General features: G+C 74.3%; 43 protein-coding genes (2 of these 43 cut by a window edge). 17 read left to right on the forward strand and 26 right to left on the reverse strand.

Going from position 1 to position 57,671, the window contains the following annotated elements:
- Together SM611_RS08660 and SM611_RS08665 are read left to right on the forward strand one after the other, a co-directional pair.
- On the forward strand, positions 1-408 hold the 3' end of the coding sequence (locus tag SM611_RS08660; RefSeq protein ID WP_371948595.1) for a CaiB/BaiF CoA transferase family protein. Its footprint begins 738 nt before the window's first position; 408 of the gene's 1,146 nt are visible here — the last part of the coding sequence; its start codon lies beyond the left edge, outside the window; it ends in the stop codon at positions 406-408.
- A 217-nt stretch (positions 409-625) separates the two neighbouring features.
- The gene (locus SM611_RS08665; RefSeq protein WP_371948596.1) at positions 626-1,483 is read left to right on the forward strand and encodes an esterase/lipase family protein; all 858 of its coding nucleotides are present in this window, start codon (positions 626-628) and stop codon (positions 1,481-1,483) included.
- 71 nt (positions 1,484-1,554) lie between these two features.
- Here SM611_RS08665 and SM611_RS08670 read toward each other — a convergent pair whose 3' ends face one another.
- The 5 genes from SM611_RS08670 to SM611_RS08690 all read right to left on the reverse strand — a co-directional run bounded on the left by SM611_RS08670 (position 1,555) and on the right by SM611_RS08690 (position 5,669).
- Positions 1,555-2,808 carry an aspartate aminotransferase family protein gene (locus tag SM611_RS08670; protein ID WP_371948597.1) on the reverse strand — a complete coding sequence of 418 codons (1,254 nt, stop codon included), beginning with the start codon at positions 2,806-2,808 and terminating at the stop codon, positions 1,555-1,557.
- A 78-nt stretch (positions 2,809-2,886) separates the two neighbouring features.
- On the reverse strand, positions 2,887-3,552 hold the full coding sequence (locus SM611_RS08675) for a GntR family transcriptional regulator (RefSeq protein WP_371948599.1): 666 nt from the start codon (positions 3,550-3,552) through the stop codon (positions 2,887-2,889).
- 17 nt (positions 3,553-3,569) lie between these two features.
- A complete protein-coding gene (locus SM611_RS08680; protein ID WP_371948739.1) occupies positions 3,570-4,352 on the reverse strand; it encodes a maleate cis-trans isomerase family protein in 783 nt (260 codons plus the stop codon).
- A 56-nt stretch (positions 4,353-4,408) separates the two neighbouring features.
- Entirely contained in the window at positions 4,409-5,170 is a 762-nt protein-coding gene (locus SM611_RS08685) for a maleate cis-trans isomerase family protein (protein WP_371948600.1), read from the reverse strand.
- A 16-nt stretch (positions 5,171-5,186) separates the two neighbouring features.
- Positions 5,187-5,669 carry a DUF3830 family protein gene (locus SM611_RS08690; RefSeq protein ID WP_371948740.1) on the reverse strand — a complete coding sequence of 161 codons (483 nt, stop codon included), beginning with the start codon at positions 5,667-5,669 and terminating at the stop codon, positions 5,187-5,189.
- A gap of 295 nt (positions 5,670-5,964) precedes the next feature.
- On the opposite strand from SM611_RS08690, the gene SM611_RS08695 reads away from it, so the two are divergent.
- Together SM611_RS08695 and SM611_RS08700 are read left to right on the forward strand one after the other, a co-directional pair.
- On the forward strand, positions 5,965-6,981 hold the full coding sequence (locus tag SM611_RS08695) for a D-2-hydroxyacid dehydrogenase (protein WP_371948601.1): 1,017 nt from the start codon (positions 5,965-5,967) through the stop codon (positions 6,979-6,981).
- Between the two features lie 2 nt (positions 6,982-6,983).
- On the forward strand, positions 6,984-8,378 hold the full coding sequence (locus tag SM611_RS08700; protein WP_371948602.1) for an amidase: 1,395 nt from the start codon (positions 6,984-6,986) through the stop codon (positions 8,376-8,378).
- A 43-nt stretch (positions 8,379-8,421) separates the two neighbouring features.
- Here the strand turns inward: SM611_RS08700 and SM611_RS08705 are convergent, their stop codons facing one another.
- Complete coding sequence (locus tag SM611_RS08705) at positions 8,422-9,438, reverse strand: alcohol dehydrogenase catalytic domain-containing protein (RefSeq protein ID WP_371948604.1); 1,017 nt, start codon at positions 9,436-9,438, stop codon at positions 8,422-8,424.
- Between the two features lie 129 nt (positions 9,439-9,567).
- Here SM611_RS08705 and SM611_RS08710 point away from each other — a divergent pair, with 129 nt between their 5' ends.
- Positions 9,568-10,260, forward strand: coding sequence for a TetR/AcrR family transcriptional regulator (locus SM611_RS08710; protein WP_371948606.1), 693 nt, complete (start codon positions 9,568-9,570; stop codon positions 10,258-10,260).
- 3 nt (positions 10,261-10,263) lie between these two features.
- On the opposite strand, the gene SM611_RS08715 is transcribed toward SM611_RS08710, so the two are convergent.
- The 4 genes from SM611_RS08715 to SM611_RS08730 form a co-directional block, all read right to left on the reverse strand.
- Entirely contained in the window at positions 10,264-10,938 is a 675-nt protein-coding gene (locus SM611_RS08715; RefSeq protein ID WP_371948607.1) for a DUF1707 SHOCT-like domain-containing protein, read from the reverse strand.
- 53 nt (positions 10,939-10,991) lie between these two features.
- Positions 10,992-13,268, reverse strand: coding sequence for an FdhF/YdeP family oxidoreductase (locus SM611_RS08720; RefSeq protein WP_371948608.1), 2,277 nt, complete (start codon positions 13,266-13,268; stop codon positions 10,992-10,994).
- Positions 13,269-13,340: 72 nt separating this feature from the next.
- Positions 13,341-14,423, reverse strand: a complete 1,083-nt coding sequence (locus SM611_RS08725) for a S1C family serine protease (RefSeq protein ID WP_371948610.1) — start codon at positions 14,421-14,423, stop codon at positions 13,341-13,343.
- An 89-nt stretch (positions 14,424-14,512) separates the two neighbouring features.
- The gene (locus tag SM611_RS08730; RefSeq protein ID WP_371948612.1) at positions 14,513-15,493 is read right to left on the reverse strand and encodes a phosphotriesterase family protein; all 981 of its coding nucleotides are present in this window, start codon (positions 15,491-15,493) and stop codon (positions 14,513-14,515) included.
- Positions 15,494-15,608: 115 nt separating this feature from the next.
- On the opposite strand from SM611_RS08730, the gene SM611_RS08735 reads away from it, so the two are divergent.
- Entirely contained in the window at positions 15,609-16,220 is a 612-nt protein-coding gene (locus SM611_RS08735) for a TetR/AcrR family transcriptional regulator (RefSeq protein ID WP_371948613.1), read from the forward strand.
- Here SM611_RS08735 and SM611_RS08740 read toward each other — a convergent pair whose 3' ends face one another.
- From SM611_RS08740 to grpE, 8 genes are read right to left on the reverse strand one after another with little or no spacing between them, the layout of a single operon-like run.
- Complete coding sequence (locus SM611_RS08740; RefSeq protein WP_371948614.1) at positions 16,221-17,123, reverse strand: LLM class flavin-dependent oxidoreductase; 903 nt, start codon at positions 17,121-17,123, stop codon at positions 16,221-16,223.
- Between the two features lie 19 nt (positions 17,124-17,142).
- Complete coding sequence (locus tag SM611_RS08745; RefSeq protein ID WP_371948615.1) at positions 17,143-17,442, reverse strand: hypothetical protein; 300 nt, start codon at positions 17,440-17,442, stop codon at positions 17,143-17,145.
- A gap of 18 nt (positions 17,443-17,460) precedes the next feature.
- Positions 17,461-19,188 (reverse strand): TRAFAC clade GTPase domain-containing protein, encoded by a 1,728-nt coding sequence (locus SM611_RS08750; protein ID WP_371948616.1) that lies wholly within the window; start codon positions 19,186-19,188, stop codon positions 17,461-17,463.
- On the reverse strand, positions 19,185-21,167 hold the full coding sequence (locus SM611_RS08755; protein WP_371948618.1) for a GAP1-N2 domain-containing protein: 1,983 nt from the start codon (positions 21,165-21,167) through the stop codon (positions 19,185-19,187). The genes SM611_RS08750 and SM611_RS08755 overlap by 4 nt, the downstream gene beginning before the upstream one ends.
- A complete protein-coding gene (locus SM611_RS08760) occupies positions 21,167-22,405 on the reverse strand; it encodes a TRAFAC clade GTPase domain-containing protein (RefSeq protein ID WP_371948619.1) in 1,239 nt (412 codons plus the stop codon). Before SM611_RS08760 ends, SM611_RS08755 begins: the two co-directional genes overlap by 1 nt.
- Positions 22,402-25,065 carry a SaeA-related protein gene (locus tag SM611_RS08765; RefSeq protein ID WP_371948620.1) on the reverse strand — a complete coding sequence of 888 codons (2,664 nt, stop codon included), beginning with the start codon at positions 25,063-25,065 and terminating at the stop codon, positions 22,402-22,404. The genes SM611_RS08760 and SM611_RS08765 overlap by 4 nt, the downstream gene beginning before the upstream one ends.
- A 26-nt stretch (positions 25,066-25,091) precedes the next feature.
- A complete protein-coding gene (locus SM611_RS08770) occupies positions 25,092-26,675 on the reverse strand; it encodes an Hsp70 family protein (protein ID WP_371948621.1) in 1,584 nt (527 codons plus the stop codon).
- A 7-nt stretch (positions 26,676-26,682) separates the two neighbouring features.
- Positions 26,683-27,414 (reverse strand): nucleotide exchange factor GrpE, encoded by a 732-nt coding sequence (gene grpE, locus SM611_RS08775; RefSeq protein WP_371948623.1) that lies wholly within the window; start codon positions 27,412-27,414, stop codon positions 26,683-26,685.
- Between the two features lie 141 nt (positions 27,415-27,555).
- Here grpE and SM611_RS08780 point away from each other — a divergent pair, with 141 nt between their 5' ends.
- Both SM611_RS08780 and SM611_RS08785 read left to right on the forward strand, forming a co-directional pair.
- A complete protein-coding gene (locus SM611_RS08780) occupies positions 27,556-28,254 on the forward strand; it encodes an ACT domain-containing protein (protein WP_371948625.1) in 699 nt (232 codons plus the stop codon).
- A 68-nt stretch (positions 28,255-28,322) separates the two neighbouring features.
- Positions 28,323-29,873 (forward strand): AMP-binding protein, encoded by a 1,551-nt coding sequence (locus tag SM611_RS08785; protein ID WP_371948626.1) that lies wholly within the window; start codon positions 28,323-28,325, stop codon positions 29,871-29,873.
- Between the two features lies 1 nt (position 29,874).
- Here SM611_RS08785 and SM611_RS08790 read toward each other — a convergent pair whose 3' ends face one another.
- Positions 29,875-30,792, reverse strand: a complete 918-nt coding sequence (locus tag SM611_RS08790; RefSeq protein ID WP_371948627.1) for a carbohydrate kinase family protein — start codon at positions 30,790-30,792, stop codon at positions 29,875-29,877.
- 71 nt (positions 30,793-30,863) lie between these two features.
- Between SM611_RS08790 and SM611_RS08795 the strand changes: the two genes are divergently transcribed.
- Genes SM611_RS08795 through SM611_RS08805 form a run of 3 tightly spaced genes read left to right on the forward strand, consistent with a single transcriptional unit; the run spans position 30,864 to position 32,786 of the window.
- Entirely contained in the window at positions 30,864-31,508 is a 645-nt protein-coding gene (locus SM611_RS08795; RefSeq protein WP_371948628.1) for a class II aldolase/adducin family protein, read from the forward strand.
- Between the two features lie 36 nt (positions 31,509-31,544).
- The gene (locus SM611_RS08800) at positions 31,545-32,348 is read left to right on the forward strand and encodes an enoyl-CoA hydratase (protein WP_371948630.1); all 804 of its coding nucleotides are present in this window, start codon (positions 31,545-31,547) and stop codon (positions 32,346-32,348) included.
- An 18-nt stretch (positions 32,349-32,366) separates the two neighbouring features.
- A complete protein-coding gene (locus SM611_RS08805) occupies positions 32,367-32,786 on the forward strand; it encodes a TIGR03668 family PPOX class F420-dependent oxidoreductase (RefSeq protein WP_371948632.1) in 420 nt (139 codons plus the stop codon).
- Positions 32,787-32,845: 59 nt separating this feature from the next.
- On the opposite strand, the gene SM611_RS08810 is transcribed toward SM611_RS08805, so the two are convergent.
- The 3 genes from SM611_RS08810 to SM611_RS08820 all read right to left on the reverse strand — a co-directional run bounded on the left by SM611_RS08810 (position 32,846) and on the right by SM611_RS08820 (position 35,542).
- Entirely contained in the window at positions 32,846-33,643 is a 798-nt protein-coding gene (locus tag SM611_RS08810) for an alpha/beta fold hydrolase (protein ID WP_371948633.1), read from the reverse strand.
- An 84-nt stretch (positions 33,644-33,727) separates the two neighbouring features.
- Positions 33,728-34,726, reverse strand: coding sequence for an ADP-ribosylglycohydrolase family protein (locus SM611_RS08815; protein WP_371948635.1), 999 nt, complete (start codon positions 34,724-34,726; stop codon positions 33,728-33,730).
- A gap of 15 nt (positions 34,727-34,741) precedes the next feature.
- Complete coding sequence (locus SM611_RS08820; protein WP_371948636.1) at positions 34,742-35,542, reverse strand: AraC family transcriptional regulator; 801 nt, start codon at positions 35,540-35,542, stop codon at positions 34,742-34,744.
- A 63-nt stretch (positions 35,543-35,605) separates the two neighbouring features.
- Between SM611_RS08820 and SM611_RS08825 the strand changes: the two genes are divergently transcribed.
- Positions 35,606-36,016 (forward strand): DUF2000 family protein, encoded by a 411-nt coding sequence (locus SM611_RS08825; protein WP_371948637.1) that lies wholly within the window; start codon positions 35,606-35,608, stop codon positions 36,014-36,016.
- Here the strand turns inward: SM611_RS08825 and SM611_RS08830 are convergent.
- Both SM611_RS08830 and SM611_RS08835 read right to left on the reverse strand, forming a co-directional pair.
- On the reverse strand, positions 35,991-37,088 hold the full coding sequence (locus SM611_RS08830) for an acyl-CoA dehydrogenase family protein (protein WP_371948638.1): 1,098 nt from the start codon (positions 37,086-37,088) through the stop codon (positions 35,991-35,993). The genes SM611_RS08825 and SM611_RS08830 overlap by 26 nt on opposite strands.
- Before the next feature lie 93 nt (positions 37,089-37,181).
- On the reverse strand, positions 37,182-37,424 hold the full coding sequence (locus SM611_RS08835) for a hypothetical protein (RefSeq protein ID WP_371948639.1): 243 nt from the start codon (positions 37,422-37,424) through the stop codon (positions 37,182-37,184).
- Between the two features lie 125 nt (positions 37,425-37,549).
- Here SM611_RS08835 and SM611_RS08840 point away from each other — a divergent pair, with 125 nt between their 5' ends.
- Positions 37,550-38,464, forward strand: coding sequence for an NADP-dependent oxidoreductase (locus SM611_RS08840; RefSeq protein ID WP_371948640.1), 915 nt, complete (start codon positions 37,550-37,552; stop codon positions 38,462-38,464).
- A 61-nt stretch (positions 38,465-38,525) separates the two neighbouring features.
- A complete protein-coding gene (locus SM611_RS08845) occupies positions 38,526-38,963 on the forward strand; it encodes an NUDIX domain-containing protein (protein WP_371948641.1) in 438 nt (145 codons plus the stop codon).
- Positions 38,964-39,029: 66 nt separating this feature from the next.
- Here the strand turns inward: SM611_RS08845 and sbnB are convergent, their stop codons facing one another.
- Positions 39,030-40,055, reverse strand: coding sequence for a 2,3-diaminopropionate biosynthesis protein SbnB (sbnB, locus tag SM611_RS08850; protein WP_371948643.1), 1,026 nt, complete (start codon positions 40,053-40,055; stop codon positions 39,030-39,032).
- A 28-nt stretch (positions 40,056-40,083) separates the two neighbouring features.
- Complete coding sequence (gene sbnA / locus SM611_RS08855; RefSeq protein WP_371948644.1) at positions 40,084-41,061, reverse strand: 2,3-diaminopropionate biosynthesis protein SbnA; 978 nt, start codon at positions 41,059-41,061, stop codon at positions 40,084-40,086.
- 236 nt (positions 41,062-41,297) lie between these two features.
- On the opposite strand from sbnA, the gene SM611_RS08860 reads away from it, so the two are divergent.
- The 3 genes from SM611_RS08860 to SM611_RS08870 all read left to right on the forward strand — a co-directional run.
- Entirely contained in the window at positions 41,298-42,944 is a 1,647-nt protein-coding gene (locus SM611_RS08860; RefSeq protein ID WP_371948741.1) for an amino acid adenylation domain-containing protein, read from the forward strand.
- A 450-nt stretch (positions 42,945-43,394) separates the two neighbouring features.
- Positions 43,395-56,222, forward strand: coding sequence for a non-ribosomal peptide synthetase (locus SM611_RS08865; RefSeq protein WP_371948646.1), 12,828 nt, complete (start codon positions 43,395-43,397; stop codon positions 56,220-56,222).
- On the forward strand, positions 56,219-57,671 hold the start of the coding sequence (locus SM611_RS08870; RefSeq protein ID WP_371948647.1) for a non-ribosomal peptide synthetase. It continues 6,242 nt past the right edge of the window; only the first 1,453 of its 7,695 coding nucleotides appear in the window; it begins with the start codon at positions 56,219-56,221; its stop codon lies off the right edge, out of view. Before SM611_RS08865 ends, SM611_RS08870 begins: the two co-directional genes overlap by 4 nt.

The following is a 57,671-nucleotide window of genomic DNA, read 5'->3' on the forward strand; positions in this document are numbered from 1 at the left end:
TCCCAGTTCTACGCCGAGTTCGTCCGCCGCCTCGGCCTCGACGGCGAGGACCTCCCCGACCAGAACGACCGGGACTCCTGGCCCGCCCTCCGCGAGCGCTTCGCCGCCGCCTTCAAGACCAGGACCCGCGACGAGTGGACGGAGGTCTTCGTCCCCAGCGACGCGTGCGTGGCGCCCGTCCTGTCGATGAAGGAGGCCGCCGAGCACCCCTTCAACACCGCGCGCGACGTCTTCCCGGAGCTCGCCGGCCACCGCCAGCCCGCCCCGGCGCCCCGGTTCTCCCGCACCGTCACCGAGACCGACGGCGTCCCCGCCCTCCCCGGCGGCCAGACCCGCGAGGTCCTGGACGACCTGGGCTTCGACGACACCGAGACCCTCCTGAAGGAGGGCGCCGTCGCCCAGGCGTGACAGCGCCGCAGGTCAAGCGATACGCGGCCTGATCCGATTGTGAGCCGTCTGACAATTTCTCCCGGGCAACCGGCGGTCGTTCCACAAGACCGTGCCGGGAAGCAGCCGTACCTTGTGGGCACTCCACCCCGATCATCACGGCGATGAGCGGGCCCGGCCCGGTGGAATTCGCGCGGGCCGCGGCCCCTTTTCGGCGTGCCCGCACGAGGGAGCTGCAATGCGTTTCAGACGACTCCGGTCATGGGCGGCGACCGCCGCGGCGGTGACCGCCGTTCTCGCCGCGACGGGCCTGGTCGCGCCCGCCGCGCACGCCGAGACCAGCCCGGACGGCGCGAACGACTGGAAGTGCAAGCCGTCGTTCTGGCATCCCCGTCCGGTCGTGCTCGTGCACGGCACGTTCGAGAACATGGCGTTCAACTGGCAGAAACTCTCCCCGGCGCTGAAGAAGGCCGGCTACTGCGTCTACGCCCTCAATTACGGCGGCCCGGAGGACGGCCCCATCCAGGGGATCTATGACATTCCGTCGTCGGCCGGAGAACTGTCGGCGTTCGTCGACAAGGTGCTCGCCTCGACCGGCGCGTCGAAGGTCGACATGGTCGGGCACTCCCAGGGCGGCATGATGCCGCGCTACTACATGAGATTCCTGGGCGGCGCGGCGAAGGTCGACAGGCTCGTGGGGCTCGTCCCGTCCAACCACGGCACGAGCCTGTCGGGGCTCGTCAAGCTCGGCAGCCTGCTCGGCATCACGCAGGCGGTCGTGAAGGCCGCGCCGGCGGCGGGCCAGCAGATCACCGACTCCGACTTCCTGAAGAACCTCAACGGGGGCGGCGACACCGTGCCCGGCCCGACCTACATCGTGCTGGCCACGAAGTACGACGAGGTCGTCACGCCCTACACGTCGGCGTTCCTCAACGGCTCGAACGCGCAGAACGTCCTGCTCCAGGACAAGTGCGCAGACGACACCAACGCGCACGTCGGCATCGCCTTCGACCCGGTGGCGATCAAGTTCGTGCTGAACTCGCTCGACATCTGGGGGCCGTACTGGCCCATCGACTGCGGCAACCCGCTCGGCTGAGCGTGCGCGGACGGCGCCCGGCGGCCTTGCCGCCGGGCGCCGTTCCGCGTTCCCGCGGAAGGGCCGGGCGGTCAGCCGACCGCGTCGGCCACGGCCCGCGCCCAGAGGCCGAGGGCGTCGTCGACCTGGGCCTCGGTGACGACCAGCGGCGGGATCATCCGGACGACGTTGCCGTACGCGCCGCACGTCAGCAGCAGGAGGCCGTGCTCGGCGGCCGCCTTGTGCGCCCGCGCCGCGGCGGCGGCGTCGGGCTCGCCGTCCGGCCCGGTGAACTCGCTGGCCTGCATCAGGCCGAGACCGCGCACGTCGCCGATCTCCGGGTGGTCGGCGGCGACCTTGCGGAGCCCGTCGTTCAGCCGCGCGCCCTGCCGGGCCGAGTTGCCGACGAGGTCCTCGTCGGCGATGACCTGGAGCGTGGCGAGGGCCGCGGCGCACGCGACCGCGTTGCCGCCGTACGTGCCGCCCTGCGAGCCCGGCCGCGCCTTCTCCATCAGCGCCGTCGGCGCCGCGATCGCCGACAGCGGGAAACCGCTGGCCAGGCCCTTCGCGGTGATCAGGACGTCGGGGCGCGCGGCCGAGTGCTCGTGCCCCCAGAACCGGCCGGTCCGCCCGAACCCGGTCTGCACCTCGTCCATGATCAGCAGGATGCCGTGCCGGTCGGCGCGCTCGCGCAGCCCCTCCAGGAACGCGGTCGGCGCCGGGATGTAGCCGCCCTCGCCGAGCACGGGCTCGACGACGAACGCGGCCGTGTCGGACGCCGGGCTCGCGGTGACGAGCAGGTAGTCCAGCTCGCGCAGGGCGAACCGGGTCGCCTCCTCCTCGGACCAGCCGTACCGGTACGCCTGCGGGAACGGCGCGATGGCGGCGCCCGGCATGAGCGGGCCGATGCCCGCGCGGAACTTCGTGCCGGCCGTGGTGAGCGCGGCGGCGCCCATCGTCCGGCCGTGGAACGAGCCGTGGAAGACGACGATGTTCTGCCGGCCGGTCGCGTGCCGGGCCAGCCGGATGGACGCCTCGACGGCCTCGCTGCCGCTGTTGAGGAAGAACAGCGAGTCCAGGCCGTCCGGGAGCACCTCGCCCAGCGCGTCGACCAGCCGCAGGAGCGGCTCGTGCATGACCGTCGTGTACTGCCCGTGGATCAGCGTGCCGACCTGCTCGCGCGCGGCCTCGACCACGCGCGGGTGGCAGTGGCCGGTGTTGGTGACGCCGATCCCCGCCGTGAAGTCCAGGTGCCGGCGGCCCGCGGTGTCGTACAGGTAGACGCCCTCGCCGCGCTCGGCAAGGACGGGGGTGGCCTGCTTGAGCAGGGGTGAGAGCGTAGCCATGCGTCCCTCCGGTAGATTGTCGACAATCTGCAATCTAGGTGCCCCCGGGCGCGGATGTCCAGCACGGGGGCGCCTCGGCTACGGACGGGTGGCGCGCAGCCGGTGGATGGAGTCGGTCATGTGCTCCTCGATGAGCACGAGCAGCCGCTCCTCCTCGCCGTCGCCGATCGCGTCGACCAGCCGGCGGTGCTCCTCGACGAGGTCGGACGGCTCGGGGTAGGTGTCCTGCAGCGCGTTCAGGCACATCCGGGTCTCCACGAGCAGGGTGTGCGCCATCCGCTCCAGCCGGGGGCTGCCGGACGAGCTGACCAGCACCTCGTGGAACGCCTGGTCGGCGTCGCTCATCGCGACCCGGTCGCGCTGCTTCGCCGCGTCCACGAGCGCTTCGAGGGACTCGGTCAGCCGGGCCACCGCCTCGCCCCGGTTGCGCTCCATGATCAGCCGGCAGGCCTCCCGCTCGATCGCGAGCCGGGCGAGGTAGACGTCCTCGACGTCCCCCTCGTCCAGCGTGATCACGAAGAGCCCGCGGTGCGGCTCGCTGACCAGGAGCCCCTCCTGGACGAGCCGCTGCATCGCCTCGCGCAGCGGGCCGCGGCTGATGCCGAGCCGCCCGGCGAGCTCGGCCTCGCCGAGCTGTGCGCCGGGCTCCAGCGATCCGTACATGATCGCTGAGCGCAGCTCGTCCGAGACGATCTCGACGGTCGACTTGCGGGGGACGGGTTCCAGCTCACCCAAACGGCCCATGCCGCGGGCCCCTTTCGTCATAGCTGCCGGGGATGTCGTCCCCGCTCGCCGGCGGGGACGGTGGCGGGCGCGGCGAACAGCCGGCCCAGTCCGGTGCGCGGCGGGAGCCCCCCGGGGCCGGACGCGAGCCGCAGCCCCTCCCACACGCTCACCTGGTTGGCGGTGAGGACCGGCTTGCCGACCCGCGCCTCCAGCTCGTCGAGCCAGGACACGGTGTGCAGCGCGGTGTCGGGCACCAGCACCGCCTCGGCGTCCGGATGGTCGTTGGCCGCGACGAAGGCGAGCACCTCGTCGCGCCCGAGGGTGCCGACCTCGGCGGCGGTGACGATGCCCCGGGAGGCCAGCGCCACCACCTCGATGCCGGCGTGGCCGAGGAACGCGACGAACCGCTCGGCGACGTCGGACGGATAGGTCGCGGCCACCGCGACCCGCGTCACGCCGAGCGCCCGCGCCGCGTGCACGAACGCGAACGACGTGCTGGACGCGGGCACGCCCGCCGCCTCGCTGACGCCCGCGACCTGCTGCGCGGCACCGTCCCAGCCGAACACGAAGCTCCCGCTGGTGCACGCCCACACGGCCGCCTGGACGCCCATGCCGCGCAGGGCGCGCGCGCCCTCGCCGAGGACGTCGGAGCCGCCGATGTCGAGCAGCGCGTCGACGCGGTGGGCGTCCTCCCGCATGAGCGTGTGCACGACCGGCAGGCTGACCTCGCCCGGCGCCGAGTCCCGCAGGGCGCGCTCGATGGCGGGGTAGTCGTCCTCGGCGCTGTAGCCGGGGTACAGGAACCCGACGTTCACCACGTTCTGCCGCATGTTGTCGACAATCCTACCTTCGTGGATCATGGAGCCCGTCTCCGTCAGGCCGCCGTGGGCGGGGCGAGCTGCGCCAGCGACTGCCCGGGGCCGACGACGGAGCGGCCCATCGCGCGCAGCGCCGAGCACATCGTCACCTGGTTGGCGGTCAGCACCGGCTTTCCGATCATCTGCTCCAGCGGCGCGATGATGTCGTACGTCGGCACGTTCGTGCAGCTGATGAAGACGGCCTCGGCCTCGGGGGCGTCCACCGTCGACACCGCCGACACGATCTCGCCGTAGCCGACCTTCCAGATGTGGCTGAGCAGCCCCATCCCGACCGACGACACCACCTCGATCCCGTACTCGCCGAGGAACGACACGAGCCGGTCGGTGACCGCGTCGATGTACGGGGTGACGACCGCGATGCGCGAGACGTCGAGCAGCCGCAGCGACTCCACCAGCGCGCCGGACGTCGTCGTGGACACCGGCGCGCCGGCCGCCATCATCGACTGGTGCAGCTCCAGCTCGCCCGCCTTGCCGCGGATGAAGCTGCCCGACGCGCAGGCGTAGGCGACCGCGAGCGGCTCGGGGGCGAGCACGTCCCGGGTCGCCTGCCGGACGATCGACTGGTCCGACAGCGCGGACGCCATCTCCACGGTGACCGGGACGGGGACGTAGGGCAGCCGGGTCATGAAGAGGGACACGTCGTCGGGCGTCCAGCGCCACAGCTCGCGGTCGAGCGCGAAGTCGAACGGCGCGACCACCCCGATGCCGTGCTGGGCCAGCAGCTCGGGGCCGACGACCAGCGTGGGGTCGAATGTCATCTGCGAGGCCACCGCTCTAGGACTCTGCGCGGCCGTAGACGAGGCGTTCGCCGACGCCGCCGGATCGCCAGACGTCGTTGCACGCCTCGGCCATCCGGTCGAGACCGTCGACGATCGTCGCGTAGACGTTGCCGGGCACCCAGCCGACGTCGCCGTTGAGCAGCAGGTTGTTGCGGCCGTAGAAGATGGCGAGGTCGATGACGCCGGGCAGCGCGTGGATGTTCTTCTCCTCCTTGAACTTGCGGTCGAGCATGCCGCCGGCGAAGGAGAAGTAGACGACGTCGCCCGGGATGGGGGTGACGGTGGGGTTCTCGAGGCCGACCTCGTCCTCGCAGAACCGCTCGACCATCGTGTACACCTCGTTGCGGGCGTACTTGGCGTGGTACGCGTCGCCGCCGAGGGGCAGGGCGTTCCACACGGCCTCGCACGTCCGCGGCGCGTCCTTTTCCAGCAGTTCGGCGACGCACGAGACGCCGCGACGCTCCAGAGTGATGGTCATGAGCTTGGGCATGCTGACCTCCCCGTGAACAGGGGTGGGCGAGAGCGTCGCCACCCGAAGGACTCTCCATGGCTGTGGGGGGATGCCCCCCACTTGAGTTAGAGCGCTCTGGGATCCGTCCTGGCCTGTGCTTGGGCAACGGTTGCGACGGTCTTGCAGCACACGTTCCAGCGCGGTGAACCGGGGCCGCGGCGCATCGCGCTGATTGTTGACAATCCTACGAACCCTTCCTAGCGTGTCAATGCCTCTCCGAGTTGCCTTCTTGTAAACTCCGCAGATCACGGAAGTGACGCCGATGGACCCTGTTCAGCACGCGCCCGGTGGGCCGCCTGACCTGGTGGTCCTCGTGGGGGACGTCCACCCGCGCGGCATGGCGGAGGCCGAGCGCCTCGCCCGCGTCCGGTACGTAGGGGAATCGGAGCTGGCAGGGGCCCTGCCGGGCGCCGACGCGCTCTTCATGTGGGACTTCCTGTCGGACGCGCTCGCGGACGCGTGGCCGGCCGAGGGCGGGCCGGGCTGGGTGCACATCGCGAGCGCCGGCGTCGACCGCCTGCTCTTCCCCGCGCTGGTCGAGGGCGACACGGTTGTCACCAATTCGCGAGGGGTCTTCGACGAGCCGATCGCCGAGTACGTCCTCGGCCTCGTGCTCGCCTTCGCCAAGGATCTGCACACCACGTTCCGGCTGCAGGCCGAGCGGCGCTGGCGGCACCGCGAGACCGAGCGGATCACCGGCGCCCGCGCCCTCGTCGTCGGGACCGGGCCGATCGGCCGCGCCATCGGCCGCCGCCTCGCCGCCGCCGGGCTGGCGGTCACCGGCGCCGGGCGCACCGCCCGCGACACCGATCCCGACCTGGGTTCCGTCCTCCCGATGGAGCGGCTGGACGGCGCGCTCGCCGAGGCCGACTACGTGGTCCTGGCGGCGCCGCTCACCCCGCGGACGCGCGGCATGATCGACGCCGCCGCGCTCGACCGGATGCGCCCGTCCGCGCGGCTGATCAACGTGGGGCGCGGCGGGCTGGTCGCCGAGCCCGACCTCGTGAAGGCGCTGCGCGGCGGCCGGATCGCGGGCGCCGCGCTGGACGTCTTCGAGGACGAGCCGCTGCCGCCGTCGTCCCCCCTCTGGGAGATGCCGAACGTCGTCGTCTCCCCGCACATGTCCGGCGACGTGGTCGGCTGGCGGGACGAGCTCGTCCGACTGTTCACCGACAACCTCGCCCGGTACACGTCGGGCCGCCCGCTGTCCAACATCGTGGACAAGCGGCTCGGCTACGTCGGTTCGACCGGCGGGGCCGGTTCTCACCAGAGGGGGTAGCCATGGCCGACGCGGCCGACCTGACCGCGACCGAACTGCTGGCGGCGTACGAGGCCGGGACGCTCTCCCCGGTCGAGGCCGCCGAGGCGGTGCTCGCCCGCATCGCGCGGGACGACCCGAAGCTCAACGCGTTCTGCCTCGTCGACGAGGAGACGACGCTCGACATGGCGCGCGCCGCGGCCGACCGCCGGCGGCGCGGCGCGATGCTCGGCCCGCTGGACGGGGTGCCCGTCTCGATCAAGGACGTGCTGCTCACCCGGGGCTGGCCCACGCTGCGCGGCTCCACGACGATCGACCCGGCGGGACCCTGGGACGAGGACTCCCCGTCCGTGGCGCGGCTCCGCGAGCAGGGCGCGGTGTTCGTCGGCAAGACCACCACGCCCGAGTTCGCGTGGAAGGGCGTCACCGACAACCCGCTCACCGGCGTGACCCGCAACCCGTGGGACCCCTCCCGCACGCCGGGCGGGTCGTCCGGCGGCGCGGCGGCGGCCGTCGCGGCGGGCATGGCGCCGCTCGCGCTCGGCACCGACGGCGGCGGCTCGGTGCGCATCCCGGCGGCGTTCACTGGCACGTTCACGATCAAGCCGACGTACGGCCGCATCCCGCACTACCCGGCGAGCCCGTTCGGGACGCTCGCGCACACCGGCCCCATGACGAACACGGTCGCCGACGCGGCGCTGCTGCTGGACGCGGTGTGCGGCGCCGACGGCCGCGACTGGTCGGCGCTCCCGCCGCCGGACTTCCGGTTCGCCGACGGCGGGCCCGACGACCTGACCGGCCTGCGCGTCGCGTTCAGCCCCGACCTCGGGTTCGCGGAGGTCGACCCGGAGGTCGCGGCGTCCGTGGCCGCCGCCGCCGAGGTCTTCACCGAGCTGGGCGCGAAGGTCGAGCAGGCCGACCCGGGGCTCGGCGGCGACCCCGTCGAGGAGTTCGAGGTCCTGTGGTTCGCGGGCGCCGCGAAGGTGGTCGAGCACCTGTCGGCGGCGGAGCGGGCCCGGCTCGACCCGGGGCTCCGGGAGATCTGCGAGCAGGGCGCGCGCTACTCGGCGGTCGAGTACCTCACCGCCACGGCCCGCCGCATGGAGCTGGGCCGCCGCATGGGCGTGTTCCACGAGCGCTACGACCTGCTGCTCACCCCGACGATGCCGATCGCCGCCTTCGAGGCCGGCCGGGAGGCGCCGCAGGGCGCCCGGTCCCCGCGCTGGACGGGCTGGACCCCGTTCACCTATCCGTTCAACATGACCCAGCAGCCGGCCGCGAACCTGCCGTGCGGGTTCACCGCGGACGGCCTGCCCATCGGCCTCCAGGTGATCGGCGCCCGGCACGCCGACGCCCTGGTCATGGCGGCCTGCGCGGCCTTCGAGAAGGCCCGCCCGTGGCGCGGCCGGTGTCCGTAGCGGAGCTCCGCCCGGGGGCCGGCCCCCCGGGCGGAGGCGCGGTTCAGCCGAAGGTGATGACCGCGCGGCCGCCGCGGTGGGTGCCCTCGTCCATCGCGGCGAGGACGCGCGGCGCCTCGTCCAGCGTGACCGGCGTCACCTCGGGGACGATCCCGTGCGCGACCGCGAACGCGAGGGTGTCGCGCAGGTCGTGCGGGGAGCCGGACGGCACGCCCATCACCCGGATTCGGTTCATGACGAGCGCCGCCGGCGGCACGCTCACGTTCTCGGCGCCCATGCCGAGGTAGAGCAGGGTGCCGTCGGGGCGCAGCCCGCCGAACGCGGCGAGGCCGGTCGCGGTGTCGGGCGCGGTGTTCACCACGAGGTCCGCGCCGCCCCAGTCCCGCAGCGCCTCGGCCGGGTCCTGCTCGCCGGACGCGACGAACAACTCGGCGCCGGCGTCCAGGGCGTCCTTCTCGGCGCGGCGCGACCGGGAGACCACGGCCACCCGCGCGCCCATGGCGGCGGCGAACCGGAGGGCCATCGTGCCGACGCCGCCGGTGCCGAGCACGGCGACCTTCGATCCGGCGGCGGCGCCGGCGCGCCGGAGCCCGTTGAACGCGGTGATCCCGGCGCACATCAGCGGCGCGCCGGCGACCGGGTCGAGGCCGTCCGGCAGGGGCGTGACGAAGCCGGCGCGGCCCACGAAGTACTCGGCGTAGCCGCCGTCGGTGTTGACGCCCGTGATCCGCTTGGGCGCCCCGGTGCACAGGATCTGGTCGCCGCGCACGCACTGGTCGCAGTGCCCGCACGAGCCGTGGATCCATCCGGTGCCGACCGCGGTGCCGACGCCGGGCCAGTCGACGCCCTCGCCCAGCGCGGCGACGACGCCGCTGATCTCGTGCCCGGGTACGACCGGGAACGTCCCGAACGGGTAGTGGCCGCGCAGGTGGTTGACCTCGGAGTAGCACATCCCGCACGCGGTCACCTTGACCAGGACCTCGCCGGGGCCCGGCCGCGGGACCTCGCGCTCGACGATCTCCAGCGGCCGGCCGGCGGCGGAAAGAACGGCGCTGCGCATGAGCGCCTCCCCTCTCGTGTGGCGGTGGCGGCCGGGACGACCGCCATAGCGTTGGTATAGCAATGACTGTAGTAACGCTACATCATTTTTGCATAGCAGTGTTCGGCAAAGTTCTGTAACATCGATGTTGTGACTGCTCAGAAGGACCCCGACACGCGGGACCGGATCGTCCGCGCGGCCGCCGAGCTGCTCGCGGAAGCGGCCGGCGAGCCGGTCTCGACGCGCGCCGTGTGCAACGCCGCAGGGGTCGGGGCGCCGACCCTGTACCACCACTTCGGCGACAAGCGCGGCCTGTTCGACGCCGTCGCCGCGTACGGGTTCGAGCGGTACCTGGCGAGCAAGCGCGCCCAGACGGGCACCGGCGACCCGGTCGGCGACCTGCGCCAGGGCTGGGACCTGCACGTCGAGTTCGGCCGCACCAACCCCGCGTTCTACACGCTGATGTACGGCACGGCCCGGACGCCGCCCATCGCGGCGGAGGCCGACCGGATCCTGACCGGCCTGGTCGAGGCCGTCGCCCGCGCCGGGCGGCTGCGCGTCGCGGTCGGCACCGCCGTGCGGATGATCCACGCCGCCGGGGTCGGGGTCACGCTCGCGCTCATCTCCGGCGGGGACGACCCGGACCTGTCCGCCCGGTCGCGGGAGGCGGTGCTGGCCGCGATCACCGTCCCGGACGGGCGGCCGGACGACGGCGGCGCCGCGTCCCGCGCCGCCCGCGCGGTCTCGCTGCGCGCCGCGCTGGCCGCCGACCCGCCCCCCGCGCTGACCGCGGCGGAGGCGGCGATGCTCGGCGAATGGCTCGACCGCATCGCCGCGGGCTGAGCGCTACTCGCCCGGCTCCAGCGCCTCGCGGCGGTCCCGCTCTTCCCGCTCTCTCCGCTTGTCCGCCCTGCGCCTGCGGCGCTTCACCCCGACGCCGCCCCAGAACGCGAAGCCCTTCACCACGACCGTCGGCGAGCCGGGCACGCCGGGGCCGCTCGCCCGCTGGTCGAAGCCGCCCATGATCCCGATGCCCTTGACGTGCACGGTGATGTCGTCCGGCACGATGATCTCGAACCCGCCCATGATCGCCAGCGAGCGGATCGTGACCTGCTGGTCGCTGAACCGGGCGTCGCGCAGGTCGATCTTGCCGCCGCCCCAGAACGCGAACGCGGTGAACTTCCGGGGGACGTTCCACACGCCCGAGCGCCGGAACCCGCTCATGACCCCGATGCCGACCTTCCAGGACGGCGCGCCCTCGACGGGCCGCCAGTCGGCCCCGGTCAGCGGCACCGGCGGCGCGGACGTCCCCGCCGCGGGCAGGTCGCGGGTGAGCGGCGCCAGCTCCCCGTAGGTCTTCGCCGCGTACACCGCGTCCAGCCGCTCGTCCAGCTCGGCCAGGGTGAGCCGGCCGTCGCCGGCCGCGTCGCGCAGCACCTGCGCGACCCGCTCCCGGTCGGCGTCGCCGGCCCGCATGTCCGGCGCCGCCGGGGTGCCCGACGGCTCGGGGAGGTTCGTCATGCCCGAAGCCTAATCCGCCGCCGCCCGCGCGGGCGACCGCCCGGACGGGAAGATCAGACCGGTTCCAGGCGGACGACCACCGACTTGGACGTGGGGGTGTTGCTGACCTCGGCGGTGCTGTCGAGGGGGACGAGGACGTTCGTCTCCGGGAAGTAGGCCGCCGCGCAGCCGCGCGCGGTCGGGTAGGAGATCACGCGGAACCCGGCGGCGCGGCGCTCGGCGCCGTCCGGCCACTCCGAGACGAGGTCGACGGTCGCGCCGTCGGCGATGCCGAGGCCGGACAGGTCGGCCGGGTTGACGAACACGACGCGGCGCCCCGCCTTGACGCCGCGGTAGCGGTCGTCGAGGCCGTAGATGGTGGTGTTGTACTGGTCGTGGCTGCGGACGGTCTGGAGCAGCAGCCGGCCTTCGGGGACCCGCAGCACCTCCAGCTCGTTCACCGTCAGGTTGGCCTTGCCGGTCGCGGTCGGGAACCTGCGCTCGTCGCGGGGCGCGTGGGGGAGCGTGAAGCCGCCGGGCGCGCGGACGCGGGCGTTGTAGTCGTCGAAGCCGGGCACAACGCGGGACACGTGGTCGCGGATCACGTCGTAGTCGCGCTCCATCGCCTCCCAGCCGATGCCCGATCCGGGCAGCGTCGCCCGCGCGAGGCGGCAGACGATGGAGACCTCCGACAGCAGGTGCTCCGACGCCGGGGCGAGCCGGCCGCGCGACGCGTGCACCATGCCCATCGAGTCCTCCACGGACACGAACTGCGGCCCCGACTCCTGCACGTCGCGCTCGGTGCGGCCGAGCGTCGGCAGGATCAGCGCGAGCTCGCCGGTGACCGCGTGCGAGCGGTTGAGCTTGGTCGACACCTGCGCGGTCAGCCGGCAGCCCCGCAGCGCCGCCTCGGTGACGGCCGAGTCGGGGGTGGCGCGGACGAAGTTGCCGCCCATGCCGAGGAACAGCCCGACCCTGCCGTCCCGCATGGCGCGGATCGCGCCCACGGTGTCCAGGCCGTGCTCGCGCGGCGGCACGAAGCCGAACTCGGCGGCGAGCGCGTCGAGGAACACGGGCTTCGGCCTCTCCCAGATGCCCATGGTCCGGTCGCCCTGCACGTTGGAGTGGCCGCGCACCGGGCACACGCCCGCGCCGGGGCGGCCGATGTTGCCGCGCAGCAGCAGGAAGTTGACGATCTCCCGGATCGTCGGCACCGAGTTGCGGTGCTGGGTGAGGCCCATCGCCCAGCAGACGATGATCCGCTTCGCCGCGAGGACGTCGCCGAGCGTCGCGGCGATCTCGCCGCGGGTCAGCCCGGTCGCCTCCAGCACGTCGTCCCAGGACAGGGCGAGGACGTGCGCGCGGAACGCCTCGAACCCGTGCGCGTGCCGGTCGAGGAACCCGCGGTCGAGGGCGCCGGGCTCGTCCGATTCGAGCAGCATCCGGTTGAGGGCCTGGAACAGGGCGAGGTCGCCGTTCAGCCGGATCTGCAGGAACCGGTCGGCGAGCACCGTGCCGCGCCCGGCCACCCCGGACGGGCGCTGCGGGTTCTTGAACCGCATCAGCCCCGCCTCGGGCAGCGGGTTGACCGCGACGATCCGTGCGCCCTCCTTCTTCGCCCGCTCCAGCGCCGACAGCATCCGCGGATGGTTCGTCCCCGGGTTCTGGCCGACGACGAAGATGAGATCGGCCTTGCCGAGGTCGTCCAGCAGGACCGACCCCTTGCCGACGCCGATCGTCTCGCTCAGCGCCGACCCGGACGACTCGTGGCACATGTTGCTGCAGTCCGGCATGTTGTTGGTGCCGAACGCGCGGACGAACAGCTGGTAGGCGAACGCGGCCTCGTTGCTGGTCCGGCCGGAGGTGTAGAAGACGGCCTCGTCCGGCGAGTGCAGGGCGTTCAGCTCGGACGCGAGCAGCCCGAACGCCTCGTCCCACCCGATGGGCTCGTAGTACGCGGACCCGGCACGCTTCACCATCGGCTCGGTGAGCCTGCCCTGCTGCCCGAGCCAGTGGTCGGACCGCTCGCCCAGTTCGGCGACGGTGTGCCGGGCGAAGAACTCCCGCGTGACGCGCCGCGTCGTCGCCTCCTCCGCGACGGCCTTCGCGCCGTTCTCGCAGAACTCGGCGACGTGCCGGCGGCCGCCCTCCGGCCACGCGCATCCCGGGCAGTCGAAGCCCTTCCTCTGGTTGACGCGCAGCAGCGTCAGCGCCGTCCGCCGGACGCCCATCTGCTCGTACGACCCGCGCAGCGCGGCGGTGACCCCGGGCACGCCCGCCGCCCACGTCTTCGGCCGCGTGACCTCCAGACCCGAGTCGTCGAAGTCACCGTCGGGCGCCTTGCGCGTCATGGGGAGCACCGTCCTCGTTCGTGGTCGGCCGGGTGGGCGGCCGTCTCCACTCTCGCACGCCGGGCGCCGCGGTCAGGGCGGTCCTTCCGCCAGCCGGAGCGTGGTCCCCAGGCGGGCGCCCTGGCGGGTCGTCCATTCGACGCGGACGGTGTCGCCCGGGTGGCGGGCGAGCATCAGGGACGTGAGGGCGGTGGGGGAGTCCACGGCGGCGTCGCCGAAGGTGACGATGGCGGCGCCGACCGGGATGCCGGCGGTGTCGGCGGGCGAGCCGGGCACCACCTCGGCGACGAGCGCGCCGGGGGAGCGGCCGTTGGAGCGGACCTTGACGCCGAGCAGGGCCGTCCGCCCGATGTGCACGGTCGAGGACGCCTCGCCGCGCTGGATCCGGCGGGCGATCTCCAGCGCCCGGTCGGACGGGATGGCGTAGCCGCGGTGGTCCTTCTTCGGCTTGGCGCTCCTCGTGGAGAGCCCGGCGGACGCCGCGGTGTTGATGCCGATGATCCGCCCGCCGGTGTCCAGGAGGGGGCCGCCGGAGTCGCCCGGCCTGATCGGCGCGCTGGTCTCGATCAGCCCGGTGAGCCGCTCGGTCGTGCCGCTGCTGTCGTCGCGGGCGGTGACGGACTGCTCCAGGGCGGTGACCTTGCCGGTGACGACGGCCGGCGACCCGCCCTTGCCGCCCGCGTTGCCGACGGCGGTCACCACGTCGCCGACGTTCACCGCGGACGCGGAGCCGAACACGGCGACCTTCAGCCGGGCCGCGCCGGTCAGCCTGATCACCGCGATGTCGCCCGCCCGGTCGTAGCCGACGACCTCCGCGGGGTAGCTGCGGCGGTTGTCGGTGTCCGTCCCCTCGATCGCGGTGGCGCCCTTGATCACGTGGTTGTTGGTCAGCACCAGGCCGTCCGCGGTGAGCACGATGCCGGTCCCGGCGGCGCGGGTGCCGCTCAGCTCCTGCTCGGTCTCGATGTTGACCACGCCCGGCTTGCGTCCGCTGGGCTTGGCGTGCTTGGTCGCGGTGGTCTCGACGACGGGCGGGACGTCCTCCGGTCCGCCGCCCTCCACCACCCGGCAGCCCGGGACGAGCAGGGCCGCCGCCATGACCAGCGGCATCGCGATCGCGGTGCGCAGGCCATGGCGCACGGGGTAGTCGCTCACCTCGGTGCCTCCTCCCGCAGATTCCCTCCATGATTCCCGATTCATGGGAAATAGTCCGGAATGTGGAGGAGGTGCCGGCGCGTGGCCGGTCAGCGGCTGAAGTAGCGCCTCGGGTTCGCGACCAGCATCTGGTCGACCTGCCCGTCGCCGACGCCGGCGGCGCGCAGCGCGGGCAGGACGTCGTCGCTGATGTGCCGGTAGTGCCAGTTCGGCTGCATCGCCGGGACGGTCGCCGGGTCCGGGCCGAACCAGTCGATGAAGCAGCTCGCGTCGTGGCTGAGCACGATCCGGTCGGCGTACCCGCGCTCGCACAGGGCCGCGATGGTGGCGACCCGGCGCTCGGTCGGGTTGATGATGTCGAGGCCGAACCGGTCCATGCCGAGGATCGCGCCGGTGTCGGCCAGCTCCATCAGGTAGTCGAGGTCGTTGCTGTCGCCCGCGTGCCCGACGACGACCTTGGTGAGGTCCACGCCCTCCTCGCCGAGGATGTCCACGACCGTCCGCCCCGCATGGATCGAGCTCTCGGTGTGGACGGTGACCGGCGCGCCCGTCTCGCGGTGCGTGGCGGCGACGGCCCGCAGGATGCGCTCGACGGCCGGGGTGAGGCCCGGCGCGTCCACGGCGCACTTGAGGAACGCGGCCTTCACCCCGGTCCCGGCGATGCCCTCGGTCAGGTCGCGGGTGAAGTCGGCGATCATCGGGTCGGGGCCGACGTCCAGCATCGTGCCCGGCCCCCGGTGCAGGAACTGGAACGGGATGTCGTGGTAGGTGTAGATGCCCGTCGCGACGATGATGTTGAGCTCGGGGACCTGCTCGGCGATCCGCTCGATGCGCGGGATGTAGCGGCCGAGCCCCCACACGGTGGGGTCGGCGATCGTGGTGATGCCGCGACCGGCCAGCTCGCGCAGCTTGGCGACCGCGTCGGCGGCCTTCTCCTCCTCGTCCCACCAGTCGCCCGCGCCGTAGTTCTCCACGTTCTCGGTGCCGAGGACGAAGACGTGCTCGTGCATGAACGTGCGTCCCAGGCCGGTGACGTCGACGGGGCCGCGGACGGTCTCTACTGCGGGCATCGGCTTCTCCTCGGAAAATCGCGCCACCGGTGCATACCGACCGGTCGGTTTCTGGCAAGCTAAGACGCGGGACGCGCGCGCGTCAATGCCCCGCCGCAAAGGGAGGTGTCCACAGGTGACGGAGACGGTACCGGTGCCGGAGTCGTCGGCGCCCGTCCGGCAGAGCGCGGTCGAGCGGCGGATCCTGGACGCCGCGCTCCGGCTGTTCGCCGAGCACGGCTTCGACGGGACGTCCGTGCAGGGCATCGTGGCGGCCGCCGAGGTCACCAAGGGCGCCCTGTACCACTACTTCGACTCCAAGGACGATCTCCTCTACGAGATCTACCACTCGCTGATCGCCCGGCAGCTCGCCGACCTGCGCGCCGTGCTGGCCCGCGGGCTGCCGCCGCGCGACGCCGTCCGCGCGGTGCTGACCGGGCTGATCCGCAGCACGGCCGAGCACATCGACGAGGCGAAGGTGTTCTCCCGCGACAAGGACCGGCTGGACGACGCCCGGATGCGCTCGGTCCGCGCCGACCGCCGCCGCTACCACGTGGCGTTCCGGGAGCTCGTCGAGCAGGGCCAGCGGGACGGCGTGTTCAGCGCGGACACCCCCGCCGAGACCGTCACGATCGTCGCGCTCGGCATGGTCAACCAGATGCCGTCCTGGTACCGCCCGGACGGCCCGAAGAGCGCCGACCGGCTCGCGGACGAGGTCGCCGGGTTCATCCTCGCCGCCCTCCGCTAGCTAGCGCCGCGTCTGCAGGTGCAGGGCCGCGTCGCTGACGTCGGCGAGTTCGGCGTCCCAGTCGTCCGGCGGCGACAGCGGGGCCAGCACGAACTTCGACAGCCCCGCCTCGACCAGGCGGCCGAGGTGCGCCGCCAGCCCGTCGAGGTCGGGCACGACGTCCTTCAGCGGCGCGGGCCCGCTGACCCGCCGCACGCGCGCGAACCGGGCCTCCGCCTCGCCGGACAGCGGCCCGCGCCGGTAGGGGACGACCGCGCCGAAGTGCTCCTCCTCGATCTCGCGCCCCGCGCCCGCCGCCGCCTCCTGGACGGTCAGCCGGCCCCGCTCGCCCTCGGCCGGGGTGGTGAACGCGGCGAGCCACCCGTCGGAGAGCCGGCCGGTGCGGCGCAGCTCCGGTTCGGACGTCCCGCCCATCCAGACGTCGAACCCGCCCTTCGCCGGTTTCGGCAGCACGCGCAGCGCCTCGTAGCGGAACCGCGGCCCGTCGTGGGTGACCTCGTCCTCGGCCCAGAACCGGCGCAGCAGCGGCAGCGCCTCCTCGAAGATCGCCGCGCGCTCCTCCCGCCGCACCCCGAACGCCTGCTGCTCGCCCGCGTGCCGCTGCCCGAGCCCGAAGGCGGGCAGCAGCCGCCCGCCGGACAGCACGTCCAGCGAGGCCGTCTCCTTGGCGAGGACGGCGGGCGCGCGCCCCGGGAGGGTCATGACCGCCATCCCGAACTTGATCCGGGACGTCAGCGCCGCCGCGTAGGTGAGGGTCACGACGGGGTCGAGCGCGGGACCGGTCACCCGCTCCGACACCCACAGGGAGTCGAAGCCCTCCCGTTCGAGGCCGAGCGCGAGCGTGCTCAGCGCTTCGGGGCCGAGGGCGGACGCTGCCGGGGCCATGCCGATGCGAACGATCACATCCCGACCGTACGCGGCGTCAGTTCCGTGACGCAACCTGCCGGGGCCGCGCGGCGACCGCGGGGACGGCCGCGGCCAGCACCGCCAGGACCGCGATCGACAGGGCCATCGGGACGGCGGTGCCGGGCCCGGCGATCCCGGCGAGCGGCGCGGCGGCGCCGCCCAGCGCGAACTGCGCGACGCCGAGCAGCGCCCGGAACGTCCGCGCCGTCGCGCGCAGGCCGCCGGTCTCGCGCTGCCCGGGCGGCAGCGTCTCCCGCAGCCCGAGCAGCGAGCCCAGGAACAGCGCCACGCCGATCCCGGCCAGGACCGCGAACACGCCCGGCCACGGGGGCGCTCAGAAGGGGAATCGTTCGGCGGCGGCGACGACGGCGCCCGTCACGGTCGCGATGGTCAGCGCGGACACCCCCGACAGCACGGCCCAGCGCCCGACCTGGTAGCCGATGGGGACGCGGCCCGAGCCCCGCCCCCGCACCGGCCAGGGGGCGCGCAGCGGCGCGGTGCCCGGCGGCTCCTGCGGGGCGTCGGTGAGGGGCGCGTCGCCGTCCGACGCCCCGGCGGGGCCGAGCCCGACCACCCAGCCGAGCAGTTCGGCGACGTCCGCCGGCTCCGTGGCCAGGCCGGAGGCGAAGTACCGCACCTGCGCGGCGACCTGGTCGAGGGTGCGGACGGTGTTGCCGAGGCCGACGCGTCCGAGCCAGTCGCGCAGGTCGGCGTCCCCCTTCAGGCAGCGGCCGATCTCCGTCCGGGTCAGCAGGTCGGTCTTGGTGACGACGACGGCCACCCGCTTCTGCCGGCCCTGGTCGGGACGCGAGCGCAGGTCGTTCAGCACCCGCTGCAGGGTGTCGGCCGGGTCCTCCTCCGACGACACGGCGGCGTGGTCGATGAACTCCCGCTCGCTGCCGGTGAGGGCGCCGCGCAGATGGGGGAGGGCGAACGGGTCGACGACGAACAGCAGCGCCTCGCTGTGGTCGAGGTAGCGCAGGGACTCGACCTCCGTCGCGCCCGTGTAGTGCTCCCCGGCGGGGTCGAACAGGTAGAGGATGCGGCGCGCGCGTCCCGGGAGATCGACGTCCACCATGGTGGCCAGGGGGAGTTCCGGGCCGGTCTTGGCGAGCCGCCCGCCGCGCTGGAACTCGCGTATCGCGCCCGCGTACGCCTGCGCGTGCCGCTGCTCGACGAACGAGAGCCGCCCGTGGACGGCGCGGGCCCGCGCGTGCAGCGCCCGGATGCCGAGGACCATGAACGTGGTCTTGCCGGCGGCCGGGCCGCCGACGAACGGCAGCGGCTCCACGCGGACGCGCCCGATCCGCTCCGGCAGGCGCCCGCCGCAGTGCGGGCAGTAGGCGGCGAGCCGGAACCGGCCGAGCGGGACGGTCGTCGGCAGCCGCGCCCCGCAGCGGCACACGTTGCGGAACGCGCCGCGCGCGCCCGGCGTGAGACGCCGGTGCCGGGCCCCGCATCCCGGGCACTCGTACTCCGGCAGGCCGATCCGCTCGTAGCAGAACGGGTGCGGGCAGGTCTGGAGGATCCGCCCGTACATCATGAACCCGCGCTCCACCGCCGCCAGGACGAGCACGCACGCCCCCCACGCCGCGAGCCCGACCGTCGCGACCAGCCCGTACAGGACGGTCAGCGCCAGCACGAACACCGAGGCGGGGACGGCGGCGGCGACGATGCCCGCGCACAGCGCCAGCCAGACCGGGAAGACGAAGAACCCCCAGGGGCCGCCGAGGAGCGTCCGGGTCAGGCTCAGCACGACGCCGCGCGCCGTCCGGTACACCTGCGGGACGACCGTGCGGCTGATCGTCCACCAGTCGCGCCACACCTGGCCGAGCAGGTAGTGCCGGTAGGCGACGTCCGGCGCCGCGACCGGCGACGGTCCCTCCAGGCTGGACGGCGCGAGCGTCCGGCACGCGTGCAGGTAGTACACGCCGAGCGCGGCGGCTCCGGCGACGACCAGCGTCGCGGCGAACAGCACCGGGAACACGTACATGAACCCGAGCCACATGGCGCCCAGCCACACGGCGATCAGCAGCAGCACGATGACGGGATGCACGCTCACCCCCCGTCTTCGGCGAGCAGGTCGCGGAGCGCGGCGCGCAGTTCGGGACTGCGGGCGAGGTGCGCGTCGAGCTGCTTGGCGGCGAGCCACCGCCCGGCCGCCGCCCGCGCCCACGCCTCCAGGGACGGCTCGGCCACGCCGCGCTCGCGCAGCCGCAGCACGACCTCGACCAGGTCGTTGCGCCGCTCGATCTCGCGCCCGAGCAGCGGCCCGCGGTTGCGGGCGCGGCCGGCCGGCTCGGCGGTCCACCGTTCGGCGATCCGGGCGCGGACGGGCGGCGGCACGGCCGCGAGCAGCTCGGCCCGGAACCGCGGCGGCCGCCGGGCCAGCCGCCCCGCCGCGCCGACGAACGCCTCGTCGGCGAGCTGCCGGGTCGCGCCCTCCGCGGCCGCGATCTCCGCCAGGGCGCGGGCCGCGCGCGCCGGGTCCGCGGTGATCGCCGTCCCGTACGCCTGGACGACGGCGGCGTCGCGGCCGGCGCGCCCGTCCGGCATGACCGCGCGGACCCGTTCGGCGAGCCGCAGCGTCGCCGTGTCGGCGAGGCGCTCGCCGCCGGGGAACGCCAGCCGGGTGAACGTGCGGGACGGCAGCGCGGCCAGCGCGGGATGCGCGCCGTGCGCGTCGAGGAGGCCGGTGCACTCCCCGGCGGACGGCGGCGTCTCCCACACCTCGCGGAGCGCCGCGGCGAGGTCGCCGGAGCCGGCGCCGTCCAGCCGCAGCAGCTCGCCGGTGACCGCGATCCGGCGCCCCGGACTCCTGCGGGCGACGGACGTCAGCACGGGGACGGCGACGGCGGGCACGGCACGGAGCCGCTCGGCGTGCCGGTACAGCAGGTCGCAGTGCTCCGGCGTGAGCAGTTCCGCCCGTCCGCCGGCGAGCCCGGCGAGCACCCCGTCCAGCACGGCGTTCCGCAGTGCGGCCGGGGCCCGCTCGTGCACGGCGAGCGCCAGGTCGGGCCCCATGGAGGCGACGCCGGGCACGAGGTCGCGCCACACCCACGCGGGGATCGCGGCCCCGCGCAGCTCCAGCAGCTTCGCCGCCGCGTCCTCCTCCCCGGCCGTGACGGTCGGGTCGCGCCGGCACAGCGCCAGCAGCGCGGCGGCCCCCTCCCGTGCGGGGTCGTCGAGGGGGGCCAGCTCGCCGAGCGCGTCGAGGCCGCCGAGGTCGGCGGCGCGCCAGCAGTCCGCGACGGTCCGCGCGAACCGGCTCGCCGACCCGTCCGCGCCGCCCTCGCGCAGGTCGAACGCGGACGCGTGCGAGGCGTGGTGCCGGACGGCGCCCCAGACCGCGGGGGTCGTGCCGACGAGGCGCTGCGCGGCGCCGTCCGGGTCGGCGGTGTAGGTGACGAACGACAGCCGCGCCGCCGCCGCGACCGGCAGCGAGTACGACACGACCGCGATCCAGCGCGCGACCAGCTCCACGTCGTCGGCGACCAGCACCACGCGGCCGTGGCCGCGGCCGAGGACGTCCGCGACGGCGTCCACGATGCGGGCGAGCAGCGCGTACGGGTCGTCGGGGCCGGACGCGGCGAGCCACGCGGCGAGCGCCTCGGGGTCGAGCGCGGCGCCCGGGGTCAGCTCGTCCAGCGGGTCGAGGACGGCCTGCCGCGCGGGCCGCCGCGTCCAGTGCGCGGCGTGCCACAGCTCGGCGGGCCGCAGCCCCTCCAGCTCGTCGGGCTCGGCCACCACCGCGTGCGCGAAGAAGTTGCCGTAGCGCCCCGAGTAGTCGCGGCCGAGGTACCGGCAGCGCAGCAGCAGCGGACGCCCGTCCACCCGGTCGTACAGCAGCGACACGGGGAACAGGTCGAGCTCGGAGTCGTCGGGGGACGGCGGCGCGTCCGGCGGCGGGCGGTACGACAGGTAGGGCGTCACGCCCGCCCGGACCCCGTCCGGCAGGCCGGGGGTCTCCGCGACGAACTGGAACCCCGCCCGGCCGGTCGGCCCGTGCCGCGCGGACGTGTAGTGCAGCTGCCAGGCCACTACCCACCTCCGGGGCGGACGCCGTCGAGCATCCCGAACCGGTATAGCAGCCACAGCAGCGGGTCCTCGGCCCGGTACGGCCGGACGCCGCCCGCGCCGACGCGTCCCTGCGCCGGGACGCCGCCGAGCGCCGACAGCCCGAACAGCGCGTGGCCCGCGTACTGCTGCCCGAGGTAGGTGTCGAGCTGCCCCGCCTGCCACTCGTGCAGCAGGGCCCGGACCTGCTCGTCCACCGCGTCCCTGTCGTCCAGGTCCAGGACGCCCTGCCCGGACCGCGACCGGTGCAGCGCCGACTGCTCCAGCAGCCCCGGCCGCAGCACGTCGATCTTGGTGAGCGCGACCGCGACCGGCACCGGCAGCGGCTCGCCCGGACGGGTCCCGTGCCGCCGGCGCAGCGTCTCGGTCACCCGCGCGATGACGTTGAGCGGCTCGCTGTCGGGGTCCTCCCCGGCCGCGCGCGGCGCGGGGACGGCGTCCCGCACGCCCGCCCGCGCGCCGGGCAGCTCCAGCGGGTCGACCAGGAAGATGATCGCGTCGGCGGCCTCCAGGTACCGCAGGTGCAGGTCGGTGACCTGCCTGCTGCGCAGGTCCTCGCCCGCCGTGTCGAACAGCACCAGCGCCAGCGAGTCGTTGCGGGACCGCGCGAACCGGCCCCGCCGCGTCCGCGTCAGCAGGTACACGAGCGGCTCGCGCGGGCCGGTCGCGGCGCTCGCCGTCGTCGGCAGCAGCCGCCGCTCCTCCAGCAGCGGCCGGGCGAAGTCGCGCTTGTACCGCTCGATCGTCCGGTCGTCGCACGCCACCAGCGACGCGTCCAGCTCCGTCCCGACCCGGTTCATCAGCTCGTGCAGCAGGACGGCGATGTAGGTGCTCTTCCCCGCGTTCTTCGCGCCCACGAGCGCGACGATGCGGCCCGGCGAGTCGCAGTACGCGGACGGCAGCGGGTTGTGGCAGTCGGGGCAGGCCCGGTTCCCGGTCGGCAGCCCGCACTCGGGGCAGTCGGCCCGCCCCTTGCGCCCGGACGCGGCGAACACCGGCGGCAGCGACGCGCCCGCCGTCGACCCCGTGTACTCCGCCAGCGCCTCGTCCAGGACCGGCGCGCACCCCTGCCGCCGCCCCGCCTGCCCGCGGCACCGGAACAGCACCCGCTGCGGCGCCACCGACGCAAAGCAGTAGGGGCAGGTGATGCCCTGCCTGGACGGCACCCCCGGAATGCCCACCCGGGCCAGCGGCCGCGTCATCGGGCGACCTGCAGCCGGCGGACGGGAGGGTCGCTCAGCTCGACGCCGGCGTCGTCGGCGAAGCAGCGGAGCCAGTACGGCGCGGACGCGTCCGGCGCCGCGAGGGACAGCTCGCCCGGAACGGGCACCTGCTCCCAGGCGCCGACCGTGTCGCCGTCGCCGGGGCGGTGCGGCATGACCCGCCCGGCGCGCAGCACCAGCGACAGCCGCGCCACCCGCAGCGGCCGGGACGAGGTGAGCCGGATCGTCAGCGACCGCCGCCACGGCGGCCCCGACCGCAGCACGTCGTACCGGACGATCGCGCGCGCCGCGACCTCGGCGGTCACCGGCGGCCCGGTCACCCGCGCGCCGCCCGCGGTCCCGGCCGCGGAGACCGACAGCTCGACGGGCGCGTCCTCGGGGACGGCCAGCCGTATCCCGCCCTGGGTGTCGTAGGAGGCCCGGGTCACCGTCTCGGCGCGGGGCTCCCCGGCGACCAGGTATTCGAGGTCGACCTCGGTGACGTCCGCCGGCCAGTCGAAGCCGACGTGCACGTACGCGCCGCGCCGCTCGGCGACCAGCCGGCGCGGCGGCGGGAGGTTCACGTGCCGGTGGTAGGCGCCGATCGCGGCGGCGCCCTCCGCGACCGACACGGCCAGCAGCCATCCGCTCGACCCCGGCCGGACCTCCAGGCCGCCCGGCGCCGGCGCGCACGCCAGCCGCCGCGTCTCCCGCCGCACCTCCTCCAGCGGGACGATCGCGCTGCGCGGCCACGGCGGCGGTCCGTCCGACAGCACCAGCTCCACGGTCCCGTTGCCGGGCGGCTCGAACCGCACCCGCACCAGCCCCGGATCGGACGCGTCGGTCTCGGCGTCCAGCTCGTAGACGGGTTCGGGCGGCGCGCCGGGCGTGGCGGACGCGCGCACGCCGTCCGTCACCAGCTCCCGCCCGCCCTCGTCGAGGTAGACGGCGCGGACCAGGTAGTGGTGGGTCCGCCCGTTGGGGACCCGCTCGCGGAAGCCGTCCCGTCCCGCCGGCACGGGCCGCCCGTCCCGCAGCACCACGACCCGCGCCGCCTCCGCGGGGCACCGCCACCGCCCGGTGACCTCCCCGTCCCCGGCGACCAGCTCGACGTCCCCGGGCTCCGGCCGCACCACGACGGGCCCCGCCACGGCGGGCGCGGCCACACCCTCCCCGCGGACGGCGAACACCCCGTAGTACAGCGGCACGTTGACGGGGGGCCGCTCGTCCAGCGCCCCCGCGATGACCTGCCCGTCCCGCGCGTCCCGCGGCGCCCGCCCGACCCGCCGCACGACGTGGTACCCGATCTCGCCCGCCGTCGACGGCGACGTCTCCCACGACAACCGCACCGTGGCGCGGCCCGCTGAGGCGTCGCCCGCGCCGGCCGGGTCCACGTCCGCGTGCAGGGACGGGACGGGGCGGGGCGGAAGCCGCTCCTGGTGCCGGGCGGCGCCGGGGAGGTCGCGGACGAGGCGCAGGGCGTCGGCGAGGAGGCGGAAGGCGCGGTCCGGGTCGGGTTCGGCGGCCGCGGTCTCGCGGAGGCGGAGGGCGGTGTCGAGGCGGTGCCGGGCCTCGGCGGCGAGGACCTCCTCCTCCGGCGCCTCCCCGTGCGGGGACGGGTGCGGGATCTTCGCGGCGTCGGCGAGTTCGGCGGCGGCGAACACGTCGCCCGCGTCGAGCAGCCCGCGCAGGCGCCCGGCGGGGCCGCCCCCCGGGCCCGTCTCCCGGACGAGCGCGAACACCAGGCGGCGCGCGTCGCCCTGCTCGACGCCGAGGTCCTCGACCGCGTGCCGCAGCAGCGCCCGCTCGGACGCCCGCTGCCGCAGCCGCTCCCGGAGCCGGTCGACCACGTCGAACAGCAGCAGGGCGTGCGGGTCGGCGTCCGAGCGGAGCGCCGCGAGGACCGTGTCGGCGTGCGTCGTGCTCGTGTCGCGGCTGCGGCGCGCCCACTCGGCGCCGGCCGCCGCGACCGCGCCGCGGTCGAGGGCCACGTCGCCGCCGGCCGCGGCGAACCCGTCCAGGACGCGGATCGCGCCGACCGGCCCGAACAGGAAGTCGGCGAGGTGCCGCTTGCCGAGGACGTCCAGCGACTCGCGCACCTTCCGGTACGCGGGGTAGGGCGCGGTCGACGGCAGCGGGTCCGGTTCGCGGATCTCGATGCCGTCGGCGGCGGCCAGCTCCGCCAGCTCGGCGCGGGTCACGCCGGCGGCGCGGGCGATGCCCTCCAGCTCGGCGGGCGCCGCCATGCGCAGCGTCCCGGCGGCGTCGGCGAGGCGCGCGCGGGCCTGGCCGCGGCGCCGCTCGGTGCGCTCCCGGCCGGCGCGCAGCCGCTGCTCCAGCGGGCGCAGGTCGCCGCGCTCGGCGGCGGAGAACAGCGGGGCCAGCTCGCGGTGCTCGGCCTCCAGCCGGTCGATCAGCTTGCGGTACTTCAGCTGCCCGCGGGCCCGCCGCCAGCACTGCCGGACCTGCTTCACCCGCGCCGCGACGGCGGGCCCGGTGAGTCCGTCGAGCGGGGCCCGTCCGCCGGGAGGCGGCGGGTGCGGGCCGGAGGACGGCGGATCGGGCAGCGCGTACCGGGCGCGCAGATCCTCGGGAGGCTGGTCGCCCGCCGCCCGCGCGGGCTCCAGCACGTCCCGCCGGTAGTCGTCGTCGAACGACACGGGCGCCTCCAAGACGTCGGTGGGCGCTAGCTGACCTGGACCCGGGAGAGGGCCTTGCGAGAGCGCTCGACCTCCTCTTCGGACATCCCGCCGACGTCCACCTTCAGCTCCAGCCGCTCGCCGGTCTCCTTCTCCACGGCCGTGACGTTCAGCAGCCCGGACGAGTCGAGCGCGAAGGTGACGCCGATCGGCCAGCCCGCCTTCTTGCCCGGCGGGACGCGGATCTCCCCGGTCGCGATCTCGGTGTTGTCGATCAGGTCGGCGGACTCGACGACCCCGGCCTGCTCCATCACCCGGATGTCGGCGGACGCCTGGTCGTCGTAGACGGTGAAGAAGTCCTCGGTCTTCGCGGCGGGCAGCTCGTCGTTGGCGTGCACGAGGTGCGCGACGTTCTCGGCGCCGGTCTCCCGGTCGACGACGACGATCCCGAACGCGTGCGACGCGACCGTCTTGATCTGCCGCCCGGCGATCTGCTTCTGCTGCTCGGCGGACAGCCCCGCCCGGGTGGCCATCTCCTCGGCGCGCTCGGCGGCGCCCTCCCGGACGAGCCGCCGGTACGTCTCCTCGAACGCGTACAGCGCCGCGCCCTTCGCGACCGCGAGGTCGGGGTCCTGGAGCCGGGGCGCGAGGCCGAGCTCGGTCTGCAGCCGCGCCGCGACCACCGGCATCTTCGTGGACCCGCCGACGAGGACGAGGTCGTCGTAGTCGTCCACGCCCTTCTCGGCGGCGGTCGACAGCGTCCGGCCGGTGATCTCCACGGTCCGGTCGAGGAGGTCCTTGGTGAGCTCCTCCAGCTTCTCCCGCGTCACCTCGACCGCCGCGACCCGGCCGCCGTGCATCACCCGGACGGTGTGGGCGGTGCGCGTCGTGAGGGCCTTCTTGGCGTCCTCGGCGTCGCGGCGGAGCTGCTGCTCGGTCTGCTTGTCGTCGAGCGGGTCGCCCGCGTCGGGATGCTCCTCCCGGAACCGCTCGGCGAGGTGCTCCACGAGCCGCGCGTCCCAGTCGGCGCCGCCCAGCTCGTGGTCGCCGTCGGTGCACACGACCTCGATGTGGCCTCCGCGCAGCGCGATGACGGTGGTGTCGAACGTCCCGCCGCCGAGGTCGTACACCAGGATCGTCCGGTCCTGCTCGGGGTTGAGGACGCCGTAGGTGATCGCGGCGGCGATCGGCTCGGACACGATGTCGATGACGTTCAGCCCGGCGATCCGCCCCGCCTTGCGGGTCGCGTCGCGCTCGGCCGCGCCGAAGTAGGCGGGGACGGTGATGACGACGTCCCGGGCGTCCTCGCCGGTCGTGGTGCGCGCGTCCGTCGCGAGCTTCAGCAGGATGAACGCCGACACCTCCTCGGGCGTGAAGTCGATCCCGTGGACGGGGCGCGTCACGTCCCGGCCCATGTCGCGCTTGACGAGGCTGACGACGTTGTCGGGCTCCAGGACCGCGGTGTCCTTCGCGGTGGCGCCCACGACGACGTTCTCGCCGCTCTCGAAGAAGACGACGGACGGCGTGGTGTCGGTGCCCTCCAGGTTCCGCAGGACCGCGGGCCGCCCTACATCGTCGATGGAGGCAATGCAGGAGTACGTGGTTCCGAGGTCGATCCCGTAGACAGCCATGTCCCTCTCACCTGTCGGTCCCGAGTCCTGAGTTCATCGTCCCGCCACGTCCCGTCCCGCCGTGGCGACTTGAGCCGGCCTTGACGGCGGGCTCGAATCCATCCGCGTCCGCGCCGCCCGCGCCCTCGTCGAGCCTCCCGACGCTGACCGCCGCCTTGCGCAGCACCTTGCCGCTCTGCTCGAACCCGTCGGACTGGACGGCGGTGACGGTGCCGTCGCGCAGCGGGTCGGCCACGGGCGTGACGGCGACCGGGCGGTGCCGGGACGCGTCGTAGGGCGAGCCGGGCTCGACCGTGAACCTCTCCACGCCGAGCCGGGCGAGGGCGTCCGCGACGTCGTCGGCGAGCGCCGCGAGCAGCATCGCGGTCTGCCGCGGGTCGGGCGGTTCGGCCAGGTCGGGCGCGGCGAGCCGGTCGGACTCGCGGCGCGCCTGGTCGTGCAGCCGGTACAGCGCGGTGCGGACGGGCTCCAGCATCCCCTGGAGCTCCCCGCGCCGCAGCCGCTGGTTCTCCTCGTGCAGCCGGTCGATGACGGCCTCGCGGTGCGCCGCCCGCTCGTGCTCGCGGTCGAGCCGCGCCGCCAGCCCCGCGAGGGCGTCCCGGACGTCGGCGCGGAACGCCGCGCCGCCGGCGGCCTCGCCGGCGGCCCCTTCGTCCGCGGCGGCCCCGCCCCCGGCGGAGGCCGGTTCCGGCTCGGCTCCGGAGTCCTCGTTGACTGGGGGTTCCCCGTCCCTCGACACGTGCGGTTACCTCAATGCTGGACGGCAGGCGGACGACAGGCCCGATGATGACCTTGTCTGGACTCTAGTTTGACCCGTACCCGTCATTCCAGCACCGACTTGCGGCTTCGTTTTCTCCGGAGGACACGTCCGGGTAACACCATGGAAACGGTCATCCCGCAGGCTGGGGACATCGCACGGACACTGGAGGTGCCGATGTTGCTGCGGATACGCGTCCGGCTGCCGGACCGTCCCGGATCGCTCGGGCAGGTGGCCCGCACCCTGGGCGCGGCGGGCGCCGACGTGGTGCAGATGGCGGTGCTGGAGCGGGGGAACGGCCGGGCGCTGGACGACTTCACCGTCGCGTGGCCGCCCGGCGCCGGCATCGAGCGGCTGATGGACGGCCTCGGCGCCGTCCAGGGCGTGGACGTCGTCGGGATCTGGCCGACCGCGGAGCCGCAGGGGGCGTTCCCGGACGCGGAGGTGATCGGCCAGGTCGGGGGCTGCCCGGAGCGCGGCATGGAGATCCTGGCCGACGCGGTCCCGGCGCTGCTGAGCGCCGACTGGGCCGGCCTCGCCGAGCCGATGGGCGAGGAGGGCGCGCTCCTCGTGCACGCCAGCGTCGGCGGCGTGTCGGGCGCCGACCTGCCGGGCCTGCTGCCGCTGCGGCCGCACGCGTTCACCGCCCGGGACGGCACCCAGTACGCGGTCTGCCCGCTGGCCATGGGGGCCGTCGCGCTGGTCGCGGCCCGGACGGGCGCGCCGCCGTTCCACCGCACGGAGGTCTTCCGCCTGGAGCAGCTCGCCCGCGCGGCCGACGCCGTCCTCTACGGAGTCCCGGCCGGGCAGCCCGCTTTCTGACCTGGCCTTCCGGGCGCGGCGGTCCTAGAGTCGCAAGCCAGGACACTGCCGCGCCCAGGAGGTGGCCGATGGCCGCTCTGCTCCGCCCGTACGCCGACGCGAAGCCGGACGAACCCGCGGTCACCGACGAGCGGGGCAGCATCTCCTGGCGGGAGCTGGACGCCAGGGCCGGCCGGCTGGCGGACGCGCTGCGCGGGCTGGGGCTGGCCACCGGCGACGCGATCGCGATCCACTCCGGCAACCGGCGCGAGTACTTCGAGCTGATGTGCGCGGCCGGGCACATCGGCCTGCGGTACGTGCTGGTGAACTGGCACTGGACGGCCGACGAGCTGCGCTACGTGCTGACGGACGCGGGCGCCCGGGTCCTGTTCTCCGAGGACGCGTTCGGCGGCGTCGCACGCGAGGCGTCCGAGGGCCTGGACCTGGCGGCCCGCGTGGCGTTCGGCGACGGGATCGAGGGCTTCACCCCCTACGAGGAGTTCCTCGCGACCGGCGCGGACGGGGAGATCGCCGACCCGGTGATGGGCTTCCCGATGTTCTACACCTCGGGCACCACCGGGCGGCCGAAGGGCGTCAGCCGCAAGCAGCTCGGCGCCGGCGCCCCGATCGAGACGGCGAGCCTCGTCGGCGACGTGTTCGCGGAGATCCTGCGCATCCCGGAGGGCGGGCGGTCGCTGCTCGTCGGCCCGGTCTACCACTCGGCGCAGTGGCTGTGGTCGCTGATGTTCCTGCTCAGGGGGCGGTCCGTGGTGATCCGGCGGGACTTCGACCCGGCCGAGACGCTCCGGCTCATCGACGAGCACGCGATCACGAACGTCCATCTCGTCCCGACCCAGTTCGTCCGGCTGCTGCGGCTGGACGAGGAGACCCGCGCCGCGTTCGGCGGCTCCAGCCTCGCGGTCGTGTGGCACGGCGCCGCGCCCTGCTCGCCCGAGGTGAAGCGGCGGATGATCGACTGGTTCGGCCCGATCGTGCACGAGTACTACGGCTCGACCGAGGCGTCGGTGAACAGCGTCATCACGGCGGAGGAGTGGCTGCGCAAGCCCGGGAGCGTCGGCCGCCCGCTGCCGACGACCGAGGTCCACATCGTGCGCGAGGACGGCGAGCCCGCCGCGCCCGGCGAGCGCGGCCAGATCTTCTTCCGCTACACGAGCGGCGACGACGTCGAGTACTGGGGCGACGAGGAGAAGACCCGCTCGGTGCACCGCGCGGACGGCCTGTTCACCACCGGCGACGTCGGCTACCTGGACGAGGACGGCTACCTGTTCCTCGCCGACCGCGTCATCGACATGATCATCAGCGGCGGGGTGAACATCTACCCGGCGGAGATCGAGGGCGTGCTCATCACGCACCCGGCCGTCCGGGACGTGGCGGTGTTCGGCATCCCGGACGAGGAGTTCGGCGAGCAGGTGAAGGCGGCCGTCGAGCCGTCCGACGGGTTCGCGCCGTCCGACGGCCTCGCGGGCGAGCTGATCGAGCACGTCCGCGCGTCGCTGGCGGGCTACAAGGCGCCCCGCTCGATCGACTTCGTCGCGGAGATGCCGCGGACCCCGACCGGCAAGCTCTACAAGCGGCTCCTGCGCGAGCCGTACTGGGAGGGCCGCGAGCAGAAGATCTGACTCAGGCCAGCAGGGCGAGGGCCGCGTCCAGGTCGGTGAGGCAGGCGTCGGAGCCGAGCCCCTGGGCGACGGTCGCCGCCGCGGCGGTGCCCCAGCGGGCCGCCTCCAGGACGTCGCGGCCGTGCTCCAGCCCGGTGATGAACCCGGCGCAGTACGCGTCGCCGCAGCCGGTCGTGTCGACGACCTCGACCGGCAGTGCGGGCAGCCGGTGGACGTCCTCGCCGGTCGCGACGAGGCTGCCCTCCGCGCCGAGCGTGACGATCACCGTGCCCGGCCCCGGGCCGAGCAGCGCCCGCGCGGCCTTCTCCGGGTCGCTCTCCCCGGTCATGGCGGCGGCCTGCTCCTCGTTCGGCAGGAAGTGGTCGACGTGGGGGAGGAAGGCGGCGGCGCCGGCCAGCAGGTCGGGCATGGTGGACAGGAGGTCCATCGTCACGACGGTGCCGGACCGGCGGGCGGCGGCGAGCATCTCGAAGAACGCCGGGTCGTTGAGCCCGAACGTGACGTCCGGCCCGCCGAGGTGCACGACGCTCGCCGCGCCGAGCAGGCCGGGGCCGACCGCGCCGGTGGTGAGGGTCAGGTTGGCGCCGGGGACGTGGAAGCTGGGCCGCCCGCCGTCCGGCCGGATCGGCAGGATCGACGCGCTCGTCTGGTCGGCGGTGCGCCGGACGAGGCCGGTCACGTCCACGCCGTTGCGCCTCATGATCGTGGCCAGCAGGTCGCCGAGGTCGTCGTCCCCGATCGCGCCGACCGAGATGACGTCGTTGCCGAGCCGGGCGAGCGCCACCGCGGTCCCGGCGGCGGCGCCCGCGGCGGTGACCCGGATCTGCTCCACGACGACGGTGTCCTGGCCGTCCGGGATGCCCTCCACGGGGCGGGCGAGCACGTCGAGGATGTGCGCACCGAGAGTGACAACGGTCATGACAGGCCCCTTAATGATCGTCAGGGCCGTAGCGTACGCGGTGGAGACCGTGGAACGTGAGAGGTATTCGCATGTTGTTGCAGGATGAACGGCGGGAGCTGTGCGCCATCGGCCGGCGGCTGGCCGGCGCCGGCCTCGTGACGGGCGCGTCGGGCAACGTCAGCGTCCGGTCCGGCGACCTCGTCGCCGTCACGCCCGGCGGCATGATGCTGGACCGCATGGAGCCCGCCGACTGCCCGGTCGTGAACCTCTCCTCGCAGCTCGTCGAGGGGGATCGGGCCCCCTCGTCCGAGACGCCGATGCATCTCGCGCTCTACGGCGCGACGCCGGCGGCGGCGATCGTCCACACGCACTCGACCTACGGCGCCGTCGTGGCGACGACCATGCGCGAGCTGCCGCCGATCCACTACAACACGCTGCTGCTGGGCGGCGTGGTGAAGGTCGCCGAGTACGCCACCTACGGGACGCCCGAGCTGGCGGAGAACGTCCGGGCGGCCATGGCCGGCGGGAAGCGCGCCGCGCTGATGGCCAACCACGGCGGCGTCGCGATCGGCCGCGACCTGGACGAGGCGTTCGAGAACGCGCGCCTGCTGGAGTGGCTGTGCGGCGTCTACGTGCGGGCCAGGGCGATCGGCGAGCCGCGCGTCCTGACCGACGAGGAGCTGGCGAGGGTGGTCGAGCGCGGCCTCGCGCCCCCGGACTTCCCGCGTGTATAACCTAACGCTTGTTAGGTTCACTTCGGGAGGCCCGCGTTGCCCTTCGTCCTGATCGACAAGCCGCGCCCGCACGTCACCCTCATCACGCTCAACCGGCCCGAGCGGATGAACGCGATGGCGTTCGACGTGATGGTGCCGTTCCGCGAGGCGCTCGAAGAGGTGAGCCGCGACAACGACACCCGCGCCGTCGTCGTCACCGGCGCCGGGCGCGGCTTCTGCTCCGGCGCCGACCTGGAGAACCCCGGCCACATCCCCGGCATCGACGGCCTGACGCTTCCGACCATCGCGCTGCGCTCCATGGAGCTGCTGGACGACGTGGTCCGCGCGATGCGGCGCGTCCACCAGCCGGTCATCGCGGCGGTCAACGGCCCGGCGATCGGCGGCGGGCTCTGCCTGGCGCTGGCCGCCGACATCCGGCTCGGCGCCGAGACCGCCCTGTTCCGCGCGGCGGGCATCAACAACGGGCTGACGGCGAGCGAACTGGGCCTCAGCTACCTGCTGCCGCGCGCGATCGGCTCGTCCCGCGCCTTCGAGCTGATGCTGTCCGGCCGCGACGTCGACGCGGCCGAGGCGGAGCGCATCGGGCTGCTCTCGCGGGTCGTCCCGTCCGACGAGCTCCTCGACGCCGGCTACGACCTGGCCGAGCGGATCGCCGCGTTCAGCCGCCCCGGCGTCGAGCTGACCAAGCGGATGCTGTGGTCCGGCCTGGACGCCGCGAGCCTTGAGGCGCACATGGGCCAGGAGGGGCTCGCCCAGCTCTACGTCCGCCTCACCACGCACAACTTCGAGGAGGCGATCAGGGCCCGCAAGGAGCACCGGCCGCCGGACTTCCAGGACTGAACGTGGCAGGGTGAGGGGGTGCCGAAGCTCGCGCCGGACGACGCCCGCCGCCTCCTGGCGGAGGTTCCGGTCCTGCGCCTGGCGACCGTGGGGGAGGACGGGCGGCCGCACCTCGTCCCCGTGACGTTCGCCGTCCACCGGGGCAGCGTCTACACGGCCGTCGACCACAAGCCCAAGAGCACCCGGGGCCTCCGCCGGCTGGCCGACGTCCGCGCCAACCCGCGCGTCGCGCTGCTCGCCGACCACTACGAGGACGACTGGTCCCGCCTGTGGTGGGTCCGCGTGGACGGCCGCGCGGCCGTCGTCGACGACCCCGCGCGGATGGCCGGGCCCATCGGCCTCCTCGCCGCCCGCTACGCCCAGTACCGCGAGCACCCGCCCGAAGGCCCGGTCATCGCGATCGCCATCGACTCATGGACGGGCTGGACGGCGTCCTGACGCCCGCGCGGGGCGCGCCGGGCTCGGGCGCGCGAGACGATCCCCCGGAAAGAGGCGGTTCAGAGGGATCGCTGGAAGGCCGTGACCGCTTCGGCGACCCGCTCGGGGAACTCGACGTGCGGGTGGTGGCCGGCGCCGTCCAGGAGGACGACCTGCCCGTCCAGCTTCCGCGCGACCCACGCGGCCTCGGCGGCCGGGTCGGGCCAGTCGATGTCGCCCGTCCCCATGATGACGAGCACGGGCGCCTGGACCCGGTCGAGCCGCGCCTCGGCCTCGGCGTGCGACATGCTCAGGTAGTCGGCGATGACCTTGCTGCGGCCCGGCTCCTTGAAGCCGGCCTTCAGCTTCGCCTTGTGCTCGGCGAAGTCGGCCGGGGGCTTCGGCTCCCACTTCGGGTAGTAGGACATGTAGAGCGGCAGGGCCAGTCCGGGGACCCGCATCAGGGCCATGGTCAGCTTCTGCGCGAACCCGCCCTTGCCGTCCCGGACGAAGGGCGCCGCCAGCACGAGGCCCTCGATCAGCTCGGGCGCCTCGGCCGCGACCCAGACGGCGGCCGCCGCGCCGTTCGAGCAGCCGTAGACCAGGGCGGGCCCGGCGTCCAGGTGCCGCAGCAGCGCCAGCAGGTCGCGGGCCAGCGGCGTGCTGCCGTACTCGGGCCAGCGCGCGCTGCTCTCGCCCATGCCGCGCTGGTCGACGGTCACGACCCGGTACCCGGCCTCCAGTAGCAGGGGCCGCAGGAACCGGTACTGGGACCGGAGGTCGAGCATTGAGGGGAGGCAGACGACCAGGGGGCCGTCGCCGGTGTCGTCGTAGGCGAGCCGCCCGCCGGGCAGGTCGAGGAACCGGGTCTCGCTCATCGCGCACTCCTAAACTTCAGTAGCTCTATAGCTAATGAAATTAGCCTTCGGGTGGGCGCGCGTCAAGAGCGGTGCTCTCGGAGGTCAGTCCCAGGCCCGGCCGATGGTCTCCAGGTCGCCGGCGTACTCGATGCGGGCGGACCACTCGGCCGGCCAGGCGTCCATGCCGAGCCGGGCGCCCGCGAACGCGCCCGCCAGGCAGGCGATCGAGTCGGAGTCGCCGGAGCTGGCGGCGCCGCGCCGGATCGCCTCGACCGGCTCGTCCGGGAACAGCAGGAAGCAGAGCAGGCCGGTCGCGAGGGCCTCCTCGGCCACCCAGCCCGCGCCGGTGCTCTCGCAGGGGTCCGCCGCGCGGTCGCCGCGCCGGACGGCCTCGTCCAGGCGGTCGAGCGCGGCCAGGCACTCGTCCCAGCCGCGCGCGATGAACGTCTCCTCGGCGTCCATGCCGGGCCGCCGCCACAGGTCGCCGAGCCAGCGCCCGTGGTACACGGTGCGCTGCTCGTGGCAGCGGGCGCGCAGGGCCCCGGGCAGGTCGGCGGGGTCCATGCCGTCGGCCAGCCACCGGACGGCGAACGCGGTCAGCTCGCTGGCGGCCAGCCCGGTCGGATGGCCGTGGGTGAGAGCGGCCTGGAGCTGCGCCGCGCCCGCCCTGGTGTCGTCGGTGAGACCGGGCGCGAGCCCGACCGGCGCCACCCGCATGTTCGCGCCGCACCCCTTGGAGCCCGCCACGGTGGCGTCCACCCAGGGCTTTCCCGCGGCCAGGCCCCGGCACGCGCGCAGGCAGGTGTTGCCCGGTGCCCGGTTGTTGTCCGGGCTGTTCAGCCAGTCGACGAAGCGCCGCCGCCACATCGGCGTGATCAGGTCGGGGGTGAACGGCGGGTTGTCCAGGGCGTCCAGGAGCGCGAGCCCGACCGCGATCGCCATCTGCGTGTCGTCGGTGACGAGCGCCGGGTCGCCGTCGAGCCGCGCCGGCCCGCGGTCGCCGAACCTCCGGTGGATCTGCTTCATCGTGAGGAACTCGGTCGGCGCCCCGAGGGAGTCGCCGTACGCCAGCCCGAACATCGCCCCGCTCGCCCGTCTCATGACGGGCATTCTTCCTTAACCGGCCCCCTGGAAGCGGCCCGGCGTCATCCCGTAGCAGCGGACGAACCAGCGCGTCAGATGGCTCTGGTCGGCGAAGCCGGTGGCCGCCGCGACGTCCCCGATCGCGTCGCCCCGGGCGAGCATGCGGCGGGCCGCGCGCAGCCGGAGCTGGCGCTGGTAGTCGCTCGGCGCCATCCCGTACGCGCGCCGGAACCCCCGGTAGAGGGCGAACCGGCTGCACCCCGCCGCCGCCGCCAGCTCGTCGGCGCCGACGTCGCCCAGGGAGGACTCCTCCAGCCGGCGTCTGGCCCGCTCGACGGCGCCACCCGCCCCTGACCTGTGCAGACGCCGGGTGGAGGCCCGGTCGACCAGCGCGCCGACCGTCGCGGTCAGCAGCTCGTCCCGGCGGAGCGCCGGCGCGCCGCCGAGGAGCGCCGCGTGCAGCCCGCGCAGGTTGCGCGCCAGGACGGGGTCGTCGACGGTGGGTGAGTCGAACAGCGGGAGCCCGGCCGGGCGGCCGGCGATGTCGGCCAGCACGCCCGACACCAGCTCCGGGCCGATGTGCACGATCCGGTAGGTGAACCCCAGCTCGTCGGCCGCGTGCCCGTCGTGCGGGTCGTCGGGGTTGAACGCGATGACCGTCCCGGCCGCGCTGGTGTGGGCGCCGCCCCGGCAGCGGAACGCCTGGTAGCCGTCCTCGGTGACGCCGAACGAGTACGTCTCGTGGCTGTGCCGGTGGTAGGCGTGCCGCTCGAAGTGCGCGTGCATCGCCTCCAGGGGGCGGTCGGGCGACCGCCAGTACCGGCTCCAGTCCACGGGTCCAGTCTGGCGCACGAGCGTTCAAGACGGGCGGCCGTCCCGCGCGGCACCCTTCCCGGCATGCGTTTCGACACCAAGATCGGGATCGTCGTCCGGGACGACCTTGCCGCGTGGCAGCGGCTCAACGTGACCGCGTTCCTCGCCGGGGCCGTCGCGGGCGGCGTGCCCGGCATCATCGGCGAGCCGTACGAGGACGCGTCCGGCAACGCCTACCTGGCGATGTTCCGGCAGCCCGTCCTGGTCTACGAGGCCGGCGCGGACGCGATCATGACCGCCCACGGCCGGGCCCTGGCCCGCGGGATGGACATCGCCGTCTACATCGAGGACATGTTCAAGACCGGCCACGACGAGGCGAACCGCGAGACCGTCCGGGCGGTCGCGGCCGAGGAGATGCCCCTGGTCGGGTTCGCCGTCCACGGGCCGCGCAACGGCGTCGACAAGGTTCTCAAGGGGCTCCGGCTGCATCCGTGAGCCCGGCGAGCGCGGCCAGCCGCTCCCGGTGCCGGTCCGGGGCGCCGAACAGCTGGCGCGACCCCTGGGCGCGCTTGAAGTACAGGTGGGCGTCGTGCTCCCAAGTGAACCCGATGCCGCCGTGCAGCTGGATGGCCTCGCCCGCCGTGTGGAAGAAGGCGTCCGAGCAGTACGCCTTCGCCAGCGCGGCGGCGGCCGGCAGCTCCCCGGGGCTCTCGTCGGCCGCGCCCGCCGCGTTCAGCACCGCCGACCGGGCCGACTCCACCAGCACGAACATGTCCGCGCACCGGTGCTTGATCGCCTGGAACGACCCGATCGGCCGCCCGAACTGGTGCCGCACCTTCGCGTACTCGACGGTCATGTCCAGGGTCCGCTGCGCGCCCCCGAGCTGCTCGGCGGCCAGCGCCACGGCCGCGACGTCGAGCGCGCGCCGGAGGGCGTCCGCGCCGCCGACCCGCCGTGCCGGGACGCCGTCGAACTCGACCCGCGCCAGCTTCCGCGTCTGGTCGAGCGTCGGCATGAGGCTCCGGGTAAGCCGCGACGCCTCCTCCACGGCGTAGACGCCGACGCCGTCCTCGCCCCGCGCCGCGACGAGGACGAGATCGGCGATGTGCCCGTCCAAGACGAAGCTCTTCCCGCCCCGGAGCACACCGTCCTCGAACACGGCCCGGACGTCGCCGGGCTCCCAGGACCCGCCGTCCTCGGCCACCGCCAGCGTCGCGATGACCGAGCCGTCGGCGATCCCGGGCAGCAGGTCGTGCCCGCCCTCACCGGCCTCCAGCGCCGCCGCCGCCGTGATCGTCGCGAGGAAGGGGGCGCACACGGCGGCCCGTCCCATCTCCTCGAACACGACCGCGAGCTCCCGCACGCCGAACCCGGCGCCGCCGTGCTCCTCGGCGATGGCGAGGCCCTGCAGCCCGAGCTGCTCGGCCATCTGCGCCCACATCTTGGGGTCGTAGCCCTCCGCGGTCTCCATGAGCCGCCGCACCTCGGCGGCGGGGGACCGGTCGGCGAAGAAGCGCCGCAGCGCGTCGCGCAGCTCCCGCTGTTCCTCGGTGACGACGAGCTTCATTCCGGCGGCCTCCCACACGTGTCCCGGCTTACCGGGCCATCGTGCCGCGCGCCGGGGCGCCCGTCCCACCGGCGTTCCCATCCACCGGGACGGTCAGGGCGCCCAGTCGTGCGGCCCGAGCACGTACCCCTCGCCGGTCGAACGCAGGTGGTTGATCGACACCAGATGCCCGAGCGCCGCCCACAGATCCTCTTCGGGCGCCTCGACGAGCGCCTCGATCGTCTCGAAGTCGGCCGCGCCGCGCTCCTTGTCGATCTCCGCCACGGTCTCGTACACGACCAGCTCGAAGTCGGAGAGCCCCTGGACGTCTCCGCGCCTGGCATCACGCTCATCCATGAACGAACCGTGCCCACTCAGCCCCGTTCTATCTGTCCCGGGCCGCAACGTCCCCGATACCGGCGGCCGTCGTGATCGAATCGGAGGTCTCGGGGAAGACGTCCTACGGAGGGAAGGGGATGACCATGAGGGCTGTGCGCATTCACCGGCGCGGCGGGAGCGAAGGGCTCGTCGTCGAGGACGCGCCGCGACCGGGTCCGGCCACGGGCGACGTCGTCGTGCGCGTGCACGCGGCGGGGCTGGTGCCGGACGAGCTCGACTGGCCGGGCACCTGGGTGGACCGGGCCGGACGCGACCGGACGCCGTCGATCCCGGCGCACGACGTCGCCGGGGTGGTCGCCGAGGTCGCGTACGGGACCACGGGGCCGGCCGTCGGCGACCGCGTGTTCGGCCTGGCCGACTGGCACCGCGACGGCGCGGCGGCCGAGTACGTCGCGGTCGAGGCGCGCAACCTCGCCCGGCTGCCCGACCCGCTGGAGTTCACCGCGGCGGCGGCGCTGCCGATCGCCGGGCTCACCGCCTGGCAGGGGCTCTTCGTCCACGGCGGGCTCGAATCCGGGCAGACCGTCGTCGTGCACGGCGGTGGCGGCGGCACGGGCGGCCTGGCCGTCCAGCTGGCGCGCGACGCCGGCGCGCACGTCATCGCCACCGGCCGGGCCCACGCCGCCGGGGTCGCGGCCGAGATGGGGGCGCACGCCTTCATCGACCTGGAGCGGCAGCGGTTCGAGGACGCCGTCGAGCCCGTCGACCTCGTCTTCGACACCATCGGCGGCGACCTGCTCGCCCGCTCCGCGGGCGCGGTCAAGCCCGGCGGCGCGCTGGTCTCGATCACCGCTCCGCCGCCGGTCGAGCCCGCGGGGGGACGCGCCGTCTTCTTCATCGTCGAGCCCGACCGCGACCAGCTCGCCGAACTCGCGAAGCTGGCCGCATCGGGCCGCCTCCGCGCCCACGTCGGCGCCGTCTACCCGCTGGCCGAGACCCGCGAAGCGTTCGAGGCCAAGCGCAAGGGCGTCTCCGGCAAGGTCGTCATCGAGGTCTGACGGCCCCCGGCCCACGGGATCGGGCCCGCGATGCGGGCCGCCTGACCGGTAGGTTGCGCGAATGCTGGTACGCGTCACGGGAGTGGTCGTCGAGGACGGGCGCGTCCTGCTCCTCGACCAGGACACCGGCGGCGGGCGGTCGTGGTCGCTGCCCGGCGGGAAGGTCGAGGAGGGGGAGCCCCTGGCCGGCGCGCTGGTCCGGGAGATGCGCGAGGAGACCGGCCTCGCCGTGGAGGTCGGACGGCTCCTGTACGTCTGCGACCACCTGCCGGACGGAGGCCCCCACGTCCTGCACGTCACCTTCGAGGCGAGGCGCGTGGGCGGGACGGCCGGCGACATCGCGGCCGGCCTGGACACCTGGCCGATCCGCGGCGTGCGGTTCGTCGAGTTCGCCGAGCTGCCGCGCCTCGGGTTCTCCGAGCGGTTCGCGGAGCTGGCCCGCGCCGGATGGCCCGGCGCCGGTTCCTACATGGGCGCCAAGGCCGAGATCGGGCTCTGACCGCCGGACCGCCGGACCGCCGGACCGCCGGCCGGCGGCGGGCGGCCGGACGCGTTCCGCGCGGCGTCACCCGTAGCGCTTCAGCTCGTGGAAGAAGCCGGGGACGGTGTGCAGCGCGCCCGACGCCGCGACCTGCTCGTACACGTACTTCGCCACCGCCAGGTCCAGGACGCCGAGGCCGAACGGGGAGAAGACCACCGGCTTGCCGGCCGGCGGCGCCGTCTTGCCCGTCAGGACGTCGTACAGGGTGCCGGCGACGAAGTCGCGGTTGCCGGCCTTCTGCTCGGCCAGGTGCGGGGACGTGCTGGCCTTCATGCAGTGCTCGACGTCGTCCACCACGTTGTAGGACGACAGGATGATCTCGGGGGAGAGGTCCCGCAGCGACACGTGCAGGACGAGGGGGCCGTGCTCGAACCAGGCCGGGTCGTGGACGTGCGGCTCGCCGGCGACGGTCGCGAAGACGATCAGGTCGGACGAGCGGATCAGCGACTCCGCCGAGTCGTGGATCACGACCTCGCCCTTCTCCGTCCGCTCCAGGTACCCCTTGAAGCCCTCGGCGTGCTCGCGGGAGAGGTCGTGGACGCCGAGCTCGTCGAACGCGAAGCCGTTGCCCGCCAGGTAGGTGTGGAGGTAGCGGGCGATGAGCCCGACGCCGATGAAGCCGACCCGGCGGGGGCGGGCGCCGCGGGCGTCGGCGAGGGCGGCGGCGGCGAGGGCGGCGGACGCGGCGGTGCGGGCCGCGGAGATGATCGAGCTCTCCAGGCAGGCGAACGGGTAGCCGGTCTCCGCGTCGTTCAGGATGAGCACGGCCGACGCGCGCGGGATGCCGTTGGCGACGTTGCCGGGGAAGCTGGAGATCCACTTGATGCCGTGCACGCCGACGCCGCCCTTGACCGAGGCGGGCAGGGCGATGATCCGGTCGGACGGGCGGTCCGGGAAGCGCAGGAAGTAGGAGTCCGGGTTGACGGTCAGCCCCTCGCCGTGCAGCCGGTAGGCCGCCTCGACCATCCGGGTGACCTCCTCCTCGCGCCCGGCGACCGCCTCGTGGACCTGGGCGCCGGAGACCACGGCGAATGCTGGGACCTGCGTCATGATGGGAAACTCCGTGTTTTCTCGATGATCAGTCGCCGAGGATACCGGCCGCGCCGGAGAACAGGTCGCCGAAGTGCTCGCGCACCCAGCTCTCCTCGTAGATCGAGTCCAGGTAGCGCTCGCCGAGGTCGGGGGCGATGGCGACGGCGACCGGGTCCTCACCGGGGTACTTGGCGTCCAGCCAGCGGGACGCGCCCGACACGACGGTGCCGGTGGAGCCGCCGAACAGGAACCCCCGGGACGCGAGCGCGTGCACGGTCCGGATCGTGTCGGGCTCGGGGACGTGCACCACGTCGTCGATGAACGACTCGTCCACCAGCGACGGCCTGCTGCTGGTGCCGAGGCCGGGCACCATCCGCCGCTCCGGGATGCCGCCGAAGGTGACCGAGCCGACCGCGTCGACCGCCACGATCGTCACGGGGCGCTTGCGCTCGCGGAAGTAGCGGGCGCAGCCCATCAGGGTCCCGGTCGTGCCGGCCCCGACGAAGAGAACCTCCAGGTCGGGGAACTCGCGGTCGATCGCCGGGGCGGTCCCGCGGTAATGGGCCATCCAGTTGTTGCGGTTGGCGTACTGGTTCAGCCACACGTACCGCTCGTCCGACTCGCACAGGTTCCGGACGTGCTGGATGCGCCCGCCGAGGTAGCCGCCGTTGGCGTCCTTGTCGGACACGACGAGGACCTCGGCGCCGAGCGCCCGCATGACCCGCATCGACGCGGGGTTGCAGCGCGGGTCGGTGACGCACACGAACCGCAGGCCGCGGCTCGCGGCGATCAGGCTGAGCGCGATGCCGAGGTTGCCGGACGACGACTCGACGATGACCGAGTCGGCGGTGAGGGCGCCCTCGCGCTCGGCCGCCTCCACCATCGCGGCGGCCGCCTTCAGCTTGACCGAGCCGGCGAAATTGAAGCCCTCGCATTTGAGGTAGAGCGGCCGTTCGATGACATGCCGCAAATCGACGTAAAGGTCGTCGACATTGAAATCCTGCGGCGAGGTGATTATCGGCACGCGTCCACCCTCAAATGAAGAAACAATTCCCTCATCTTCCCCCGAGTTTGCCGCGGGCCTCACGCCAGAGCCATGCGGAGCATCACCGTACCTTCGGGCATCTTCCCATCGCAACCCCCTACTTACCGACCGGTAGGGTTGAATGCGAGGTGCTTCTGGCGGGTGCCGGACATAAGCTATGGCCTCCGCTTGTATTGCAGTTACAGCGGAGTGGTTCTACATCACGGAGAGTTATGATGCATGCTCGCGGACCCGCCGTGGACCGGCTGCTCCCCCTGACCGGGCTGCCCGCCCTGGACGTCCCCGCCGACCAGGCGGAGCGGGCGCGGGAGCTGGCCGCGCGGCACGGGATGCTCCGCGAGCTGGACGTCGACCTCGCCGACTCCGTCATCGCCCGCGTGGAACGGTTCGCCGCCGAGCGCGACCGCCCCGCGGTCGCCGACGAGCACCGCACCCTGTCCTATGCCGGGCTGGCCGCCGAGGCGCGCCGCATCGCCGCGCTGCTGGAGGCGGAGGGCGTCCGGCCCGGCACGGTCGTCGGCGTCGGCGGCGAGCGCTGCGCCGCCGTGATCGCCGCGTTCCTCGCGATCGAGCTGATCGGCGCCCTGTACGTGCCCGCGGACGAGACGTGGCCCGCCGGGCGCGTCCGCGACGTGCTCGCCCAGGCCGGCGCGTCCGTGCTGGTCACGGTGGACGCCGCGCGCCCCGCCCCGGCCCTGCTGGAGGGCGCGGCGGACGCCGGCTGCCGGGTCGTCGCCGCGGCCGGCGCGCAGGGCCTCGCCCCGTGGCCGGGCGACCCCCGCCTGACCTCCCTGGACCAGCCCCGGTACGTCCTGTTCACCTCGGGTTCCACGGGCCGTCCGAAGGGCGCGGTCGTGGAGCACCAGGGCATGCTCAACCACCTCTGGGCGAAGATCGTCGACCTGGAGCTGACCGGCGCGGACGCCGTCGCGTTCACCGCCCCGCTCGGCTTCGACATCTCGATCTGGCAGATGCTGTGCCCGCTGCTGCTCGGCGGGCGCGTCGAGGTCGTCGGCGACGGCGTCGCGCACGACCCGGAGGCGTTCGCCCGCGCCGTGGACGACCGGGGCATCACGGTCGTCGAGCTCGTCCCGACCATGGTCAGGCATCTGCTGGACGACCTGACGCCCGACTCCTCGTCTCATCCTGAGGGGGCGACCCCCCAGACCCCCCGGAGGGGCTCGTCTCATCCTGAGGGGGCGACCCCCCAGACCCCCCGGAGGGGCTCGTCTCATCCTGAGGGGGCGACCCCCCAGACCCCCCGGAGGGGGGCCTTGGCGGGCCTGCGCTGGATGATCGCGACCGGCGAGGAGCTGCCCGCCGAGCTGTCGCGCCGCTGGCTGGACGCGATGCCGCACGCCCGGCTGCTCAACGCCTACGGCCCGACCGAGTGCTCCGACGACGTCACCCACCACACCGTGACCGCCGGCGACCTGGAGCTCCTCCGCCTCCCGATCGGCACCCCGATCGTGAACGCCCGCCTGTACGTGCTGCGCCAGGACGACGACGGCGCCTGGGCGGCCTGCGACGTCGGCGAGACCGGCGAGCTGTTCGTCGGCGGCGTGGTCGTGGGCCGCGGCTACCTCGGCAACGACGAGCGCACGCGCGAGGCGTTCTACCGCGACCCGTTCGACCCGGCGTCCCCGACCGGCCGCCTCTACCGGACGGGCGACGCGGTGCGGCTGCTGCCGGCCGGCGCGGGCGGCGAGGACCGGCCCACCCTGCAGTACCTGGGACGCGTCGACCGGCAGGTCAAGATCGCCGGGGTGCGGATGGAGCTGGGCGAGATCGAGGCGGTCCTGCAGCGCCACCCGGGGGTCGGCGCCGCCGCGGTGGTCGTGCACGAGTACCCGGCCCGCTGATGATCACGCTGGGTGACCGGATTGGGCCGATCGGGTTGCCAACCTTTGTCATCCGATGAGCGTCGCGCCCGCGTCGGCGCAGCGCGCGCACCGGCCGTTTTGTCACTCCTGTTAGCAATGGGACCGGCCAAGTTCTACTTTTGAGGGGATTGCGAGGCATGTGACAGGCTGGTTGACTGTGACTCCGCTACTCCTGAGTAGAACGTGGGTCGAGGGCGGTTCCGGTCGAGAGCGGAAAGCGGCGGCGCTCTGTATTGGCGGGAACACAGGGCGTTGACTCCGGGAAAACGCGGGCCGATCGCGTTCCCGGCGGCGGCTCGGGGTGAAAGGGGACGGGGAAAGCCCGATCAGTTCTGTGGTCATTCTCTCTGATTTTCCGCCCGCCGGTGCCCTGCCGGTTCCGATGCCGGGCGTAAAGGAAACCCCCTTCGACCGGGAAAGTGCCGCTTGATGTCCACCGAGTTCGTTCCTCTTTCGGCCGCTCAGCAGAGCGTCTGGTACGCGCAGCAGCTGGCGCCGGAAACGCCGATTCACATCGCGCAGTACATCGAGATCGAGGGCCCGGTCGACCACGAGCTGTTCGACCGGGTGGCGCGTATCGCGGCGCACGAGGCGCCCGCGATGAACGCCCGGCTGACCGAGACGGACGAGGGGCCGCGGCAGGTCCTCGACCCGGACGCGAGCGTGTCGATCCCGCTCGTGGACCTGTCCGGGGAGCCCGACCCGGAGGCCGCCGCGCGCGCGTGGATGCGGGAGCGGATGTCGGCGCCGCTGCCGCCGGACGGCGAGCGGCTGTTCCACACGGCGCTGCTGCGGCTCTCCCCGGACCTGCACCGGTGGTTCCTCCGTGCCCACCACACGATCCTGGACGCCTACTCCGGCCTGCTCATCAGCCGCCGCGCCGCCGAGGTCTACACCCTCCTGGCGAACGGCGGCGAGTACGTCCCGGCGGCGGTCGGCGACTACCGGGCCCTGCTCGCCGCGGACGCCGCCTACCGGGCGTCGGAGAGGTTCGAGCGGGACCGGGCCTACTGGACGGACCGGTTCGCCGACCGGCCGGTGGCGGTGTCGCTGTCGGACGAGATGGCCGAGCCGACCTCCGACTACCTGAGCCGGATCTCCGTCGTCCCGCCGGAGGAGACCGCCGGGCTGGCGGCGGGCGCCCGCCGGCTGCGCACCGCGACGCAGGGCCTTGCGATCGCCGCGACCGCCGCGTACGTGGCGCGGATGACGGGCACCGAGGACGTGATCCTGGGCCTCGCGGTGTCGGGCCGCACGTCGCAGGCGGCCCTGGAGACCCCGGCCATGCTGTCGACGGTGCTGCCGCTGCGCGTCACCGTCCGCCCGGACATGACGGTCGAGAACCTCGTCCGCACGGTGACCCGGGCGACGGCGCGGGCGCTGCGCCACCAGCGCTACCGGCGCGAGGACCTGCTGCGCGACCTGAGGCTGCTCGGCGAGCGCCGCCGCCTGTACGGGCCGGTCATCAACATCATGGCGTTCGACTACCGGCTCGACTTCGGGGGCCTGCCGGCGCGGGCGCACGCCATCACGACCGGCCCGATCGACGACCTGTCGATCAACATCTACGACAACTTCGACGGCGCCGGGATGCGCGTCGACTTCGAGGCGCACCCCGACCTCTACACCGGGGAGCAGGTCTCCACGCACCTGGACCGCTACGTGCGGTTCCTGCGAGAGCTGGGCGACGCCGACCCGTCCACCCCGCTCCGCGGGATCGAGCTGCTGGACGACGCCGAGCGGAACCGCGTCCTGCACGAGTGGAACGACACGGCCGCGGCGGTCGAGCCGGCCGTCGTGCCCGAGCTGTTCGAGGCGCAGGCGGCCCGCACCCCGGACGCCCCGGCCGTCACGCACGGCGGCGCCACGCTGACCTACCGGGAGCTGGACGAGCGCGCCAACCGCCTCGCCCGCCACCTGATCGGGCGCGGCGTCGGCGCGGAGGACTTCGTCGCGCTGGCCCTGCCGCGCGACGAGACCCTCGTCGTCGCCGCCCTCGCCGTGCTGAAGGCGGGCGCCGCCTACCAGCCGGTCGACCTGGCCTACCCGGCCGACCGCGTCGCGTTCATGCTGGACGACGCGTCCCCGGCCTGCGTCGTCACGACGTCCGGCGCCGACCTGCCGGGCACGACCCCGCGCGTCCTGCTGGACCGCCTCGACCTGAGCGGCGAGTCCGCCGAGGCGCCGTCCGACGCCGACCGCGTCCGGCCGCTCCGCCCGGGCAACGCGGCCTACGTCATCTACACCTCGGGCTCGACGGGACGCCCCAAGGGCGTCGTCGTGTCCCACGCCAGCGCCGTCGACCTGTGCGCCTGGGCGAAGGAGGAGTTCGGGCCCGGCCGCCTGGCCCGGGTGCTGTTCTCCACGTCCCTGAACTTCGACGTGTCGGTGTTCGAGTGGCTGACCCCGCTCACGGTCGGCGGCCACATCGAGGTCGTCCGCGACCTGCTGGACGTGGCGGAGCGCGGCGGCTGGCGCGGCACGCTCGTCTCCGGCGTCCCGTCGGCGATGTCGGCGCTGCTCGCGACCGGACTGGGCGCTGTTGGCGGGGGGTCTGGGGGGTCGTCCCCCCCGAGAGGACTCGGCGCTGTTGGCGGGGGGTCTGGGGTGTCGTCCCCCCGGGGAGGACTCGACCTGGAGGCGGGCGACATCGTGCTCGCGGGCGAGGCGCTCCCGGCCCGGCTCGTCCAGGACCTGCGCGCCCTCGTCCCGGGCGCCCGCGTCTCCAACATCTACGGCCCGACCGAGGCGACCGTCTACGCGACGGCGTGGTTCGACGACGGCAACACCGCGGGCCACGCCCCGATCGGCGGCCCGATCGCCAACACCCGCGCGTACGTGCTGGACGCGGCGCTCAAGCCCGTCCCGGCCGGTGTCCCTGGCGAGCTGTACCTCGCGGGCGACGGCCTCGCGCGCGGCTACCTGAACCGCCCGGCGCTGTCCGCCGACCGGTTCGTCGCCTGCCCGTTCGGCGGCCCCGGCGAGCGCATGTACCGGACGGGCGACCTCGTCCGGTGGGACGGGCAAGGCCGGATCGAGTACCTCGGCCGCCTCGACCACCAGGTCAAGGTGCGCGGCTTCCGGATCGAGCCGGGCGAGATCGAGACGACCCTCGCGGCGCATCCGGCCGTGACGCAGAGCGTCGTCGTGGCCCGCCGGGACAGCGCGGGCGACACCGTCCTCGTCGGCTACGTCGTCTCCGAGGGCGTCGACGCCGCCGAGCTGAAGCGGTCGGTCGCGACGGTCCTGCCCGAGTACATGGTCCCGGCGGCGGTCGTCGTGCTGGACGAGATGCCGCTGAACCCGAACGGCAAGCTCGACCGGGCCGCGCTCCCCGCGCCCGACTTCGCCGCGGCCTCCGCGCCCGGCCGCGCGCCCCGCGACGCCCGCGAGGAGACGCTGTGCGCGGTGTTCGCCGAGGTGCTCGGCGTGGAGCGGGTCGGCGTCGACGACAACTTCTTCGACCTCGGCGGCGACTCGCTGAAGGCGACCCGGGTCGTGGCCCGCGCCCGCGCCGCGCTGAACGCGGAACTGGCCGTCCGGGCGCTGTTCGAGGCCCCGACCGTCGCCGCGCTCGCCGCCTCCATCGAGGAGACGGACGGGGAGTCCCGGCCGAAGCTCGTCCCGGCCGAGCGCCCCGGCCTCGTCCCCGTCTCGTACGCGCAGCGGCGCCTCTGGTTCATCCACGACCTCGAAGGCGCGAACGCGACCTACCACATCCCGATCCCGCTGCGGCTGACCGGTTCGCTCGACCTGGACGCCGTCCGCGCCGCGATGCGCGACATGATGGCGCGGCACGAGGCCCTCCGCACCGTGTTCACGGAGGTGGAGGGCGAGCCCTACCAGCGGGTCCTCGCCCTGGACGAGTTCGAGGCCGCGCCCGTCGTCACCGACTGCGGCCGGGACGGGCTGCGGGACGCGGTGTTCGAGGCCGCGACGCGCGGGTTCGACCTGGCCGCCGAGCCGCCCGTCCGCGCGCACGTCTTCCGCGTCGCCGCCGACGACCACCTCCTCCTGCTGGTGATGCACCACATCGCCGGCGACGGCTGGTCGATGGAGCCCCTCGCGACCGACCTCATCACCGCCTACGCCGCCCGCGCCGCCGGCGACGAGCCGCAGTGGGCGCCGCTGCCCGTCCAGTACGCCGACTACGCGCTCTGGCAGCGGGAGGTCCTCGGCGACGAGGACGACCCGGGCAGCGTCATCAGCCGGCAGCTCGCGCACTGGCGGGACGCCCTCGCCGGGCTCCCGGAGGAGCTGGCGCTCCCCGCGGACCGGCCGCGCCCCGCCCGCGCCACCTACCGGGGCGCGCAGCACCCGTTCACGCTGCCGGCCGGCCTGCACGCCGCGCTCACCGCGCTCGGCCGCGACCACCGCGCCAGCCTGTTCATGGTGCTGCAGGCCGCGCTCGCGGGCCTGTTCACCCGGCTCGGCGCCGGGACCGACGTGCCGATCGGCTCGCCCGTCGCGGGCCGCGGCGACGAGGCCGTGCACGACCTGGTCGGCGTGTTCGTGAACACGCTCGTGCTGCGCACCGACACCTCCGGCGACCCGTCGTTCGCCGAGCTCCTCGGCCGCGTCCGCGAGGCCGACCTCGCCGCGTTCGCGAACCAGGACGTCCCGTTCGAGCGGCTCGTCGAGGTGCTGAACCCGCAGCGGTCGATGGCGCGGCACCCGCTGTTCCAGGCGATGATCTCGATCCAGAACAACCCGTCCGCGCGGGTCGAGCTGCCCGGCCTGACGGTCGCGCTGGAGCCGGTCGACCCGGGCGTGTCCCGTTTCGACCTCGCGCTGCTGGTGGACGAGACGCAGGACGCGGCCGGCGCCCCCGCCGGGATCGACTGCCGGCTGGAGTACGCGCTCGACCTGTTCGACCCGGAGACCGCCGCGTCGATGGCGGCCCGGCTGGAGCGGCTGCTCGCCCAGGTCGCCGCCGACCCGTCCCTGCCGCTCAGCGCCGTCGACCTGCTGGACGCCGCCGAGCGCGACACCCTGCTGAACCGGTGGAACGACACCGCCCTGCCGGTCGCGCCCGCCGTCGTCCCGTACCTGGTCGAGGCGCAGGCCGCCCGCACCCCGGACGCGACCGCCGTCGTCGCGGGCGCGGACCGGATCACCTACGCCGAGCTGAACGCCCGCGCGAACCGGCTCGCCCGGCACCTGGTGGCGCGCGGCGTCGGCGCCGAGGACTTCGTCGCCCTGGCCCTGCCGCGCGACGCCCGCCTGGTGGTCGCGGCGCTGGCCGTGCTGAAGGCGGGCGCCGGGTACCAGCCGATCGACCTGGCGTACCCGCCCGACCGCATCGCCTACATGCTGGAGGACGCCGCCCCCGCCTGCGTCATCACCACCGCGGGCGCCGGCCTGCCCGGCGGGACGCCCCGCGTCGAACTCGACGCGCTGTCCCTCGACGGGCTGCCCGGCGGCGACCTCACCGACGCCGAGCGCGTCCGGCCGCTGCGCCCCGGGAACCCGGCGTACGTCATCTACACGTCCGGCTCGACGGGCCGCCCCAAGGGCGTCGTGATCTCCCACGCCAACGTCGTGGACTTCTGCGCCGAGTCGATGGTGAGCTACGGCCCCGACCGGATGCGGCGCGTGCTGTTCTCGACGTCGCTGAACTTCGACGTGTCGGTGTTCGAGTGGCTGGTGCCGCTCACGGTCGGCGGCGAGATCGAGGTCGTCCGCGACCTCCTGGAGGTCGCCGAGCGCGGCGGCTGGTCCGGGACGCTGATCAGCGGCGTCCCGTCGGCGGTGTCGGTGCTGCTGGCGCGCGGCGGGACCCAGCATGCCGTTGCCGGGGGGTCTGGGGAGTCGTCCCCCCAGCTCAGACTGGACGCCGGGGACGTGGCGCTGGGCGGCGAGGCGCTGCCGCCGCAGCTCGTCCGGGACGTCCGGGCGCTGCTGCCGGACGCCCGCATCTCCAACATCTACGGCCCCACCGAGGCGACGGTCTTCGTCACCGGCTGGTACGACGACGGCAACGCCGAGGGGCTCGCGCCGATCGGCCGCCCGATGGCCAACACGCGCGCCTACGTGCTGGACGAGCGGCTCCAGCCGGTCCCCGTCGGCGTGCCCGGCGAGCTGTACCTCGCGGGCGACGGCCTGGCCCGCGGCTACCTGCGCCGCCCGGCCCTGTCCGCGGACCGGTTCGTCGCCTGCCCGTTCGGAGGCCCCGGCGAGCGCATGTACCGGACCGGCGACCTCGTCCGGTGGCAATGGAGCGGTTCCCGGGGGGCGTGGGGGGGCGCCCTCCCACAAGAGGAACGCGCCGGCCACATCGAGTACCTCGGCCGCCTCGACCACCAGGTGAAGGTCCGCGGCTTCCGGATCGAGCTGGGCGAGATCGAGACCGCGCTCTCGGCGCACCCGGCCGTCACGCAGAGCGTGGTCGTGGCGCGCCGCGACGCCGTGGGCGACAACGTCCTCGCGGGCTACGTCGTCGGCGACGTCGAGCCGGCGGAGCTGCGCGCGTTCGTCGCCGGGACGCTGCCGGACTACATGGTGCCGTCCGCGATCGTCGTGCTGGACGCGATGCCGCTGAACCCGAACGGCAAGCTCGACCGGTCGGCGCTGCCCGAGCCCGACTTCACCGCCGGCCTCACCGCGCGCGGCCCGCGCGACGCCCGCGAGGAGATCCTCTGCGGGATCGTCGCCGACGTCCTCGGCCTGGACCGGGTCGGCGTCGACGACGGGTTCTTCGACCTCGGCGGCGACTCGCTGAAGGCGACCCGCGTCGTGGCCCGCGCCCGCGCCGCGCTGGACGTGGAGCTGCCCGTCCGGGCGCTGTTCGAGACCCCGACGGTCGCGGGCCTCGCCGGGCACATCGCGTCCGCGGCCGGCGCGTCGCGCCCCGCGCTGCGGGCGGCGGAGCGGCCCGTCCCGCTGCCCGTCTCCCACGCGCAGGAGCGGCTCTGGTTCCTGAACCGGCTGGAAGGGCTCACCGCCACCTACAACATGCCGATCCCGCTGCGGCTCACCGGCGCGATCGACCACGACGCGATGCGCGCCGCGCTCCGCGACGTCGTCGCCCGGCACGAGTCGCTGCGGACGCTGTTCGGCGAGGCCGACGGTGAGCCGTACCAGGTGATCCTCGCCCCGGACGAGGCCGAGCCGCAGCTGACGGCCGCAGAGCCCGACGACCTGCGCGGCGCCCTGTTCATGGACGCCACCCGCGGGTTCGACCTGGCGCGGGAGCTGCCCGTCCGCGCCCACCTGTACAGGACCGGGGAGGACGAGCACCTCCTCCTCATCGTCCTGCACCACATCGCCGGCGACGGCTGGTCGATGGCGCCGCTCGCCCGCGACGTCATCACCGCCTACCTGGCGCGCCGCGACGGCCGCGCCCCCGAGTGGGCGCCGCTGGAGGTCCAGTACGCCGACTACGCGCTCTGGCAGCGCGACCTCCTCGGCGGCGAGGCCGACCCAGGCAGCCTCGCCGCCCGCCAGATCGCCTACTGGAAGGACGCCCTCGCCGGGCTGCCCGACCAGATCCGGCTGCCGCACGACCGGCCGCGCCCGGACCGCGCCTCCTACCGGGGCGGCCAGGTGGCCTTCGAGGTCCCGGCGGACCTGGCGGACGGCGTGCGCGCGCTCGCCCGCGACCACCAGGTCAGCGCGTTCATGGTGCTGCAGGCGGCGCTCGCCGCGCTGCTCACCCGGCTCGGCGGCGGGACGGACGTGCCGATCGGCTCGCCCATCGCGGGCCGCACCGACGAGGCCCTCGACGACCTCGTCGGCGTGTTCGTCAACACGCTCGTGCTGCGCACCGACACCTCCGGCGACCCGTCGTTCGCGGAGCTGCTCGCCCGCGTCCGGGAGACCGACCTCGCCGCGTACGCGCACCAGGACGTCCCGTTCGAGCGGCTCGTCGAGGTGCTCAACCCGGTCCGGTCGCTGGCGCGGCACCCGCTGTTCCAGGTCATGCTGACGCTGCAGAACAACCCGGAGGCGTCGGTCGAGCTGCCCGGCCTGCACGTCGCCGTCGAGCCCATGGACGCCGGGGTCGCCAAGTTCGACCTGGAGTTCCTCCTGGAGGACGCCCGGGACGGCTCGGGCGCGCTCGCCGGGACCCTGGAGTACGCGCTCGACCTGTTCGACCGCGAAACCGCCGAGCGGCTCGCCGGCTGGTTCCGCCGGACGCTCGAGAGCGCCGTCGACTCGCGCGGCGCCGTCACCGTCGAGGGCCTCGACCTGCCCGGCGCCGCCGACCTGCCCGGCGCCGCCGTCCCCGCGGCCGCGGAAGGGCCGGTGGAGAAGCGGCTCGTCGCCTACGTCGTCGCCGCGCCCGGCCAGGCGCTCGACCCGGAGGAGCTGCGCGCCCACATCCGCGAGAGCCTGCCCGAGTCGATGGTGCCCGCCGCCGTCGTCGTCCTGGACGAGATGCCGCTCACCCCGAACGGCAAGGTCGACGTCAAGGCGCTCCCGAAGCCGGCTCTGGCCGCCGCCCCGGCCACCGCGTACCGGGCGCCGTCCGGGGAGGCGGAGGAGGCCGTCGCCGCCGTCTTCGCCGAGCTGCTCGGCACCGACCGGATCGGCGCCGACGACGACTTCTTCGCACTCGGCGGCAACTCGCTCATCGCGATGCGGGTCGTCAGCCGGGTCCGCCGCGCGCTGCACGTGGAACTGCCCGTCCGGGCGCTGTTCGAGGCGCCGACCGTCGCGGGCCTCGCCGCCCTCCTCGGCGGCGGCGGGCGCCCGGCCCGTCCCGCGCTGGAGCCGCGCGAGCGGCCCGAGGTGCTCCCGCCGTCGTACGCGCAGCAGCGGCTCTGGTTCCTCAGCCGGTTCGAGGGGCCGTCCGCGACCTACAACATGCCGGCCGCGCTGCGCATCCGCGGCGCCCTGGACGTGGCCGCGCTCCGCGCCGCCGTCGGCGACCTGGTGGAGCGGCACGAGTCGCTCCGCACGATCCTGCCGGACAGCGGGGGAGTGCCCCGCCAGCTCATCCTGGACCCGGCCGCCGCCCGTCCCGAGCTGGAGGTCACGGAGACGACCGAGGCGGAGCTGCCGACGCGGCTCGCCATGGCCGCCGGATACGCCTTCGACATCTCCGCCGAGCCGCCGCTGCGCACCCACCTGTTCCGGGTCGGGCCGGACGAGCACGTCGCGCTGCTGCTCATGCACCATGTCGGCGGCGACGGCTGGTCGAACGCGCCGCTCGCCCGCGACTTCATCACCGCGTACGCGGCGCGCGCCGGGGGCACGGCGCCGGACTGGGCCCCGCTGCCCGTCCAGTACGCCGACTACACGCTCTGGCAGCAGGAGCTGTTCGGCTCGGAGGACGACCCCGAGAGCCTGATCTCGCAGCAGATCGCGTACTGGCGGGACGCCCTCGCCGGGCTCCCCGAGGAGCTGCCGCTGCCGGCCGACCGGCCGCGCCCGGCGGAGGCGTCCTACCGGGGCGGGACGGAGCGGTTCCGGCTGGGCGCGGGCGTCCGGGCCCGCCTGATGGACGTCGCCCGCGAGACCGGCGCCAGCCCGTTCATGATCGCCCAGGCCGCGTTCGCCGCGCTGCTCACCCGGCTCGGCGGCGGCACGGACGTGCCGATCGGCTCGCCCATCGCGGGCCGCACGGACGAGGCCCTCGACGACCTCGTCGGCATGTTCGTGAACATGCTCGTCTTCCGGACCGACACGTCCGGGGACCCGACGTTCCGCGAACTGGTCGGCCGCGTCCGGGAGACCGACCTCGCCGCGTACGCGCACCAGGACGTCCCGTTCGAGCGGCTCGTCGAGGTGCTCAACCCGCCGCGCCACCTGGCCCGGCACCCGCTGTTCCAGGTCGGGCTGACGTTCCAGAACAACCCGGAGGCGCGGCTGGAGATGCCCGGCTTCAGCGCCGAGCTGGAGCCGCTGACCGCCGGCGTGTCCCGGTTCGACCTGCTGATGATCCTCACCGAGCGGGAGGACGGGCTCGACGGCGAGCTGGAGTACGCGCTCGACCTGTACGACCCGCCCACCGCGCGGCGGCTCGTCGAGCGGTTCGAGCGGCACCTGTCCGCGCTGCTCGCCGACCCGGACGCGCCCATCGGCGCCGCCGCCGTCCTGTCGGAGGAGGAGCGGTCGCTCGTCCTCGGCGACTGGGCCGGGGGCAAGGGCGGCGGGGATGTCGAGCGGGCGACGATCCCGGCGTTGTTCGAGGCGCAGGCGGTGGCGCGTCCGGACGCGCTCGCTGTGACGTTCGAGGGTGTGTCGTGGACGTATGGCGAGGTCAATGCCAGGGCCAACCGTCTTGCGCACCGGCTTATCGGGCGGGGTGTGGGGCCTGAGCAGTTCGTGGCGTTGGCGCTGCCGCGTTCGGCCGACCTGGTGGTGGCGATCCTTGCGGTGCTGAAGGCGGGTGCGGCGTATGTGCCGATCGACCCGGACTATCCGGAAGACCGGATCGCGTACATGGTTGAGGACGCCGAGCCCGTCCTCACCCTCGGCCCCGAAGATCTCGACGCCACCGGCTACGACGACACCGACCCCGGTGTCGTGATCTCGCCGGACCACCCGGCGTACGTCATCTACACCTCGGGTTCGACGGGTCGTCCCAAGGGCGTGGTGATTCCGCATCAGAATGTGGTGCGGCTGCTGCGTTCCACTGAGGAGTGGTTCGACTTCGGTGCGGACGATGTGTGGACGCTGTTCCACTCCTACGCGTTCGACTTCACCGTGTGGGAGTTGTGGGGCTCGCTGCTTTACGGCGGCCGTCTCGTCGTCGTCCCGTACCTGACCTCGCGTTCGCCGGAGGAGTTCCTCGCGCTGCTGTCCGCGGAGAAGGTGACCGTCCTCAACCAGACCCCGTCGGCGTTCTACCAGCTGATGGCGGCCGACCGGGACAACCCGGGCACCGATCTGGCGCTGCGTTACATCGTGTTCGGCGGGGAGGCCCTTGAGCTGGGGCGCCTCGAAGACTGGTACTCCCGGCATCCCGAGGACGCGCCGGTGCTTGTCAACATGTACGGGATCACCGAGACGACCGTGCACGTCTCGTACCTGGCGCTCGATCGCGCCTACGCGGCGACCGCGCCCGGCAGCGTGATCGGTGTCGGCATCCCCGACCTGCGCGTCTACGTCCTGGACGACCGCCTGCAGCCCGCCCCGCCCGGCGTCGTCGGCGAGTTGTACGTGTCCGGCGCCGGGCTGGCGCGCGGCTACCTGAACCGGCCCGGCCTGTCCGCCGAGCGGTTCGTCGCCGACCCGCACGGCGCGCCCGGCACCCGCATGTACCGGACGGGCGACGTCGGCCGCTGGCTGGACGGTGGCCGCCTCGAGTACCTCGGCCGCAGCGACCAGCAGGTGCAGCTGCGCGGCTTCCGGATCGAGCTGGGCGAGATCGAGTCGGCCCTCGCCCGGCACGACGCGGTCTCCGACGTCGCGGTGGCCGTCCGCGACGGCCGCCTCGTCGCCTACGTCGCCTACGCCCCCGGGGCGGGCGCGGACGCGTCCGAGCTGCGCCGGTTCGCGGCCGACGGCCTGCCCGACTACATGGTCCCGGCCGTGGTCGTCGAGCTGGACGCGCTGCCGCTCACCGTCAACGGCAAGCTCGACCGCAAGGCGCTGCCCGCCCCCGAGTTCACTGCGGCGGTGTCGTCGCGCGCGCCGCGCACCGCCGAGGAGGAGACTCTCGCCCGGCTGTTCGCCGAGGTCCTCGGCCTGGAGCGGGTCGGCGTCGACGACGGGTTCTTCGACCTCGGCGGCGACTCGATCATCGCGATCCAGCTCGTCTCCCGCGCCCGCCAGTCCGGCCTCGTCATCACGCCGCGGGACGTGTTCCAGCACCAGACCGTCGAGGAACTGGCCGCGACCGCGCAGCCGGTCGGCGAGGGCGAGGAGATCGAGGCGGAGGCGCCGGGCGCCGGCGTCGGCCCCGTCCCCGTCACGCCGATCGTCGCGTGGCTGCGCGACCGGGTGGGCGGCGACGCCGCCCTGATCCGGGGCTTCCACCAGTCGATGCTGCTGCGCACGCCGCCGGACCTCGGCGTCGAGCGGCTGACCGCCGCGTTCCAGACGCTGCTGGACCACCACGACGTCCTGCGGCTCCGGATGGACGGCTGGCAGCCCGTCGTCCGGCCGCGGGGCTCGTCCGACGCGGCCGGCCTCGTCACCCGCGTGGACGTCGCCGGTCTGGACGCCGACAAGCTCCAGTCCGTCATCACCGAGCAGGCCGCCGCCGCCCGCGACCGCCTTGACCCGTCCGCCGGGACGGTCGCGCAGCTCGTCTGGTTCGACGCGGGCCAGGAGCAGGGACGCCTCCTCGCCGTCCTGCACCACCTGGTCGTCGACGGCGTCTCGTGGCGCATCCTGCTGCCCGACCTCGTCACCGCGTGGGCCGGGGGAGACCTCGACCCCGTCCCCACGTCGTTCCGCCGCTGGGCGCAGAAGCTCACCGCGGCCGGGCGGGGCGAGGACGAGCTGGAGGACTGGCTCGACATCGTCGACGGCCCGCCGCAGAACCTCGCCAAGCGCCCGCTGGACCCCCGCGTCGACATCGCGGCCCGCGCCCGCTCGGTCACCCTCGACCTGCCCGCCGACGTCACCGGGCCGCTGCTCACCGACGTCCCCGCCGCGTTCCACGGGCGCGTCAACGACGTGCTGCTCACCGGCCTGACCCTCGCCGTCGCCCAGTGGCGGCGGCACCGGGGCGGGCGCGGCACCGGCGTCCTCGTCGACCTCGAAGGCCACGGCCGCGAGGACGTCGTGCCCGGCGCCGACGTCTCCCGCACCGCCGGCTGGTTCACCTCCATCCACCCGGTCCGGCTGGACGCGGGCAACGCGACCGGCGGCACCGCGCTGAAGACGGTGAAGGAGCAGCTCAGGGCGATCCCGGACGGCGGCATCGGCTACGGCCTGCTCCGCTACGGCGGCGGCGAGGCCGCCGAAGAGCTGGCCGACGTCCCGCCCGCCCAGATCGCCTTCAACTACCTCGGCCGGGTCGCCGCCGGAGACGAGGGCGGCGACTGGACCCTGTCCGCCGAGGAACTCCCCGCCGGCGAGGACCCGGCGATGCCGATGGCGCACGTCCTGGAGATCAACGCCGTCACCCGCGACCTGCCCGGCGGGCCCGTGCTGTCGGCGACCTGGACGTGGCCGGGCGGCCTGCTGGAGACCGCCGACGTCCGGGACCTGGCCGAGGGCTGGTTCACCGCGCTGCGCGCCCTCGCCGCCGACGTCGCCGCCGGGGACGCGGGCGGCTTCACCCCGTCCGACCTGCTCGTCGAGCTGGACCAGAACGAGATCGACAAACTGCAGACCGCGTGGAGGCACAAGCCGTGAACCGGGGGGACCTCGAAGACATCCTGCCGCTGTCGCCCCTGCAGCAGGGTTTCTTCTTCCATGCCCTCTTCGACGCGGGCGACGGCGACGTGTACACGGCCCAGTTCGTCCTCGACCTGGAAGGCCCCCTGGACGTCGCCGCGCTGCGCACCGCCGCGGAGACGCTGCTGCGCCGGCACGCCAACCTGCGCGCGGCGTTCTGGCACGAGGACCTGTCGCGTCCCGTCCAGGTGATCCCGCGCACGGTCGAGCTGCCGTGGGAGGAGGTCACCGCGGCGGGGGCCGAGGCCGACGCCGTCGTGGTCCGGGAGCGGGCGCGCGGCTTCGACATGACCGCGCCGCCGCTGCTGCGGTTCGTCCTCGTCCGGATGGGGCCCGAGCGGTTCCGGCTCGTCTTCACGAACCACCACATCCTGCTGGACGGCTGGTCCACGCCGATCCTCGCGACCGAGCTGTTCCTGCTCTACATGCAGGGCGGCCACGACACGGGGATGCCGCGCGTCACCCCGTACAAGAACTACCTGGCCTGGCTCGCCCAGCAGGACCGCGCCGCCGCCGAGGAAGCCTGGCGCCGGGCCCTGGACGGCGTGGACGAGCCCAGCCTCGTCGCCCCCGAGGCCGCCGCCCGCGCCCCGGAGCCGCCGAAGCGGACCATCACCGAACTCGACGAGAAGACCACCCGCCGCCTCACCCGTGCGGCCCGCCGCCACGGCGTCACGCTCAGCACCGTCCTGCAGGGCGCCTGGGGTCTCGTCCTCGGCCGCCTGCTCGGCACCAACGACGTGGTCTTCGGCGCGACCGTCTCCGGCCGCCCGCCCGAACTCCCCGGCATCGAGCAGATGATCGGCCTGTTCATCAACACGCTGCCGATCCGCGTCCGCCACCGGCCGGACGAGTCGCTCGGCACCCTCCTGGAACGCCTCCAGGAGGAGCAGACCGAGCTGCTCGCCCACCACCACCTGGGCCTCACCGACATCCAGCGCGCGGCGGGCCACGGCGGCGCGCTGTTCGACACGATGACGGTGCTGGAGAACTACCCGTTCGACCCGTCCTCGATGGACGGCTCCCTCAACGGCGTCCGCATCGCCGGCGTCGACTCCTACGACGCGACGCACTTCCCGCTGTCGTTCGTCGCCGCGCCCGGCGACAGGCTGTCGCTGCGCCTGCACTACCGCCCCGACGTCTACGAACACGGGGTCGTCGAGGCGCTGCTCGCCCGCGTCCGCCGCTTCCTGGAGGCGTTCGCCGCCGACTCCGGCAGCCTGATCGGCGCGGTCGGCCTCGCGGCCGAGGACGAGCGGGCCCTGCTGGACGGCTGGAACGACACCGCCGCCGGCACCCCGTCCGGCACCCTCCCGGTCCTCGTGGAGACCCAGGCCGCCCGCACCCCCTCGGACGTGGCTCTGGTCTGCGGCGACGCGTCCCTCACGTACGCGGAGCTGAACGAGC

This window comes from Actinomadura monticuli (assembly GCF_041463655.1).
GTDB classification, from domain to species: Bacteria; Actinomycetota; Actinomycetes; order Streptosporangiales; family Streptosporangiaceae; genus Spirillospora; species Spirillospora monticuli.

Excerpts from the sequence above, each read along its gene's own strand:
- SM611_RS08665 (WP_371948596.1), top strand. The coding sequence starts at position 626 with ATGCGTTTCAGACGACTCCGGTCATGGGCGGCGACCGCCGCGGCGGTG.
- SM611_RS08670 (WP_371948597.1), bottom strand. The coding sequence starts at position 2,808 with ATGGCTACGCTCTCACCCCTGCTCAAGCAGGCCACCCCCGTCCTTGCC.
- SM611_RS08675 (WP_371948599.1), bottom strand. The coding sequence starts at position 3,552 with ATGGGCCGTTTGGGTGAGCTGGAACCCGTCCCCCGCAAGTCGACCGTC.
- SM611_RS08685 (WP_371948600.1), bottom strand. The coding sequence starts at position 5,170 with ATGACATTCGACCCCACGCTGGTCGTCGGCCCCGAGCTGCTGGCCCAG.
- SM611_RS08690 (WP_371948740.1), bottom strand. The coding sequence starts at position 5,669 with ATGACCATCACTCTGGAGCGTCGCGGCGTCTCGTGCGTCGCCGAACTG.
- SM611_RS08695 (WP_371948601.1), top strand. The coding sequence starts at position 5,965 with ATGGACCCTGTTCAGCACGCGCCCGGTGGGCCGCCTGACCTGGTGGTC.
- SM611_RS08700 (WP_371948602.1), top strand. The coding sequence starts at position 6,984 with ATGGCCGACGCGGCCGACCTGACCGCGACCGAACTGCTGGCGGCGTAC.
- SM611_RS08705 (WP_371948604.1), bottom strand. The coding sequence starts at position 9,438 with ATGCGCAGCGCCGTTCTTTCCGCCGCCGGCCGGCCGCTGGAGATCGTC.
- SM611_RS08715 (WP_371948607.1), bottom strand. The coding sequence starts at position 10,938 with ATGACGAACCTCCCCGAGCCGTCGGGCACCCCGGCGGCGCCGGACATG.
- SM611_RS08720 (WP_371948608.1), bottom strand. The coding sequence starts at position 13,268 with ATGACGCGCAAGGCGCCCGACGGTGACTTCGACGACTCGGGTCTGGAG.
- SM611_RS08730 (WP_371948612.1), bottom strand. The coding sequence starts at position 15,493 with ATGCCCGCAGTAGAGACCGTCCGCGGCCCCGTCGACGTCACCGGCCTG.
- SM611_RS08760 (WP_371948619.1), bottom strand. The coding sequence starts at position 22,405 with ATGACGCGGCCGCTGGCCCGGGTGGGCATTCCGGGGGTGCCGTCCAGG.
- SM611_RS08770 (WP_371948621.1), bottom strand. The coding sequence starts at position 26,675 with ATGGCTGTCTACGGGATCGACCTCGGAACCACGTACTCCTGCATTGCC.
- SM611_RS08780 (WP_371948625.1), top strand. The coding sequence starts at position 27,556 with ATGGAAACGGTCATCCCGCAGGCTGGGGACATCGCACGGACACTGGAG.
- SM611_RS08785 (WP_371948626.1), top strand. The coding sequence starts at position 28,323 with ATGGCCGCTCTGCTCCGCCCGTACGCCGACGCGAAGCCGGACGAACCC.
- SM611_RS08790 (WP_371948627.1), bottom strand. The coding sequence starts at position 30,792 with ATGACCGTTGTCACTCTCGGTGCGCACATCCTCGACGTGCTCGCCCGC.
- SM611_RS08795 (WP_371948628.1), top strand. The coding sequence starts at position 30,864 with ATGTTGTTGCAGGATGAACGGCGGGAGCTGTGCGCCATCGGCCGGCGG.
- SM611_RS08810 (WP_371948633.1), bottom strand. The coding sequence starts at position 33,643 with ATGAGCGAGACCCGGTTCCTCGACCTGCCCGGCGGGCGGCTCGCCTAC.
- SM611_RS08815 (WP_371948635.1), bottom strand. The coding sequence starts at position 34,726 with ATGAGACGGGCGAGCGGGGCGATGTTCGGGCTGGCGTACGGCGACTCC.
- SM611_RS08825 (WP_371948637.1), top strand. The coding sequence starts at position 35,606 with ATGCGTTTCGACACCAAGATCGGGATCGTCGTCCGGGACGACCTTGCC.
- SM611_RS08830 (WP_371948638.1), bottom strand. The coding sequence starts at position 37,088 with ATGAAGCTCGTCGTCACCGAGGAACAGCGGGAGCTGCGCGACGCGCTG.
- SM611_RS08835 (WP_371948639.1), bottom strand. The coding sequence starts at position 37,424 with ATGGATGAGCGTGATGCCAGGCGCGGAGACGTCCAGGGGCTCTCCGAC.
- SM611_RS08840 (WP_371948640.1), top strand. The coding sequence starts at position 37,550 with ATGAGGGCTGTGCGCATTCACCGGCGCGGCGGGAGCGAAGGGCTCGTC.
- SM611_RS08845 (WP_371948641.1), top strand. The coding sequence starts at position 38,526 with ATGCTGGTACGCGTCACGGGAGTGGTCGTCGAGGACGGGCGCGTCCTG.
- sbnB (WP_371948643.1), bottom strand. The coding sequence starts at position 40,055 with ATGACGCAGGTCCCAGCATTCGCCGTGGTCTCCGGCGCCCAGGTCCAC.
- SM611_RS08860 (WP_371948741.1), top strand. The coding sequence starts at position 41,298 with ATGCATGCTCGCGGACCCGCCGTGGACCGGCTGCTCCCCCTGACCGGG.
- SM611_RS08865 (WP_371948646.1), top strand. The coding sequence starts at position 43,395 with ATGTCCACCGAGTTCGTTCCTCTTTCGGCCGCTCAGCAGAGCGTCTGG.